The sequence below is a fragment of the Nocardia glycosmidis genome (assembly GCF_052545115.1).
Genome location: NZ_JBQWRH010000011.1, coordinates 1 through 55133, shown reverse-complemented (window position 1 = coordinate 55133; position 55133 = coordinate 1). Strand labels below are relative to the sequence as shown.

Annotated in this window: 55 protein-coding genes (1 of these 55 running past the window's edge); 17 read left to right on the top strand and 38 right to left on the bottom strand. The window is 68.0% G+C overall.

Going from position 1 to position 55133, the window contains the following annotated elements:
- Positions 1-759, bottom strand: the 5' portion of a protein-coding gene (locus ACT86A_RS15665; protein ID WP_445092859.1) for an acyl-CoA dehydrogenase family protein. The gene continues 402 nt to the left of window position 1, outside the view; 759 of the gene's 1161 nt are visible here — the first part of the coding sequence; the start codon lies at positions 757-759; its stop codon lies off the left edge, out of view.
- A 145-nt stretch (positions 760-904) separates the two neighbouring features.
- On the opposite strand from ACT86A_RS15665, the gene ACT86A_RS15660 reads away from it, so the two are divergent.
- Both ACT86A_RS15660 and ACT86A_RS15655 read left to right on the top strand, forming a co-directional pair.
- Entirely contained in the window at positions 905-1837 is a 933-nt protein-coding gene (locus tag ACT86A_RS15660; protein ID WP_445092858.1) for a PDR/VanB family oxidoreductase, read from the top strand.
- 84 nt (positions 1838-1921) lie between these two features.
- A complete protein-coding gene (locus tag ACT86A_RS15655; RefSeq protein WP_445090346.1) occupies positions 1922-2617 on the top strand; it encodes a DUF8020 domain-containing protein in 696 nt (231 codons plus the stop codon).
- A gap of 166 nt (positions 2618-2783) precedes the next feature.
- Here the strand turns inward: ACT86A_RS15655 and ACT86A_RS15650 are convergent, their stop codons facing one another.
- Positions 2784-4469 carry an Hsp70 family protein gene (locus tag ACT86A_RS15650; RefSeq protein ID WP_445092857.1) on the bottom strand — a complete coding sequence of 562 codons (1686 nt, stop codon included), beginning with the start codon at positions 4467-4469 and terminating at the stop codon, positions 2784-2786.
- Positions 4470-4762: 293 nt separating this feature from the next.
- Between ACT86A_RS15650 and ACT86A_RS15645 the strand changes: the two genes are divergently transcribed.
- Complete coding sequence (locus ACT86A_RS15645; RefSeq protein WP_445092856.1) at positions 4763-5455, top strand: hypothetical protein; 693 nt, start codon at positions 4763-4765, stop codon at positions 5453-5455.
- A gap of 258 nt (positions 5456-5713) precedes the next feature.
- Positions 5714-7270: a phytoene desaturase family protein gene (locus tag ACT86A_RS15640; RefSeq protein WP_445092855.1), complete on the top strand. Its 1557-nt coding sequence runs from the start codon at positions 5714-5716 to the stop codon at positions 7268-7270.
- A 7-nt stretch (positions 7271-7277) separates the two neighbouring features.
- On the opposite strand, the gene ACT86A_RS15635 is transcribed toward ACT86A_RS15640, so the two are convergent.
- The 8 genes from ACT86A_RS15635 to ACT86A_RS15600 all read right to left on the bottom strand — a co-directional run bounded on the left by ACT86A_RS15635 (position 7278) and on the right by ACT86A_RS15600 (position 14649).
- Positions 7278-8255 (bottom strand): zinc-binding dehydrogenase, encoded by a 978-nt coding sequence (locus tag ACT86A_RS15635; RefSeq protein WP_445092854.1) that lies wholly within the window; start codon positions 8253-8255, stop codon positions 7278-7280.
- A 16-nt stretch (positions 8256-8271) separates the two neighbouring features.
- Positions 8272-8694, bottom strand: coding sequence for an organic hydroperoxide resistance protein (locus ACT86A_RS15630; protein WP_445092853.1), 423 nt, complete (start codon positions 8692-8694; stop codon positions 8272-8274).
- A 17-nt stretch (positions 8695-8711) separates the two neighbouring features.
- Positions 8712-9143, bottom strand: a complete 432-nt coding sequence (locus ACT86A_RS15625) for a MarR family winged helix-turn-helix transcriptional regulator (RefSeq protein ID WP_445092852.1) — start codon at positions 9141-9143, stop codon at positions 8712-8714.
- 112 nt (positions 9144-9255) lie between these two features.
- The gene (locus ACT86A_RS15620; protein WP_445092851.1) at positions 9256-10176 is read right to left on the bottom strand and encodes a DUF5995 family protein; all 921 of its coding nucleotides are present in this window, start codon (positions 10174-10176) and stop codon (positions 9256-9258) included.
- A 134-nt stretch (positions 10177-10310) separates the two neighbouring features.
- The gene (locus ACT86A_RS15615; protein ID WP_445092850.1) at positions 10311-11120 is read right to left on the bottom strand and encodes a M50 family metallopeptidase; all 810 of its coding nucleotides are present in this window, start codon (positions 11118-11120) and stop codon (positions 10311-10313) included.
- A gap of 73 nt (positions 11121-11193) precedes the next feature.
- Positions 11194-12246: a Gfo/Idh/MocA family protein gene (locus ACT86A_RS15610; RefSeq protein WP_445092849.1), complete on the bottom strand. Its 1053-nt coding sequence runs from the start codon at positions 12244-12246 to the stop codon at positions 11194-11196.
- Between the two features lie 64 nt (positions 12247-12310).
- Positions 12311-12985, bottom strand: coding sequence for a response regulator (locus ACT86A_RS15605; protein ID WP_445092848.1), 675 nt, complete (start codon positions 12983-12985; stop codon positions 12311-12313).
- Positions 12967-14649, bottom strand: a complete 1683-nt coding sequence (locus ACT86A_RS15600) for an ATP-binding protein (protein ID WP_445092847.1) — start codon at positions 14647-14649, stop codon at positions 12967-12969. The genes ACT86A_RS15605 and ACT86A_RS15600 overlap by 19 nt, the downstream gene beginning before the upstream one ends.
- A gap of 148 nt (positions 14650-14797) precedes the next feature.
- On the opposite strand from ACT86A_RS15600, the gene ACT86A_RS15595 reads away from it, so the two are divergent.
- The 3 genes from ACT86A_RS15595 to ACT86A_RS15585 are packed head-to-tail and all read left to right on the top strand — an operon-like array spanning position 14798 to position 17536.
- Positions 14798-15604, top strand: a complete 807-nt coding sequence (locus ACT86A_RS15595; protein ID WP_445092846.1) for an ABC transporter ATP-binding protein — start codon at positions 14798-14800, stop codon at positions 15602-15604.
- On the top strand, positions 15594-16481 hold the full coding sequence (locus ACT86A_RS15590; protein ID WP_445092845.1) for an ABC transporter permease: 888 nt from the start codon (positions 15594-15596) through the stop codon (positions 16479-16481). The genes ACT86A_RS15595 and ACT86A_RS15590 overlap by 11 nt, the downstream gene beginning before the upstream one ends.
- A gap of 2 nt (positions 16482-16483) precedes the next feature.
- Positions 16484-17536 carry an ABC transporter substrate-binding protein gene (locus tag ACT86A_RS15585; protein WP_445092844.1) on the top strand — a complete coding sequence of 351 codons (1053 nt, stop codon included), beginning with the start codon at positions 16484-16486 and terminating at the stop codon, positions 17534-17536.
- A 103-nt stretch (positions 17537-17639) separates the two neighbouring features.
- Here ACT86A_RS15585 and ACT86A_RS15580 read toward each other — a convergent pair whose 3' ends face one another.
- The gene (locus ACT86A_RS15580; RefSeq protein ID WP_445092843.1) at positions 17640-18401 is read right to left on the bottom strand and encodes a siderophore-interacting protein; all 762 of its coding nucleotides are present in this window, start codon (positions 18399-18401) and stop codon (positions 17640-17642) included.
- Between the two features lie 112 nt (positions 18402-18513).
- On the opposite strand from ACT86A_RS15580, the gene ACT86A_RS15575 reads away from it, so the two are divergent.
- A complete protein-coding gene (locus tag ACT86A_RS15575; protein ID WP_445092842.1) occupies positions 18514-19341 on the top strand; it encodes an NADPH-dependent oxidoreductase in 828 nt (275 codons plus the stop codon).
- Between the two features lie 155 nt (positions 19342-19496).
- On the opposite strand, the gene ACT86A_RS15570 is transcribed toward ACT86A_RS15575, so the two are convergent.
- Genes ACT86A_RS15570 through ACT86A_RS15560 form a run of 3 tightly spaced genes read right to left on the bottom strand, consistent with a single transcriptional unit; the run spans position 19497 to position 21170 of the window.
- Complete coding sequence (locus ACT86A_RS15570) at positions 19497-20489, bottom strand: LLM class flavin-dependent oxidoreductase (protein WP_445092841.1); 993 nt, start codon at positions 20487-20489, stop codon at positions 19497-19499.
- Positions 20486-20737, bottom strand: a complete 252-nt coding sequence (locus ACT86A_RS15565) for a hypothetical protein (RefSeq protein WP_445092840.1) — start codon at positions 20735-20737, stop codon at positions 20486-20488. The genes ACT86A_RS15570 and ACT86A_RS15565 overlap by 4 nt, the downstream gene beginning before the upstream one ends.
- A 40-nt stretch (positions 20738-20777) precedes the next feature.
- Positions 20778-21170, bottom strand: a complete 393-nt coding sequence (locus tag ACT86A_RS15560) for a DUF4345 domain-containing protein (RefSeq protein WP_445092839.1) — start codon at positions 21168-21170, stop codon at positions 20778-20780.
- A gap of 160 nt (positions 21171-21330) precedes the next feature.
- Here ACT86A_RS15560 and ACT86A_RS15555 point away from each other — a divergent pair, with 160 nt between their 5' ends.
- Complete coding sequence (locus tag ACT86A_RS15555) at positions 21331-21843, top strand: mycothiol transferase (RefSeq protein WP_445092838.1); 513 nt, start codon at positions 21331-21333, stop codon at positions 21841-21843.
- A 53-nt stretch (positions 21844-21896) separates the two neighbouring features.
- Here ACT86A_RS15555 and ACT86A_RS15550 read toward each other — a convergent pair whose 3' ends face one another.
- The 4 genes from ACT86A_RS15550 to ACT86A_RS15535 form a co-directional block, all read right to left on the bottom strand.
- On the bottom strand, positions 21897-23384 hold the full coding sequence (locus tag ACT86A_RS15550) for an AIM24 family protein (RefSeq protein WP_445092837.1): 1488 nt from the start codon (positions 23382-23384) through the stop codon (positions 21897-21899).
- A 404-nt stretch (positions 23385-23788) separates the two neighbouring features.
- Positions 23789-24085 (bottom strand): hypothetical protein, encoded by a 297-nt coding sequence (locus ACT86A_RS15545; RefSeq protein WP_445092836.1) that lies wholly within the window; start codon positions 24083-24085, stop codon positions 23789-23791.
- Between the two features lie 757 nt (positions 24086-24842).
- Positions 24843-25547 carry a DUF6081 family protein gene (locus ACT86A_RS15540; protein ID WP_445092835.1) on the bottom strand — a complete coding sequence of 235 codons (705 nt, stop codon included), beginning with the start codon at positions 25545-25547 and terminating at the stop codon, positions 24843-24845.
- 7 nt (positions 25548-25554) lie between these two features.
- The gene (locus tag ACT86A_RS15535) at positions 25555-26487 is read right to left on the bottom strand and encodes an SAM-dependent methyltransferase (protein ID WP_445092834.1); all 933 of its coding nucleotides are present in this window, start codon (positions 26485-26487) and stop codon (positions 25555-25557) included.
- A gap of 562 nt (positions 26488-27049) precedes the next feature.
- Here ACT86A_RS15535 and ACT86A_RS15530 point away from each other — a divergent pair.
- Positions 27050-27952 carry a Sco1979 family transcriptional regulator gene (locus ACT86A_RS15530; protein ID WP_445092833.1) on the top strand — a complete coding sequence of 301 codons (903 nt, stop codon included), beginning with the start codon at positions 27050-27052 and terminating at the stop codon, positions 27950-27952.
- A gap of 271 nt (positions 27953-28223) precedes the next feature.
- On the opposite strand, the gene ACT86A_RS15525 is transcribed toward ACT86A_RS15530, so the two are convergent.
- Positions 28224-28973: an LGFP repeat-containing protein gene (locus ACT86A_RS15525; RefSeq protein ID WP_445092832.1), complete on the bottom strand. Its 750-nt coding sequence runs from the start codon at positions 28971-28973 to the stop codon at positions 28224-28226.
- A gap of 379 nt (positions 28974-29352) precedes the next feature.
- On the opposite strand from ACT86A_RS15525, the gene curA reads away from it, so the two are divergent.
- Positions 29353-30369: an NADPH-dependent curcumin/dihydrocurcumin reductase gene (gene curA, locus ACT86A_RS15520; protein WP_445092831.1), complete on the top strand. Its 1017-nt coding sequence runs from the start codon at positions 29353-29355 to the stop codon at positions 30367-30369.
- On the opposite strand, the gene ACT86A_RS15515 is transcribed toward curA, so the two are convergent.
- A complete protein-coding gene (locus tag ACT86A_RS15515) occupies positions 30370-30723 on the bottom strand; it encodes a hypothetical protein (RefSeq protein ID WP_445092830.1) in 354 nt (117 codons plus the stop codon). It lies immediately after the preceding gene.
- A 416-nt stretch (positions 30724-31139) separates the two neighbouring features.
- On the opposite strand from ACT86A_RS15515, the gene ACT86A_RS15510 reads away from it, so the two are divergent.
- Complete coding sequence (locus ACT86A_RS15510) at positions 31140-31418, top strand: hypothetical protein (RefSeq protein WP_445092991.1); 279 nt, start codon at positions 31140-31142, stop codon at positions 31416-31418.
- Positions 31419-31611: 193 nt separating this feature from the next.
- On the opposite strand, the gene ACT86A_RS15505 is transcribed toward ACT86A_RS15510, so the two are convergent.
- Both ACT86A_RS15505 and ACT86A_RS15500 read right to left on the bottom strand, forming a co-directional pair.
- The gene (locus tag ACT86A_RS15505; RefSeq protein ID WP_445092829.1) at positions 31612-32031 is read right to left on the bottom strand and encodes a hypothetical protein; all 420 of its coding nucleotides are present in this window, start codon (positions 32029-32031) and stop codon (positions 31612-31614) included.
- A gap of 735 nt (positions 32032-32766) precedes the next feature.
- Positions 32767-33330, bottom strand: a complete 564-nt coding sequence (locus ACT86A_RS15500; RefSeq protein WP_445092828.1) for a hemerythrin domain-containing protein — start codon at positions 33328-33330, stop codon at positions 32767-32769.
- A gap of 296 nt (positions 33331-33626) precedes the next feature.
- On the opposite strand from ACT86A_RS15500, the gene ACT86A_RS15495 reads away from it, so the two are divergent.
- From ACT86A_RS15495 to ACT86A_RS15485, 3 genes are all read left to right on the top strand, one after another.
- A complete protein-coding gene (locus ACT86A_RS15495) occupies positions 33627-33851 on the top strand; it encodes a hypothetical protein (protein ID WP_445092827.1) in 225 nt (74 codons plus the stop codon).
- 238 nt (positions 33852-34089) lie between these two features.
- The gene (locus ACT86A_RS15490; protein ID WP_445092826.1) at positions 34090-34845 is read left to right on the top strand and encodes a PP2C family protein-serine/threonine phosphatase; all 756 of its coding nucleotides are present in this window, start codon (positions 34090-34092) and stop codon (positions 34843-34845) included.
- A 184-nt stretch (positions 34846-35029) separates the two neighbouring features.
- A complete protein-coding gene (locus tag ACT86A_RS15485) occupies positions 35030-35866 on the top strand; it encodes a DUF6882 domain-containing protein (protein WP_445092825.1) in 837 nt (278 codons plus the stop codon).
- 243 nt (positions 35867-36109) lie between these two features.
- Here ACT86A_RS15485 and ACT86A_RS15480 read toward each other — a convergent pair whose 3' ends face one another.
- The 11 genes from ACT86A_RS15480 to ACT86A_RS15430 all read right to left on the bottom strand — a co-directional run bounded on the left by ACT86A_RS15480 (position 36110) and on the right by ACT86A_RS15430 (position 47194).
- On the bottom strand, positions 36110-38821 hold the full coding sequence (locus ACT86A_RS15480) for a fumarate reductase/succinate dehydrogenase flavoprotein subunit (protein ID WP_445092824.1): 2712 nt from the start codon (positions 38819-38821) through the stop codon (positions 36110-36112).
- Complete coding sequence (locus ACT86A_RS15475; protein ID WP_445092823.1) at positions 38818-39558, bottom strand: ABC transporter ATP-binding protein; 741 nt, start codon at positions 39556-39558, stop codon at positions 38818-38820. The genes ACT86A_RS15480 and ACT86A_RS15475 overlap by 4 nt, the downstream gene beginning before the upstream one ends.
- Positions 39555-40415: an ABC transporter permease gene (locus ACT86A_RS15470; protein WP_445092822.1), complete on the bottom strand. Its 861-nt coding sequence runs from the start codon at positions 40413-40415 to the stop codon at positions 39555-39557. The genes ACT86A_RS15475 and ACT86A_RS15470 overlap by 4 nt, the downstream gene beginning before the upstream one ends.
- Entirely contained in the window at positions 40412-41836 is a 1425-nt protein-coding gene (locus ACT86A_RS15465) for an ABC transporter substrate-binding protein (RefSeq protein WP_445092821.1), read from the bottom strand. Before ACT86A_RS15465 ends, ACT86A_RS15470 begins: the two co-directional genes overlap by 4 nt.
- A gap of 12 nt (positions 41837-41848) precedes the next feature.
- The gene (locus ACT86A_RS15460; protein WP_039797742.1) at positions 41849-42076 is read right to left on the bottom strand and encodes a 4Fe-4S dicluster domain-containing protein; all 228 of its coding nucleotides are present in this window, start codon (positions 42074-42076) and stop codon (positions 41849-41851) included.
- The gene (locus tag ACT86A_RS15455; RefSeq protein WP_445092820.1) at positions 42077-42862 is read right to left on the bottom strand and encodes a GntR family transcriptional regulator; all 786 of its coding nucleotides are present in this window, start codon (positions 42860-42862) and stop codon (positions 42077-42079) included.
- A 290-nt stretch (positions 42863-43152) separates the two neighbouring features.
- Entirely contained in the window at positions 43153-43764 is a 612-nt protein-coding gene (locus ACT86A_RS15450) for a QsdR family transcriptional regulator (RefSeq protein ID WP_445092819.1), read from the bottom strand.
- Between the two features lie 47 nt (positions 43765-43811).
- A complete protein-coding gene (locus ACT86A_RS15445; RefSeq protein WP_445092818.1) occupies positions 43812-45608 on the bottom strand; it encodes an acyl-CoA dehydrogenase in 1797 nt (598 codons plus the stop codon).
- A 110-nt stretch (positions 45609-45718) separates the two neighbouring features.
- Positions 45719-46135: a type II toxin-antitoxin system VapC family toxin gene (locus ACT86A_RS15440; protein ID WP_445092817.1), complete on the bottom strand. Its 417-nt coding sequence runs from the start codon at positions 46133-46135 to the stop codon at positions 45719-45721.
- Entirely contained in the window at positions 46135-46389 is a 255-nt protein-coding gene (locus tag ACT86A_RS15435) for a type II toxin-antitoxin system VapB family antitoxin (RefSeq protein WP_445092816.1), read from the bottom strand. The genes ACT86A_RS15440 and ACT86A_RS15435 overlap by 1 nt, the downstream gene beginning before the upstream one ends.
- A gap of 130 nt (positions 46390-46519) precedes the next feature.
- On the bottom strand, positions 46520-47194 hold the full coding sequence (locus tag ACT86A_RS15430; protein WP_445092815.1) for a PaaI family thioesterase: 675 nt from the start codon (positions 47192-47194) through the stop codon (positions 46520-46522).
- A gap of 462 nt (positions 47195-47656) precedes the next feature.
- Between ACT86A_RS15430 and ACT86A_RS15425 the strand changes: the two genes are divergently transcribed.
- Complete coding sequence (locus ACT86A_RS15425; RefSeq protein ID WP_445092814.1) at positions 47657-48037, top strand: antibiotic biosynthesis monooxygenase family protein; 381 nt, start codon at positions 47657-47659, stop codon at positions 48035-48037.
- Between the two features lie 239 nt (positions 48038-48276).
- On the opposite strand, the gene ACT86A_RS15420 is transcribed toward ACT86A_RS15425, so the two are convergent.
- Entirely contained in the window at positions 48277-49089 is an 813-nt protein-coding gene (locus ACT86A_RS15420; protein WP_445092813.1) for an ABC transporter ATP-binding protein, read from the bottom strand.
- Positions 49090-49517: 428 nt separating this feature from the next.
- A complete protein-coding gene (gene xylB / locus ACT86A_RS15415; protein ID WP_445092812.1) occupies positions 49518-50915 on the bottom strand; it encodes a xylulokinase in 1398 nt (465 codons plus the stop codon).
- 154 nt (positions 50916-51069) lie between these two features.
- Between xylB and ACT86A_RS15410 the strand changes: the two genes are divergently transcribed.
- Complete coding sequence (locus ACT86A_RS15410; protein WP_445092811.1) at positions 51070-51564, top strand: hypothetical protein; 495 nt, start codon at positions 51070-51072, stop codon at positions 51562-51564.
- A 210-nt stretch (positions 51565-51774) separates the two neighbouring features.
- Here the strand turns inward: ACT86A_RS15410 and ACT86A_RS15405 are convergent, their stop codons facing one another.
- The 3 genes from ACT86A_RS15405 to ACT86A_RS15395 are packed head-to-tail and all read right to left on the bottom strand — an operon-like array spanning position 51775 to position 54202.
- Complete coding sequence (locus ACT86A_RS15405) at positions 51775-52227, bottom strand: thioredoxin family protein (RefSeq protein ID WP_445092810.1); 453 nt, start codon at positions 52225-52227, stop codon at positions 51775-51777.
- Between the two features lie 56 nt (positions 52228-52283).
- Positions 52284-53771, bottom strand: coding sequence for an FGGY-family carbohydrate kinase (locus ACT86A_RS15400; protein ID WP_445092809.1), 1488 nt, complete (start codon positions 53769-53771; stop codon positions 52284-52286).
- Positions 53768-54202, bottom strand: coding sequence for a hypothetical protein (locus ACT86A_RS15395; RefSeq protein ID WP_445092808.1), 435 nt, complete (start codon positions 54200-54202; stop codon positions 53768-53770). The genes ACT86A_RS15400 and ACT86A_RS15395 overlap by 4 nt, the downstream gene beginning before the upstream one ends.
- Positions 54203-55133 lie beyond the last annotated feature (931 nt).

The following is a 55133-nucleotide window of genomic DNA, read 5'->3' as shown; positions in this document are numbered from 1 at the left end:
CAGTCCGAGCCAATTCATGCAGAACACCAGACGCGAGGGCGCGAGCCGGACCTGAGCGAGCGCCAAGCCCTGGCCGACCTCGCCCAGCACGGCGGAATCGGGCACCTCGCAGTCGGCGAAGGTCACCTCGCAATGGCCGCCCGGCGCGCTGGTGTGATCGAGTGTCGGCATCCGGCGCCCCACCCGCAGCCCAGGGTTGTCCTGGTCGACCAGGAACATCGTCGGCCCGTCCGCGGTGCGGGCCACACAGATGGTGAACGCCGCGCCCTGTGCGCCCGTGGTGAAATGCTTGGCGCCGTTGATGATCCAGCCGGAACCGGTCTCCTCGGCGACGGTTGTCAGCATGCCGGGGTCGGATCCGGCGCCGGGTGCCGGTTCGGTCATCGCGATCGCGGACCGGACCTCGCCCGAGGCCAGCGGCGCGAGGTAGCGCTGCTGCTGCTGCTCGTTCGCCACATGCGCCAGCAGGTGGATGTTGCCGTCGTCCGGCGCCCACGCGTTCAGCGCGATCGGTCCGAGCAGGCTGGCGCCCGCGGCCTCGAGTACCTGCGCCTGGGCGCGGGTGTCCAACCCGAGCCCGCCGTACCGCGGATCCGACAGCGGGCCGAAGACACCGGCCTGTTTCGCCTTCTTCTGCAGCTCGAGCCGCAGCGCGTCGTCCATCATCCGCCCGTCGACGACGACCTCGCGTTCGACCGGGACGACCTGGTCTCGGATGAACTGGGTGGTCTTGTCCACCAATTGCGCCACAGTGGTCATGGCGTCAGTCTCCGGTGGTCCGCGCGTGCGGGCGGGGGCGATAGTCAACGTCGATTGCGCGAATCGACTGCCTGTTCCTCCGCTGCGGGCCCGGCACATCTCGGCCACGGTGATCGCGGAGACATTGCCGGGCCGAGGGACGGAAATGACTGATATAGCGGTACGAGTCTGGCGTCGCCGCGACGAGGCCGTGGGCGTGTTCGCGCTCGATCTGCGGGCCGTCGACGGCGGCGAGCTGCCGTCGTGGACACCGGGTGCGCACGTCGACGTCGCGGTCGGCGCGGCAGGTGTACGGCAGTATTCGCTGTGCGGCGATCCCGCCGACCGGTCGTACTGGCGCATCGCGGTGCTGCACGAGCCCGACGGGCGCGGTGGTTCGGCCTACCTGCACCGGGCCGCGCAGCCCGGCTCGGTGCTGCGGGTCTCGCTGCCGCGCAACAACTTCGAGCTGGTGGCCTGCGCGAGTTATGTCTTCCTCGCCGGGGGGATCGGGATCACCCCGATCCTGCCCATGCTGGCCGCCGCGCAAGCGTCGGGAGCGCGCTGGTCGCTCTACTACGGCGGCCGCACCCGGCAGCACATGGCCTTCGCCGACGCGATCACCGAGCGCTATCCGCGAGCGCACCTGCTGCCGCAGGACGAGCATGGGCTGCTGCCGCTGGCGCGGATCCTCGACGAGGTCCGCGACACCGTCGTGTACTGCTGCGGCCCCGAGCCGCTGCTGGCTGCCGTCGAAGCCGAGGGAGCGCGACGCGGTGTGCCGGTGCATCTAGAGCGTTTCGTGCCGCGGCCGGTGCGGTTCGCCCCGAACGAGGCGTTCGAGGTGCGGTTGGCGGCCAGCGAACGGACGTTTCAGGTCGGCGCGAACCAGTCCATCGCCGACGTTCTGGAATCGGCCGGGATCGGCATCGTCACCTCATGCCGCGAAGGCACCTGCGGCAGTTGCGAAACCGCTGTTCTCACCGGCGATATCGAGCACCGGGACAGCGTGCTCACCGCGGCGGAGCAGGCGCGTGGCGACACGATGATGCTGTGCGTCTCGCGGGCGAAGTCCGGCCGGCTCGTGCTCGATCTCTGACCTGCCGGCCGTGATCCGCGGCTGGCGTGCGGCGCGTTCGACGTGGCCGCTTTCCCGAGAAAACCCGAGAGGAAACAAACCAGGATGAGGAAAATCGTCGCGGTGGCCGCAGGTCTGGTCGCCGCAGTCGGGATCGCGTCCGGCTCGGCCGGTGCGCAGCCCGACACGCAGGACGCGGTCGACTTCACCGCCTACGCCACCGACACCCAGTCCATCGTCACGACGGACGCCGGCTCGATGGTCGTCGAGGACGGCGTGTTCAAGATCAAGGCCGTCAATGGCACCGTGCTCGCCGGCATGCCGCTGAAGTTCCGGGTCGATGACTTCGAGTTCCCGATCGCGGCCGACATCGCCGACCACACCGCGACTCTGACCCCGCAGTTCGACATGACGCACGCGGCCTACAAGCCGGTCGCCCTGCCGTTCGAGGACAAGGCGCCCTGGAAGAACGAGTACGACCGGGAACAGGCCGCCTGGTCCCGGATGACCAGCACCATCACCATGGGCGCCACGCTCGGCACCCTGGTCGGCGGCATCGGCGGCGCCGCGGTCGGTTGCGTGCTCGGCGGAATCGCGGGCGCGACCGTCGCCTCCGCGGCGATCATCGGCCTGTTCGGCGCGTTCATCCCGGCCGCCGCGATCGGCTGCCTCGGCGGCATCGTCGCGATCGGCGCCCTCGGCACCATCGCGGGTCAGTTGCTGGTCACCGCCCCGGTCGCGATCGGTGCGGCCATCCAGTACTTCTCCACCATCAACCAGCCTCCTGTCCAGGCGAAGTAGGTAGTGGCGAAGAACCCGACGTCTCGTTCGTTGGGGGACACCCGACCCCGTTCGGCCACCGGGCCGGGCGGGGTCTTCGCCGTTCGGCGGCGGGGACCCGGTTGCCTGGGCCACCGCCGCGGGGAAGCGAAGTCGGTGTCGAGCCCTTCGATGGTCGCCGCGCTGGTCAAGCCCCAGCGCGGGACCCGGTCCTTGCGGCGGAGTCGCTGCCCGCGTTGGTGCCGGAGTCGCCGCCCGTCCTTCCGTCCCGCTGTCTCGACGTGTTCGCGCCGGAATGGGGTCCCGCGTCTGCATCCGATCGGCTCGATGCACTTGTGGTGGAGTCGTTTCCCGCGCCGCGCCCAGGCTGACTCGGCGCTCCGGTGTGGGGGTCGGTTCCGGCTTTGGTCGATCGGGTCGGTGTTCCTGCGGTGTCGCCTGCCGCACTTCCACCGGACGGGTGCGATGTGCTGGTGGCTGGGCCACTCGCTGCCCCGCCACTCGCAGCGTTCGGCGTACTCGCGGCTTCGCCCACCGGGGACACCCTCGACCGAGCGGACGCGTTCGCCGTGGAATCGATCGGTGTGGAATCGATCGGTGTGAGCGCGTCGCGCACCGTTGCGAGGTCGACCGCGGCCGGCACCTGCGGGGGCCGCGAACTCCCGACCGTCGGTATGGTGAGATCGGCGGGTATTTCGGCGCCTGCGCCGGTTCCCGGTCGCAATCCGCCGGTTCCCGAGGTGTCCGACCGGACCGGCGCCGGTGGTGTGTTGCCGGTGGATGATGCCACTATGGTTGTGTCCGGCTTCGGCGTGGAATGCGGCGCGTCCGGCCGTTCGGCAGCCAGAGCAGCTTCGGCTTGGAGTGTCGAATTGCGGTAGCCGACAAGATAATCGGTGCTTATGCGCACGGTATGCGGCTGGTCCGAGCCGGCGCGGACCGCATGCCCATCGCTCTGTCCCGGACGGTCCGGAACGTATGGAATGAGCGGAATGAGCGGGACAACCTCGCGCGCATCCAGCGCTTGTGCCGGCGGGCCGCTCGGTTCGGCAGGATTCGCGCCGTACAGCGCCACCACACCCGCCGTAGCAAGGACAGCAGCGGCACCGGCCAGCGCCGCGAGACCTTTCGCTGGATGACCGGTCCGTGACGGAACCAGGAGTTCGGCGCTGCCGAGTCCGCGTTCGGCCAGGACTGCGGCACCGGTCGCGATGCACTGCGCGGGATCGGACGCCGTGACCACCCGGCAGCCGAGTTCGTCCGCGAGCACCTGGGCTACCTCGACCGGCCGGGCCGCGCCGCCTACCAGCAGTATTCGGTCGACATCCGCGGGTGCCAGCCCGGCGACCCGGATGCACTCGTGCAGCAGCGGAACCGATGATCGGACGAATCCGGCGCGCAATCCGGCCACCTCCGCGTCCGGTAGCTCGCTGGGCAAACCGGGTGCGGTGGTGTCCGCAGTGCGATCGTGGGCGTAGTGGGCCAGCAGCGTGCTGAACGCCCGCCCACCGAGCGCCGACGAGCGCAGCGGGCGGCCGACGATCCGGGCGCCACCGCCGGGCTCGGTCCGCAGCAACGTGATGTCGAGACCGCTGCCACCCAGATCGTAGACCAGTATTGCTGCGGAATCTTCTGGCTCGCACTGCGTTTCGAGCCAAGCCGCAGCGGCGATCGGTTCCGGTGTCAACGCGATTCGCGCCAACCCGACGGCATCGAGCGCTTCCCGCAGCGCGGACAATTCCTCGACGGAATATATTGCCGGACAGGCCAATACCGCATCGGCGTTCGAATCAATCGCGTCGATCAAATAACTCGCCATCGCCGCGACGACTTCGGCATCGGACAGAATGGGGTCGTCGGCAACCGGTCTCACAGTGATTTCAGCAGCGGAATCCCGAATTTCGGTCAGGTACGGCACAGCGCCGTTGGCTCCTGGCCGCGCGGCCTGCGTGCGGCAAATTCGTATTCCTTTCTCGACTCCTCCGGATACGGCGGCCGCCACCGAGTTCACTGTGCCGACACTCAGACCAACGCCACACATAACCCATTCCCATCGTGTTCGGGTCGGTCGTGCCGTCCCTCATCCGGCACGACCTTTACCCGACCGAGAGGATAGTTTAGCCTGACCTAACTAATTTGCTCGCATCGTCTCGTTCGGAGGAATCCGTGACCGGCATCCCACTCGCCGACACTCCCGGCCCACTCGCCGTCGCACCCGTCATCGTGGTGCTGCCGGGCCCGCGTGCCGATACCGTGCGGTGGGGCGAGCGCCATACCGGCGCCCGACTGGCGGGCGGTAGTCGGCGGTGGCCGGTGGCGGAACCCGAGAAGCCGCTGAACCTGCACGATTCGTGGTGGACCCTGGCCGCCGCCGGGATGCTCGCGGCGGCGGCGTTGGCGGCGGCCGTCTGGGTCTCCGTCCATGTGGTCGTCCATCCGGTCCTGCACACCGCCGGGCTGTTCGTGCACCTGGCCGCCCTGGTCGTCGGCTTCGGCGGGGTGCTGATGGCGGACTACCTGGTTCTGCGCTGGCTGGTCGGGCGCAGTACCTTCGCGGCGGCGCTGCACGGCACCAGCCAAATGCATGCGCCGATCTGGGCCGGGTTGGTCGGTCTGATCGTCAGCGGCTGCGTCTTGGAGCCGAACATCGCCTCGGTGTTGACCCGGACCAAACTGGTCCTGATCCTCGTCCTCACACTCAACGGGCTCCAGGCGCTGATGCTCAGCAAGCACCTCGAGCGGCACCGTTGGGCCCAGCTGTCCCCGCGTGTGCTGGTCTGGGCGGCCGCTACCGGCGTGATTTCTCAGATTTGCTGGTGGGGGGCGGTTTTCATCGGCTTCTGGAACGCCGAGCACTGAGGGCGAGTCGATTTCTGCGGCACTCGCCGACCTCTCGGCGGGTGCCCCAGCCGACGACCGGCCCCATGCCGGCCACCTTGTGCTGTCCCGTGACCCGTCGTCGTGGCCGGCGATATGGTGAGCTCGTGCGGCTGCCGTCGCCACGTCCTCGGGCCCACCGCCCGATTCCGGTCCTGCCGGAGCCGGTCCGGCGACCGGCATCCGCTCGTGCCGGTCTGGACGCTGTCGTCGCAGGCCGATCCGTGCTATCGAAGACAGATGACGCCGACCCGCTCCTCCTATGATGTCGTGATCGTCGGCGGCGGCCACAACGGTCTGGTGGCGGCCGCGTACTCGGCGCGGGCCGGGCGGTCGGTGCTCCTACTGGAGCGGCAGCGGCACACGGGTGGCGCCGCGGTGTCGGAACGGGTGTTTCCGGGCGTCGACGCGCGGCTGTCGCGGTACTCGTACCTGGTGAGCCTGCTGCCACGGTCGATCGTGGACGAGCTGGGATTGCGGTTCGCGACGCGACGGCGACAGATCTCGTCATATACGCCGGTCGGCGACGGTGGCCTGCTGGTGTCCGCGCAGCAGGCGCGGACCGAGGCCGGTTTCGCGCGGCTCACCGGCTCGGATCGGGAATTCCGGGCCTGGCAGCGGTTCTACGGCGCCACCGGGCGGCTGGCGCAACGGGTGTTTCCGACGCTGACCCAACCGCTGCCCACCAAGGACGCGCTGCGCAACCTGGTGGACGACGCGGCGGTCTGGGAAGCGCTGTTCGAGCGCCCGTTGGGTGAGACCATCGAGTCGACTTTCGACAACGACACCGTGCGCGGTGTGGTACTCACCGACGCGCTGATCGGCACATTCACCCATGCACACGATCCGTCGCTGCGGCAGAACCGCTGCTTCCTCTACCACGTGATCGGCGGGGGCACCGGCGATTGGGATGTCCCGATCGGCGGCATGGGCGCGCTCACCGACGCGCTGGCCGAGGCCGCGCGTACGGCCGGCGTCGAGATCGTCACGGGCTGTGCGGCCACGAGCATCGAAACCGACGGCAGCACCGCCGAAGTCGGCTATTCAGACGGAAAGGTCGGTGCGCGCTACGTCCTGGTGAACGCCGCACCGTACACACTTGCCGAGTTGCTCGGCGAGCCGCTGCCGCCGAAACCCGAGGGCGCGCAGCTGAAGGTGAACATGCTGCTGCGGCGGTTACCGCGGCTGCGCGACACCAACGTAGAACCGCGTGAGGCCTTCGCCGGCACTTTCCACATCGGTGAGTCGTACGCCCAACTGGATCGAGCCTATGGCGAGGCGGCGATCGGACGGGTTCCGTCCGCTCCGCCGGCCGAAATCTACTGCCATACTTTGACCGACCCCACAATTTTGACGCGCGACCTCGCCGAGCAGGGCGTGCACACCCTTACGCTGTTCGGGCTGCACGCACGGGCGAAACTGTTCGCCGCCGATCCCGCGGGCACGAAGACGGAGATGGTGAAAGCGACGCTCGCGCAATTGGATTCGGTGCTGGCCGAGCCGATCGCGGACTGTCTGGCGACGGATGGGAACGGCGCGCCGTGCCTGGAGGCGATGACCCCACCCGAACTCGAGCGCGAGGTGGGCCTGCCCGGCGGCCATATCTTTCACCGAGATCTGGCCTTTCCGTATCTCCCGGAGGACGCCGACCCCGCCGACCCCGCCGCCCGGTGGGGCGTGTCGACCGGCCATCGCAACGTGTTCCTGTGCGGTGCGGGGGCGATCCGAGGTGGCGGGGTCAGCGGGATTCCCGGGCACAACGCCGCGATGGCCGTGCTCGCCGATACGGCACGCTGAGCTGGGACTAAGGCTTCACCGCGATCTTGGCGTTGCGACCTGGCGTCTGCGTGGCCGCCGCGGCGGCTACCGCGGCTTCCAGCGCATAGGCGGCTTCGATGTCCAGCCGGAGCACGCCGCGGGCCGCGAGGTCGACCAGCTCGGCGACGAGCCGTCCGTGCTGCTCGGCGCCGATCTCCTCGATCCGCTTGGCGGCCCAGAAGCCTTTGACGACGATCTGCTTGAACATGAGCCCGGCCGGATCGAGTTGCATCGGCTGCCCCGAGAGCAGGCCGAAGGCGATCAGCTGACCACCCGGCGCGAGCAATGCCAGTTCATCGGCTGCCGCGCGGCCGCCCACTTGATCGATCGCCCCGGCGATCGGGGTACCGGAGGTGACCGCGTCGACCCGCTCGCGCCAGCCCTCGCTCTCGGTGTCGAGCACCGGCTCGTAGCCGAGTTCACGCAGCGCGGTGACCGAGGCGGACCCGCGCACGAGATTGAGCACGTGCAGACCCCGTTGCCGGGCGAAGACGTTGACGAGCCTGCCGACAGCGCCGTTGGCGGCATTGATCGCCAGCCACTGGCCCGGTTGCAGATCCAGGTCTTCGATCACCAGCAGCGCACTCAACGGCATGGCCAGCAGCTGGGCGGCGGTCTCATCGGGGACCGTGTCGGGCAGCGCGATCACCTGCCGGGCCGAGGCCAGGAAATACTCGGCCCACACGTTCTGCGCGCCGAACACCGCCACCCGCCGGCCGACCGACAGGCCACTGACGCCGGGACCCACCGCGTCCACCCGCGCGACCGCCTCGCTGCCGGGGATGGCGGGCAGCTCCGGCCGATTGCGGTACGTACCGCGCACGGTGGCCAGGTCGTGATTGTGGATCGGCGACAGGATCAGCGCGAGCCGCACCTCGCCCGGACCGGGTTCCGGTACCGGGCGTTCCGCGGTGGTGAGCACGTCCTCCGGTTCGCCGAATGCTTCGATGACTACCGCACGCATATCCGCTCCTTCGCGATCAGTCTTCGGCGAGCAGGACGTCGACGTCGATGTTGCCGCGAGTCGCGTTGGAGTACGGGCACACCTGGTGTGCTTTGTCGGCGAGCGCCTGCGCGTCCGCCCGGGACAGATGGGGCAGCGAGACCTCCAGAGTCACCGCCAGGCCGAAGCCGCCCGCGTCGTTCGGGCCGATGCCGACCTTCGCGCCGACCGCGGAATCGTCGGTGTTCGCGCCGGCCTGCTTGCCGACCAGGCGCAGCGCCGAGTGGAAGCACGCCGCGTAGCCCGCCGCGAACAGTTGCTCGGGGTTGGTGCCCTCGCCGTCGCCGCCGAATTCCTTTGGAGTGGACAGATCCAGGTCGAGCTTGCCGTCGGTGGTGCGGGCGTGGCCGTTGCGCCCGTCGCCGGTGGCCAGGGCTTCGGCGGTGTACAAGATCGGCATGTGGTGTTCTCCTTCGTTCAGTGCGACATCAGGGAGTTCGTCAGTCGCCGCAAGGTTTCGCGCAGCGCGAGGACTTCCGCTGCGGACAGGCCGCAGGACTCGGCCATCTCGGCCGGGATCCCGCACGCTCCGGCGCGCAGCGCGCGGCCACGCTCGGTGAGCTGGATCTCGACACGACGTTCGTCGGCCACCGAGCGCCGCCGCTCGATCAGGCCCGCTGCCTCCAGCCGCTTGAGCAGCGGGGACAGCGTGCCGGAATCCAGGGCGAGCGCATGGCAGATATCGCCGACACTGCGTCCGTCGCGTTCCCACAGTGCCAGCATCACCAGGTACTGCGGGTAGGTGAGCCCGAGTCGTTCCAGCTTCGGGCGGTAGGCCGCCGTCATCGCCCGGGACGCCGCGTAGAGCGGGAAGCACAGTTGCTCGTCGAGGGTGAGGCTATCGGCCATGAGCAGTAATGTAGTGCACAACTATATTGTGCACAATAGATAAGGCAGTCGCCCTCGTCACACCGGTTCTTCGGCGAGACCCTGAGCCCGAAGGCAGCCGGGATGCGAGTCGCTAGAGACCGCCGAGGCGCGTCAGCGCATCGAAAGCGAGGTCGAGGCCGCGCCACAGGGCGTCGATCCCGGCGATCGTCGCCGGTACCAGGGCCGGGTCTCGCAGGGCAAGACCGTTGGCGAAGATGACGACATTCGCGCCCGCGTCGGCGAAGCGGAGCAGCGGACCGGTCGCGACGCCTTCGCCCAGCAGTTGGTCCATGCCGTCGCCCAGGAAATAGAGCCGCCACAGTGGTCCGAGGTCGGCGCCGTAGACCGCGTTCGTCGAGCTGACGATCAGTGCGCCCTGCTGGGCGATCGCGTCGACGATGCGGAAATAATCGGGTGCGTTGGCCGGTGTGCCGCCGACCGCCGCGACGGAGTAGGACAGGTCGACGGTCAGGTGGGCGTTGTAGCCGGCCATCGCGATGCGGGCGGGGGACAGTTCGCATCGGCGGGCCAGGTCGAAGTAGTACGCCCAGTGGGGTTCGGCCGGCGCGCCGGTGAATTCGGCATGCACAGCGCGCAGGAAGCGCGACAGCAGTTCGAGACTGATCCGGTGTGCCCACTCCGGGTCGGCGAATGACGCCGGGTCGCGTTGCAACGGCAGCACCGCGGCGTGTTCGACCTCATCGAGCCCGAGCGCGAACAGGCCGCGCCGGTCACGATGGCGGACCAGGATTTCGGTGATCCGCCGATGATGGTCGATCGCCTGTTCCAGTTGCTGCAGCGACGAACCGGTCAGCGTCGTGGTGTCGGAAAGCGTAGCGACGACCGCTGTTTCGGTGGGTGCCAACGGCGTGCCGCAAGCTGCCTCGATCGACGCGGCGGAGGCGGTGGCGCCACCTGGAAACCCTGGCACCAGAACACCGGCGACCAGCACGATTGTCGAGAAAAACTGGCGCAGAGATGTATTCGACGCGGCTACGCGGCTGTTCGGCATCATCGCTCCGGAGGTGGTGAATCGAGAAAAGCGCCCGAAGCGACTCTGCTCGGTGCGGTGTCGTCCGCGAAACAGTAGTGGCGCAGGGCGGGTCTCGACCCTAACCGAGCTGGGCGTCCGGCGCCGCGCGGCGGTCAGCGCTGCGCGGAACAAAACCCCGCGGACCCGGTAGGCGAGCAGAACTCGGCGATGTCGGAGCTCAGCGATCCCGCGATCAGCAGTCCCGCGCCGAGCAGCAGCGCACCGACCGCGATCGCGCCGAACACGAATACCCAGAGCAGGCCGGGTAGCCGGGTCAGCCGCGCGAGTTGGTCGGCGTCGGAGTCGACCTCGTGATGGCGAGAGCGTCGCTGCCGGGAGCGGCTACGCTGCAGTTCGGCTACCGGACGTGCCCCCGCGAGCAGCAGAAACCACGCGCCGAGGTAGGCGAAACCCGCCTGCAGCGTGTCGGTTCCGAACCAGGACACCACGAAGACCGCGCCGCCCAGACCCAGCACGGTGATGCCGCCGTACACATTCCTGATCTTGATCAGCAGCGCCGCCAGCAGCGCGATGGCGGTCCAGAGCATCAGCGTGATCCGGCTCGCCCCGAGCAGGGCGGCGAACCCGAGACCGAGCAGCGGCGGCGCCGGATAGCCCGCCATCGTGGTGAGGATCATCCCGAGGCCGTAGGGCTTTCCGCTCGACACCGTCAGGCCCGACGTGTCCGAATGCAAGCGGATGCTGTTGAGCTTGCGGCCGGTCAGCAGCGCGACTACGGCGTGCCCGCCTTCATGCGCGATCGTGACGACGTTGCGGGTCAACCGCCAGATCGGGGTGTAACCCACCAGCACGAGCGCCGCCACCGCAGCCGCGACCACCAGCCACCACGGCGGTTGCGCCTGCGTCGTCGTCAGACGGTCGACGATGGAGACGCCGCGCTCGACAAATTCCGCTCTATCCACCGCCGCACCTTAACCGCCCGCCTACGCCCGCGCTCGGGGCCAGGTTTTCCGGTCACGGCAACGGCCGTGACGGTCAGGCGGTGAGCGTCAGACCGGCGGCAGCCGACTCCCGTGCCTTCGCCAGCAGGTGGACGGTGGTGACCGCGTCGCGTGGATCGACCGGAACCGGTGCGCCGTCGAGTACGGCGGCGGCCATCGCGGAGTAGAACGCGGGGTAGTCGCCCGGCGCTGTCGGTAGCGGCGCGAAGTCGGGTTCGGCGCCCAGGACGCCCCAGCGCTCGGGTCCGACTGCGCCCCATGGCATTCCGTCGTCGGGGCGGCGACCGGACCGCAGTGCATCCTCCTGCGGGTCGAGCGCATACGTGAGATAACCGGCTTCGGAGCCGAGTACTCGAAAGCGCGGGCCGAGTTGGGCGGCGACAGCGTTCATCCAGAGCTGGGACCGGACGCCATTGCTGTGCGTGAGCGCGACGAACGCGTCGTCGTCGGTGGTGATCCCCGCGCGGCGCCGGTCGAGTTCGCAGTACACCGAGCGCACCGGGCCGAACAGCGTCACAGCCTGATCCACCAGGTGGCTGCCCAGGTCGAGCAGAATGCCGGCGCCCTCTTGGTGGGAGCCGATCTCCCGCCAGCTGCCCTTCGGTGCCGGACGCCAGCGCTCGAACCGCGACTCGAAACGATGCACTCGGCCCAGCTTTCCGGTCGCCACGAGTTCGCACAGCGTCCGGAAGTCACCATCCCAGCGCCGGTTCTGGAAGACCGACAGCGGCAGCCCGGACCGCCGCGCTCGCGCGAGGAGATCTTCGGCGTCGGCCACCGTGACGGTGAACGGTTTGTCCACCACCACCGGGAACCCGGCGTCGAGTGCCCGCCGGGCCAGTGGCGCGTGCGTGCGGTTGGGTGTCGCGATCACCACCAGACCGATCCTGCCCGGCGCGGTGAACAACTCATCCGGGTGCCGGACCACGCGTACCCCCGGGTGCTCCCGGCGTGCCTGCTCGGCGCGTTCCACCGACGACGTGACCACCACCGATACCCGCATCCGAGGATCGGCGGCGATGAGCGGAGCGTGGAACACCGACCCCGCCAAGCCGTACCCGACCACAGCGACTTCGAGGATGCTCATGGTGCGACGCTACCGCTGCTGGTTGGCTCGGCTCCGCGCCCGACGCCGCGAGTTTCCGGTCTGTTCAGCGCGACGGCGCCGCCGAGTACTCCTGCTCAGGCCGTCCGGTGCTGCCATAGCGCAGGCGCATGCGAACGGTACCGCTCGAGACGAGGGCGGCGAGATAGCGTTGCGCGGTCGCGCGGGAGACGCCGATGGCGGTGGCCACCTCACCGGCGGACAGCGGCGCGCCTGCCTCGCGAATGGATTGCAGAACAAGGTCTTTCGTTGGCGAGGACACCGCCGCGGTCGGCGGGGTCGCGGTAGTCGCCGGGCGCAACGCCTGCAGCGCGGCGGAAACCCGGGTGTTGTCGATCTGCGCAGTGGCGAGGATACGCCGGTACCGAGCGTACGCGGCCAGCCGCGCGGCCAGTTCGGACTGCGGAAACGGCTTGACCAGATAGGCCAGGGCGCCCGCGGAGATCGCCGCTCGCACCGCGTCGCTCTCCGTGGCCGCGGTGAGAATCATGGCGTCACAACGGATCTCGCGAACGAAATCGATGCCGGAGCCATCCGGAAGGTAGACGTCCACCAGTGCGAGATCGATCGACTCCGCCGCCACCAATGCCCGCGCGGCGGCGAGGGTGTTGGCGGTGCCCGCCACGGCGAATCCCGGAATGGACTCGACGATTCCGGCGTGCAGGTTGGCGACCCGGAAATCGTCGTCGACGACCACGACGGTCAGAGCTGTTGCGGCCACGGCACCTCGCTGTCGACCAGCACTCCGGGGATGCGGGCGATGAATTCGGCGCCCGTGAGCGGCGGCCGGCCGCCACCCGGACTGGACAGCCGCACATCGCCGCCATGGGCGCGCGCGATCTGTCGGATCAGGGCGAGTCCGACCCCGCGACCACCCGGGACGGTGGGGTCCTCGTGGGTCGAGGTGCCCTCCGTGAACAGCGCATCGACCAGCGCCGGCGCCACTCCGTCACCGCTGTCGGCGACAATGATGTGCAATGTCGAATCCTCCTGCACCAGTTCGACTTCCACCTGTCGCACCGGGCGGTGGCGGACGGCCTCCATCGCGTTGTCCAGCAGATTGCCGAGCACCGTCGTCACGTCCACCGGATCGGCGAGGCTGCCCTCGACCCAGGTGTTCGGTCCGAGTACGAGATCCACGCCGTTCTCCCTGGCATGCGCGGCCTTGGCGGCCAGGAACGCCTGCAGGTACGCATCGTGGATGGCATCGATGCCCGGTGTCGCCGGGCCGAGCGGGCCCGCGCCGATCAGCTCGTCGATCGACCGGGACGCCTCCTCGACGCGCTCACTGTGCAGCAGGCCGCTGATCAGGTGCATCTTGTTGGAGAATTCGTGCCGCTGGGCGCGCAGCACCGTGCTCATCGACTGCACCGCGTCCAGCTGTCTGGTCAGCGATTCCACGTCGGTGCGGTCGCGCACGGTGAGCACGGCGCCGAGATCGCGTCCATCGCGGCTGACCCGCCGCGCCGAGACGATGACGATGTGTGAACCTACCGTCGCCGGAGCGGGTTGTTCGTCCAGGCTCCGGAATGCCGCCAGCACGCGAAGGGGCAGCCCGATCTCGTCCACCGGTCGACCGATGTCGGCGGCGATGCCGAGCAGCCGGCGGGCCTCGTCGTTGACGAACGTGGTGCGCCACGACGCGTCTACCGCGAGCACACCGGCGCCGATGCCGTGCAGCACCGCGGCCTGGCCACGGACCAGTTCGGCGAGCTCGTCCGGCTCCAGCCCGAGCGTCAGCCCGCGCCACCACCGGGCGAGCAGGATCGAGCCGACGATGCCGACCAGCAGCGCCGCGCCGACCAGCGCGCCCGCGGTGCGCAGATCGTCCAGGAGTTGGTCGTGCACCGCGTCGGTGGATATGCCGACGCTCACCGCGCCGACGACGCGGTCGGAATCCGAGGTGAGCACCGGCACTTTCGCGCGGACCGAGTCGCCGAGGGTGCCGCGTTCCTCGGTGATCGACTCGCGGCCCGCGAGGGCTTCGGACGGGTCGGTGCTGACGTGTTCGGCGAGTCGGTCGGGGTCGGGATGCGCGAGCCGAATGCCCGCGTCGTCGGTGATCACCACGAACAGCGCCCGGTTGCGCCGGGTCGCCTCCACCGCCAGCCGCTGCAGCGGACCCGAGGCGAGTTCCTGACGCACTACGGCGTCGTCGGCAACCGCGCCGGGCGCGTACCGGGCTACCTCCGCGCGCACCACCGGGTCGGCGGCGACAGTGCGCGCGACGGCCAGGGCGCGCTGCCCGTAGGTGTCGCGCAGCCGCTGATCGCTGAGGTAGCCGAACACCGCGAACGCGACACCGAGCGTCAACGTGACGACCACGATCTGCGACAGCAATACCTGGGTCCGCAACCGCACGGCCCGCGCGCCTTCAGTGGCCATAGGCGCAGCCTAGACCACTCCGGGGGCCGTGAGCAGAATGCGCAAAACCGGCGAATCCCGCGTTTGTGCCGGTTGTGCGCACAAGCTCGGCGGTGTGACGGGTGACACGTACGGTCGCTCTGTCCCGATCTCGCAGGAGTAGGAAGCAATGACGCAATCACTCATCGAGCTGCGGAGCGCGACCAAGCGCTTCCCCGGCACCGGCGGTGGCATTCACACTGCCGTGCGGAACTTGAACCTCGCGGTGCGACCCGGCGAATTCGTCGCCGTCGTCGGTCCGACCGGATGTGGCAAGTCCACCACGCTGTCGCTGGTGTCCGGGCTGGAACCGGCCTCGGCCGGCCGCACATTGGTGCGCGGCAAGGATGTCCACGGCATCCCGGACGGCATCGGCTACATGTTCCAGCAAGACGCGGTGCTGCCGTGGAAGAGCGTGCTGGACAATGTTGCGCTCGGTCCGCGCCTGCGCGGCGCGTCGAAAGCCGACGCGCGCGCGAAGGCATCGGCGTGGGTGCGCACGGTGGGCCTGGCCGGTTTCGAGCGGTACTACCCGCACCAGCTGTCGGGCGGTATGCGCAAACGCGTCGCGCTGGCCCAGACGCTGGTCAACGAGCCGGAGATCCTGCTGATGGACGAGCCGTTCAGCGCGCTGGACGTGCAGACCCGCCAGCTCATGCAGGACGAGTTGCTGCGGGTCTGGGCGGGGACCAACGCGGCGGTCATCTTCGTCACCCATGATCTGGAGGAGGCGATCGTGCTCGCCGATCGGGTGGTCGTCATGACCGCGAGCCCGGCCACCGTCTGCGGCGACTTCCCGGTCGGGCTCGCGCGGCCGCGCAGCGTCGAGGATGTGCGACTGACCACCGAGTTCCGCGACATTTACCAGGAAATCTGGGAAACGCTGCGCGATCAGGTCGAGGCGGCGCGAGCGAAGGGAGCCTCCCGTGTCGCATGACGTGCTGGTCGCGGGCACCGCTGCGGAGCCAGTGGTGGAGAACGAGACCGAAGAGCAGATTCTGGCCAGGGTGCGAACCAATGCGCGCCGCGCCCGCGTTCGCACCTGGGGTCTGCGCGCCGCGCTCGTGGCGCTGTGGCTCGGCGCGTGGGAGCTCACCGCGACCGTCTGGATCGACCCGTTCTTCTACTCCAAGCCGTCGCTGATCTGGGCGCGGCTGGTCGAGTGGTTCACCGAGGGCACCCAGTTCGGCTCGATCTGGCTGCAGATCTACACCACGGTGCAGGAGGCCGTGCTCGGCTTCGCGATCGGAACGGTGGCCGGTGTGGTACTCGGCGTGCTGCTCGGCCGCAGCCGGTACTGGGCCGAGGTGCTCGCGCCGTTCATCAAGGCGCTCAACGCGGTTCCGCGTATCGTGCTCGCCTCGCTGTTCATCATCTGGTTCGGCCTCGGACTGAGTTCGAAGGTGGCGACGGTCGTGGTGCTGGTGTTCTTCGCGGTGTTCTTCAACGCGTTTACCGGTGCGCGCGAAGTGGACGGCAATGTCATCAACAACGCCCGCATCCTCGGCGCGAGTCGCAGGCAGGTGCTGGTGTCGATCGTGCTGCCGAGCGCGACCACCTGGATTCTGTCCAGCCTGCACACCGCCTTCGGTTTCGCCCTGATCGGTGCGGTGGTCGGCGAATACGCGGGCGCGAGCAAGGGTTTGGGCCTGTTGATCAGCAATGCGCAGGGCACCTTCGACTCGGCCGGCATCTACGCGGGCATGATCATCATCACCGTGATCGCGCTGATCGCGGAATGGGGGATCGGCATGGCGGAGAACCGGTTGCTGAAATGGCGCCCGTCGCAGGCGACGTCGAACCACGGGATCTGATCATGACTCTTCGCAGACATTGGGCGCTTGCCGTCCTCGCGGTCGCGGCGCTGCTGCTGACCACCGGATGCCGGGATTCGCGCACCATTCCGATGACCGATGGCCGGCCGCAGATCACGATCATGGTCGGCGGGCTGGAGAAGGTGATCTACCTGCCCGCCATGCTCACCCAGCAACTCGGCTTCTTCAAGAGCAACGACATCGACGTGCGGCTGCTCGGCGAGCAGTCCGGTGCCAACGCGGAAACCGCGCTGCTCAGCGGCGACGTGCAAGGCGTGGTCGGGTTCTACGACCACACCATCGACTTGCAGGCCAAAGACCAGTGCATCCGCTCGGTGGTGCAGATGTCGGACGTTCCGGGCGAGGTGGAGCTGGTCTCGACCTCCGACGCGGCCACCATCACCTCGGTTGCGGGCCTGCGCGGCAAGAACCTGGGCGTCACCTCGCTCGGTTCCTCGACCGACTTCCTCACCCAGGCGCTCACCGGCAAGGAGGGGATGACCACCGCCGACTACACCCGGGTGAAAGTCGGTGCGGGACAAACGTTCATCGCGGGCATGAACCACAACGGCATCGACGCGGGCATGACCACCGACCCGACTGTGGCGCAGATGGTGAACTCCGGCGACGCGCGGATCCTGGTCGACATGCGCACCGAGGCGGGTACCAGGGCCGCACTCGGCGGCTTGTATCCCGCGACGTCGCTGTACATGAGCTGCGCGACCATCGATGCCCACCCGGATATCGTGCGCAAGCTCGCCGCCGCGTTCGTGCAGACGCTGCAATGGATCAAGACGCACACCCCGCAGGAGATCGCGGAGAAGATGCCGCCACAGTACGCGAGCGCGGGCAAGGACCTCTACGTCCAGTCGATCCGCGACTCGATCGGCATGTTCAACGGCGACGGGCTGATGAAAGCCGAAGGCGCGCAGAACGTGCTGGAGATCCTGGGTAAGTATTCGAAGAACGTTCGACCCGTGCGTGATCGCATCAACCTGTCCGAGACCTACACCACGCAGTTCGTGGAGGAAGCCTTGCGCGCGCCGCGACAGTAGCGCGTCGCCGGTGCGAGTTCGCGAGCCGCCCGAAGGCCCAGTAGTCTTCGGGCGGCCTGGCCTTCGGGCGGCCTGGCTTTTGCCTGGCGAGCCCGGTGACGGTTCAGCCGTTGACCGGTGCCGCCTCGGCCGCGGTGAGTTCGGCCTTCCACGCCCGGAAGCCTTCCTCGGTGCGCCCGCGGCGCCAGTAGCCGGAGATCGATGACGCCCACTCGGCCGGCACGCCGCGCTCCTTGCGTACGTAGCGGCGCAGGTCGTGCATCACCGCCTTGGCCTCGCCATGGATGAACACCTGGACTTGTCCCGGCGCCCACGGGGCTCGGCGAACGGTCTCGGCGAGCAGTTCGCCCGGTGGTCGCACACCACGGTGCAGCCAGGTCAGCTCGACGCCGTCCGGTTTCTGCAGCGGGAGTTCGTCGTCCGGACCGGCGACTTCCAGAAACGCGAGCCCCGTCGCGTCCGCCGTCATCGCCTCGAGCGCGGTGGCGATCGCGGGCAGCGCTGCCTCGTCACCGGCGAGCAGGTGCCAGTCGGCATCCGGGCGGGGCGAATAGGCGCCGCCGGGCCCGTACAGGTCGATGGTTTCGCCCGGTGCCACTGCGGCGGCCCACGGTCCGGCGATTCCCTCCATGCCGTGGAAGACGAAATCCGCGGCGATTTCCCCGGCGACCGAGTCGACCGCACGGACGGTGTAGGTGCGCAACACCTCGATCCCGTCGCGCGGGAAGATGAACTTCACGTACGAGTCGGTGTACGCGCTGGGCGCGAAAGCGGCGAAGCCGGGGCCACCGAGATGGACCCGGATCAGATGCGGCGTCAGCCACTCGGTGCGTTGCACGGTGAGGGTGGTGCGAGGACGAGCCAAGAGAACCTCCGATAAGCGCATAATTAGGGTTGCCTTATTAAGTTACCTGGTGTTGGGCTCAGGCTGCGGACAACCGCTGACAGCGCGTCGTGCGGGGACAACAATGACGACCATGACGCAGTTCGTGCCCACACCGACCCATGCCGTGCAGCAGCGCTATCGCGATTCCGAGCCGGTCGAGCCCCCGCAGTGGAACCAGGTCTTGCAGGTTCTGCACGAGCATCGTTCGGTGCGCCGCTACCTGCCCGATCCGGTGCCCGACGCCACACTGCGCCTGCTGATCTCGGCCGCGCAGTCCGCGCCGACCTCGTCGAACTTGCAGGTGTGGAGCGTCATCGCGGTCCGGGACCCGCAGCGCAAGGCGCGCCTGGCCGCACTCGCGGGCGACCAGGCCCACATCGTGCAGGCGCCGGTATTGCTGGTGTGGACTGCCGATTTCGCGCGACTGCGCCAGCTCGCCGACGACCGCGGCGTGCCGCTGGAGGGCGCGGACTACCTCGAGTCGAGCTATGTCGGATTCGTCGATGCCGCACTCGCGGCGCAGAACGCGGTTGTCGCCGCCGAATCGCTCGGGCTCGGCACGGTCTACATCGGCGCGCTGCGCAACAAGCCGGAAGAGGTCGCGGCCGAGCTGGCCCTGCCGCCGCAGGTGTTCGCCGTCTTCGGCTTGGTGGTCGGTCACCCGGACCCCGCCGAAGACGCCCGGGTGAAGCCCCGCTTGCCGCAGGCGGCCGTCCTGCACCAGGAGACCTACGATCTGCAAGCCCAGCGCGCCCATGTGGCCGAGTATGAGGGCCGGATCGCGGAATTCTATGCCGAGCAGCAACTCTCGCATTCCTGGACCGAGCGTGTGCTGGGCCGGCTCGCCTCGGCGGCCAGCCTCAACGGCAGGCACCGGCTGCGCGAATCGTTGACCAACCACGGCTTCCGGCTGCACTGATCTGCGGCCGCGGTGGGTCATCCGCTCAGGCCGGTGGCCCACTGACAGCCTCCGCCGTGACCACGATCCGGCGGTGTGGTCCCGCGACCCGGCTGCTCCAGCTCACCACGAAGCGGTCGGGCTGTTCGGGTCGCCGCATCGCCCGCAGCGCTCGGCTACGCGGCGACCTTCTCCTTGATCAACTCGAACGAACGGACACGGTCGTCGATGTCGTAGACCAGCGTGTTGATCATCAGCTCGTCGGCCTCGGTACGGCGCAGCAGGTCGGTGAGCTGAGCGCGCACCGTCTCCGGCGACCCGAGTAGCTGCCCGGCCCGGCGCTGCCGGATGAACGCCCGTTCCTGCTCCGACGGCTGGAACGCGGCGGCCTCCTCCGGCGTCGCCATCGCCCGCGGCGTCCCGCGGATGAGATTCAGGAAAGCCAGGTCGCGCGGTACGGCGAGGGTTTCGGCGCGCTCGTCGGTATCCGCGCAGATAGCGGCGAGCGCCAGCATGGCGTGTGGGCGCGGCAAACGTTCCGAGGCCCGGAAATGCTCGCGATACAGCGCCAGCGCGGGCTCGGTGTTATCCGGGGCGATGTGGTGGGCGAAGGCGAACGGCAGACCCAGCACCGCGGCGACCTGCGCGCTGTAGCCGCTGGAGCCGAGCAGCCAGACCTCCGGCTCCTCGCCGCGGCCGGGTGTCGCGGCGATGCCACCGGGATCAGCCCCGCGGAAGTAGCCGAGCAACGCCGCCAACTCCTGTGGGAACGACTCCGCCGACAGCCCGTTCTCGGTCCGTCGCAGCGCCCGCGCGGTCGCCTGGTCGGTCCCCGGGGCACGTCCGATGCCCAGGTCGACGCGCCCCGGATGCAGCGCGTGCAGGGTGCCGAATTGCTCGGCGACCACCAGCGGCGCGTGGTTGGGCAGCATCACGCCGCCGGAGCCGACCCGGATGGTCGAGGTGGCGGCCGCCAGGTGGGCGAGCAGCACGCTGGGCGCCGAGCTGGCGATGCCGGGCATGTTGTGGTGTTCGGCGACCCAGATCCGGCGATACCCCAAAGCCTCGGTGCGTCGGGCCAATTCGGTGGTCGCGTCGAGCCCCTCGCCGGCGGTGCGGCCGGACTGCACCGGCGCGAGATCCAGTACGGACAACGGGACGTCGATCATGGGTCTCCTTCAGAGTGCTGACCCCCAATGCCAACGCCCCGAGCGCCCGGAGTATTTCGCGGCTGTGTCACCCCGGTGGTGGCGCGGAACACCCCGACGGTCTCCTGCTCGTCCTGCTCGATCCCGTATTCGCTGAGCGTGACGACGACCGTGCCGCTGGGTGGATCGACGTAGCCGTACCGGCCGTGCAGCCGGCCGACCTCGGCGAAATCGTGGATCTTGGCGTTGCGGCTCGGCAGCTGCGACATGACAACCCGATCGGCGGTGCGCCAGATCCCGCCGATCCCGCTACGCCGCCACAAAAAGCGCGGTGGCGCCGATCGCCTCCACCACGCAGTAGAACCAATTGGGGTAGAAAGCCGTTCGTTCGTCGAGCGCCGCGGATATCACCCGTCCGAGCGCCATGCCAGCAAGGGCGGCGCCGACCGCGACCATGATTCCCGAGCGCAGTGATCCGATGTCCAGTGCGGCGACGGCGAGCACGGCCGCCATCGCCACGCCGAAGCCGCCGTACACGGCGCGCACTTCATAGCGTGCCGACGGCTCGGTGAGCTGGATGCCGAACGGCTGGATCAGTGCGGCGGGGGCACCCAGCGCGTAACCGCCCATCCCAAGAAAGAACACCCCGATGATCGCGCATACGGCCAGCGCCACTGCTTCCTCCGCGTCTGTTTCGGTCATACGTTCCGTAAGCTTCGAAGCGTATCGGGACGGCCTTCGAAGACCGGCGCTCTTCGCGCCTCGAGCGCCAACGTATTCGAAATTCGCCGCGCACCAATGCTCGTGCAGCGAGGCCGCGCTGGGTAGCGTCGGGTGCAGGACATCGAGGGAGGAGACGACGATGGCGACGACTGCCGATGTGCTCACCGACGGGTTCGAGCGGATCAAAGAGACGGTGCACGAAGCGGTGGACGGGTTGACGCAGGACGCACTGGTCTACCGGGTCGAACCGGGCGCCAACTCGATTGCCTGGCTGGTGTGGCATCTGACCCGGGTGCAGGACGACCACATCGCCGATGTGGCAGGCACCGAGCAGGTGTGGACGGGGCAGGGCTGGCGCGACCGGTTCGGTCTGCCCGTCAACGAGACCGCGACCGGATACGGCGACCGGGCGCCCGACGTGGCCGTCATCCGCGCCCCGGCCGCGCTGCTCACGGGCTACTACGACGCGGTGCACGAGCAGACGCTGCGTTTCGTCCGCGAACTCGGCGACGGCGACCTGGACCGCGTCGTCGACGTCCGATGGGACCCGCCGGTGACGCTGGGTGTGCGGCTGGTCAGCGTGATCGCCGAGGACTTACAGCACGCGGGTCAAGCCGCGTTCGTGCGAGGTGTGGTCGAGCGGACGAGATGACCGGCAGCGGGAACCCGGCACGGCGCGTTCGGTCGATGCCGCGATCGCACGCGCTACCCGAACAGGCCGCCCAGCACGCCGCCGCTTTGACCGGCCTCCTGGCCGCCACCGGTGCCGCCCAGGAAGCCGCCGGGCGGAAGTTCGGAGGGTTGCACGATGACGAAACCGCGGCCGGAAAACGACAGTGTCATCCCCTCGCCGGTGCTGCGGCCGATCAGCCTGCCGAGGCCGAACGAGTCATTGCGCTTGATTCCGGTCTGCAGGCTCGACGACCAGGCGACCGCCGCTTGCGGATCGGCGTAGGTCGGCTGATCGACGTTGAGCACCACCGGCGTGCCGTGCGTGGTGATGGCGATGCGGCCGCGGCCGGTGAAGACACAGTTGAACAATCCGGCGTTGCTGGCGAATCCGGCGGCGCCCTGCACCATTCGGATGTCGTAGCGCAGGGTGGAATCGAAGGCGAGCACATTGGCGCCGTTGATGGTGAGGCCGTCGGTCCCGTCCAGATCGATGGTGTGCACGTCGGCGGCGCCGTTGGCGACGAACAGGTCGCCGCGCCCGGAGACCTTCATCAGCGGAACGCCTTCGCCGGTCAGCCGCTGCTGGATCGCCCGCCCGATGCCGCCGGCGCCGAGCGCCTGGAAGTGCAGGTCGCCCTGGTAGGCGACCATCGATCCGGCGCGCGCCAGCACCTCGCCGTCGACCGCGACCTTGATCATCTTGCCGCCCTGTTTCTGGATGCCCGCACCGGTCACTTCGGCGTGGCTGGGGGCGAACAGTTCGCTCTGCATCGGCAGTGCTCCTTGCTGGGGTGAAGGCAGCTGGGGTGAAGGCATCGGTGGTCGCGGCACCGCGGCGGGGGCGGAGTAGGCCGGTTGCGCGGGATCGGCCGGAGGCGGTGGATACGCCGGAGGCTGTGGATACGCCGCAGGCGGGGGATAGGCGGACTGCGGCGGGGGTTGATGTGACGGAGGCGCCGAACCCGCCGCTCGAGGTACGGGCGGGGGAGCGGGAGCAAAAGCAGGTGGCGGGTTCGATGCGGTCTCGTCGTCGATGTGCACCCCGAATGCCGTCGCGATACCGGCCAAGCCGTTGTCGTAACCCTGGCCGACCGCGCGCACCTTCCATCCGCCGCTGCGCCGGTAGATCTCCACACACACCACGGCGGTCTCGGTGCTGAGGCCGGACATCGGGAAGGCCACCGTGCCCGAGGCGGCCGCGATGGTCGCGCGGAGCGAGCCGACGGCCGCGAAGGTGCGCGGCCCGCTGCCGTCCAGGCTGGCGGTGACGACGACCCGGTCGACGTCGCCGGGTAGCGCGGTGGTCTGGATGTCCACCACGTCACCGGCGCCCTGGCCGTGCCGGTAGGTGACGCCGGGCGCGACGGGTTGGTTGAAGAACACGAAGTCGGCGTCGGAGCGAACTGTTCCCGCGGCGTTCAGCAGCAGCGCGGAAACGTCGACGGGTGCCGAGCAGGTCACGGTGACCGTCAGCCGATCGCCGGGCGCGGGGCGGTTCTCACCGCGGGCGAGGTCGGTCACGGCAGGCCGTCCAGTGCGCACACGAGCAGTCGGATTGACATGCGATTCACGGCCTCCAGTGTGTCGCGCGCCCGGAACATGCGCCAGAGGTGCGGTTCACGCGTTCGCCCACCAGCACTTTCGTCCACCGGAGAGCCGCGTGGCGATCCGACCGGGTGCCGCGCGATACCGAAAGGGCACGATTGCCGAGTCACCGGCAAGGTGGGAGCGGGCGCGACGCCGAGCGGATGGCGTGCACCGGCCGGTGATTCGCGGACGTCGCCAGGACTGCCACGAGTATTCGCGTCGGCGTCGGCCATTCGGTGCTGAAGTGCCGGATCTGCGGGCTGCGACGGTATGCCCAGGGCAGATCGGACGCGGCGGGATTCGAACCGATCGGTCTCTCGCCGCAACTTTCGTGCTGTTCAGAGGAGTTCGGCGTACATGATGCCGTCGAGGATGCCGAATTCGACCTGCCCGGGAAACAGGGGTGGTGTGCCGGCGGCATGCGTGGCGTGGTCGAGCGCGATGGTTTCGGTCGCCCACCGGTACAACGGCTCCGGTAGCCGAAGGACTCGCCGGTCGGTGCATCGAATATACGGGTAGGTGGCCTCGTCGGGCCGGGCCAGGGGGTTGTGGATGCGGAGAGCGGCGATGTCCAGGACCAGTCCGGTGTGCTTGGCGGAGGCGACGGTCGGTGGCCGCAATTCGATGTCGTCCATGACCGAAGACGGTAGCTATAAGGATGCCAGAATCGGGCTATTCCGTGTGAATGTCCGGGGGATTAGGGGGAAGTGGGGGGACGGCGAGGTTCATCGATTCAGGTGAACCCCACCGCTACCACCAGCAATCGCGGCCGGATTGGGCATACCGGTTCCGCGTAGGATGTCCCGGAGCCACCGGAACAGCGCTGAGCCTAGGCGACGCTGAACATTCGCGGTGGAGTTTCCGCGGAATCGTTGCGCACCGGGTACCGGCCGGACCGAGCGCGGTGCAGGGTAGCTGACCGGACCTGAGGATGCTGCACGGGCCCACTCGGATTATGATTTCGGCAACATGAAAAGAGCTGTGCGCGTTCGGCATCCGGCACGGCCACGTCGGCGATTCCGTTTGCCCAGGAGGGTGTGAGAACGTGTTGTATGGAGTCATAGCGGCCATAGTCATGACGTTGTTGGGGGTGGCGGCTGTGGCGATGGTGTGGGATCCGCGCCGCCACGAGATCCACGAGCATGACGTCGATGTGGACGATAGGAGCTCTGTGCCAGAGCAGTACGCGGGGCAGGGTAGTGCCGAATGGCCGCGAAAGGAGATGTCGCAACGGTGGTAGCGCTGGGAATAGCGGCGGCGGGGCACGACTGCGCGACCTGACCGGATGACGCCGGTCGATCGGCGAGCAGGGTGGCGGTGCAGCCCTGGGGGCGTTCGCGATCTACCGATTCGATCAGGGGAGACGCCGTCCGCGCCCCGATCGTGGGGGCGTCAGTCCACGGTGAAGTTGCGCCAGGACCCGTGCAAGCCCTGCCCGCGCAGCGAAGTGCTGTGCCCGTCCTCGATCGGATGCAGCGTGATGATGCCGAATCCGATCTGCGCCGTTACCGGCAATCGCGCAGCCCGAGTGGTGTACACGGGCGAGTCGTCGACGTACCAGCCGACGGTGCCCGCGGACCGGTCGATGGTCACCGCGTACCGGTGGAACTCGCCGGGCTTGATGTCGACGCCCGCCAGCGGCGCGTGCACCACGTGGGTGAAAGCCTGTTCTGTCGGAACTACGCCGGGCACGAGCAGCCGTTCATGGATCGCGTAGGCGCTCCTGCTGGTCGCGATCAGGTCGAACACCTGGGCGCTGCCCATGTCGAGGACGTTGAACGCGGCGAATCCGTCCCGGTAGTCCTCGCCGGTGGCGCCGATGTTCGCGGCGGCCATCTCCACGGCGAACGTGCGTGATCCGGTTGTCAGGTCGAACGCCTCGGTCGACACCAGCAGGTGCTTCGGGTTGTCGAGAATCTGGACCTCGGCATGGGACCGGGTGAAGGCGTTGATGCGGACCGTCACGGTGCCGTCTTCGATCTCGGTCTCGGCGGCGGGGTCGGCGTAGCGCCAGGTTCGGTCCGCTCCGAGCGGGACCTCCAGAAACCGCCACCGGTCTGCGCGCAGATCCGGTCCGTTCAGGTCGTCGTATGTCATTGCGGCATTACCTCTCTGCCAGGTCGTCATCCGTGGAATCGGACTGGTTGTTCGAGCTCGCCGATCGGCGGCGCAACGGTGTGACGACGCCGTTGGTGGAGCCCGCCTTGAACCCGACGCCGCCCAGCAGGAGCCTTTCCTCGGTGAGCCGCGGGCGCAGCGCGGGACCCATCGGCCACCAGTCGTCGAGTTCGACGACGCCCGGTTCGAGCAGCTCCAGATCGCCGAAGTAGGAGGTGATCTGCTCGCGCGTGCGGTACCAGCCGGAGCCCAAACCCATTTCGGTGAAACGTCGTTGCAGCTCGATGGCCATATTGTGCGCATCGGACCCGTCGGCCGGGTCCCAGAAGTGGGTGATCGCGACGTACGAACCCGCGGGGAGCACGTCGATGTACTGACGCATGATCCCGGCGGGATCGAGCGCGTCATCGACGTGATGCAGGATGCCGCACAGGATCAGCGCCAAGGGGCGGGTGAGGTCGAGATGCGGCGTGACCTCCGAGTGCGCGAGCAAGGTCTGCGGCTCGGTCAGATCGGCAGGCACGAAATGGGTGTACTCGTTGCGTTCCAGCAACACTCGGCCGTGGATATTGCACACCGGGTCGTTATCGACGTACACCACGCGCGCCTGCGGATTCTGTTGCTGCGCGATCTCATGGGTGTTGCCGACGGTCGGTAGCCCGGCACCGACGTCGAGGAACTGTTCGACGCCGGCGGTACCGGCGAGATATCGCACTACGCGGTGCAGCCAGCGGCGGTTCATCCAGGCGACATCGCTCTGCCGCGGCGCGACCTCGGCGACCTTGTCGCGGACGAAGCGGTCGACCTCGTAATTGTCCTTTCCGCCAAGGGTTGCGTCGTAGACGCGTGCGATACTCGCGCGGGTGGTGTCCACGCCGACCGGAATCCTGACGCCGGTCTGGGGAGCACTATCGGCCATGGCGACCTCTCTTTGCGTGTCCGCGGCCTGGCTGACCGGCCCGGGGTCCGCTGATTTTCCGGGTAATCGGTGCGGATGCGTTCGGCCGGAGCCGGGTTCGGCTACTTTGCGGCTCGTGCGCCGGGACGGTGCGGCACGCATTCCGGCAACAATCCGCGCTGCGCATGGGTGACACGCCACCAGTCGACCCCCGATCGACGTCGAACCGGTCCGACCCGCCGAGGGCGCAGTCGTACGCGCGTGCGACGCTCGGGATACTCGGGTCGAATCCCGCCGGCCGGATCGCCCGTTCCGCTGACGCCATGGCTCTCCTTCTCCGCGCGGCCACCGTCGGGGGCGACTCTACGCACACCGGTTCCGGCTCGCCTGGCATTGACGGCAAAACTTATTGCGTTGCCCCTCATGCGAATACATGCACATGCACCGAAATTCGCGGTTCCCGCTCGCGTCATGATCCGGCTTCGGACTACGGCCGAGTAGGATCAACAGCCGACATCAAGTGAGCTGTGATGGTGGAGGCACTATGCCCCGCGGTCTAGTATCCGATCGACCGGAGGCACGCATGATCGACGATGAGGTCGGCGACAACGCGGAATTCCCTGCGGCAGAACGCGGTCCGACTGTACTGCGGATCGCGCTGGGTAGCCGATTGCGTCAGCTCCGCGAGGGCTGTCGGATCACCAGGGAGGCCGCGGGCGACGCCATCCGCGGTTCGCACGCCAAGATCAGTCGCCTGGAGCTGGGCCGCACCGGGTTCAAGGAACGGGATCTGCGCGATCTGTTGACCCTCTACGGCATTGTCGATGCCACTGAACGCGAAACGTACTTCGAGCTGGCTCGCCGTGCCAACGACCCCGGATGGTGGCAGCGTTACAGTGATCTGCTCCCGCCCTGGTTCGAGACCTATATCGGCCTGGAACAGGCCGCCACCACGATCCGCACCTACGAGGCGCAATTCGTGCCGGGTCTGCTGCAGACCGCCGACTATGCGCGCGCGGTCATCCAACTCGGCAACAAGGACGAGACCGCGCGCCGGGTCGCCATCCGCATGCGCCGCCAGCAGATCCTCGACCGGGTAGCCGCCCCGACGCTCTGGGCGGTTATCGACGAGAACGCGCTGCGTCGGCCGGTCGGTGGGACGCAGGTCCTGCACGAGCAGGTCGAGCACCTGGCCGAGATGGCGGGACGTCCCAATGTCAGGCTTCAGGTGCTGACGTATGCGGCCGGAGGGCACTCCGCCGCGGGCGGGCCGTTCAGCATTCTCCGGTTCCCGGAGCCCGAATTGGCCGACATCGTTTACACCGAGCAACTCACCAGCTCGCTCTACTTCGAGAAACAGCGCGACGTCGAGCTGTATATGTCGGTCATGAACCGGCTCAGTGTGGAAGCGCTGTCGCCCGCAGACAGCCTGCGTTTCCTCCGCGCGTTACTGTCCGAGTCTCGGCCTGGTGAGCGAAACGCCTGATTCACGCGCGGGTGCGTGTACCGAAGGATGATCATCCCGCGACGCGGCGGCAACAATTTTCGCCGCGACGCGGCGGGGGGCGATGTGGCAGTATGCCTGTCGAGGTCGGGGTCTGAGAATCGACTCGGGCACTGGCTGGTTCGGCCGCGGCGGCCCCAGCACTGGTTGGGGTCGCCGGCGCAGCCGACGCGACCATACGAGATCTCTGCTTCGCCCGAGCGTTACGGCGTCGGGGCAATGCTACGGTCGCGAGCCCGGACGCGGGCGAAAATCAAGGTGTCCAGGTGATCCGGCCGCCTTGGAAGTCTTGGGCTTTACCATTCTGGAAGTCGTATTCGTCGCTGGTGGGGTAGCCGTAGCGGCCCGCTTCGCCCCCCGCGGCTTCCCAGGACTCACGGATTGCTCCCCAGGTGACGTGTGTGCCGGTAACGGGAGACCAGTAGATGGCGCCGCCGCCGAAGAGGTTGTAGCGGCCTGAGCCGCCGCGCGCCGGTGATTCGTCGGTGATGGGAAAGCCCAGTGGGCTGTTCTCCCATCCAAAGGATCCCCACTTGTCCCGGATCGTGCCACCGACCTGGTGAGCGGCAGTCCCGATGGACCAGTAGATAGAGCCGTTCTGGAAAACGTTGTACCGGCCGGGTTTGGACGGCGTCCCCGCTTCGCGCGTGACGGGATAGCCGAGCAGGCCGCCCTCGAACCCGAGGTCGCCCCATTTGTCCCGGATGGCGCCGCCGACTTGCTGGGCTCCGGTGTCAGGGTGCCAGTAGATGGAGGAGCCGCGCTCGAAAGCTTGGTAGCGGCCGCCGCGGGCGGCGGGGGATTCGGGGGAGACGGGGTCGCCGAAGAACGCGGGTCCACCGGCCTGGTCGTATTCGACCTCGATCGCGCCACCCACGTCGAAGGGACCGATCGGGCGGGCCGCCGCGTCGGTTCCGGTGCAGGTCAGCAGGACGCCGATCACGGCGGCCGCGGCAGGTACGCCGTGCGTGCGTGATCGGTGCGAACGACGGTGCCGTGCCAAGTGAACTCCTCGAGCATCTGGTGTCGGGTGCGAGGTGGAGCTGAACCTATGGTCGCCGTGCCGCATCAAACTACCTCTCGACAACCCGGCTCGACCGGATCGGACGTGCATGAAACGCTGTGTGTCGCGGAGGGTGTCGCTCGTGGCCGCACAGTCCGCCATCGAAGCCCAGCCCCTGTCTTTCGAGTCCTGAACATCTTGCGGTGCTGCCCGCTTACGGTCGCACCTTTTCGGATACGGGCGTCGCGTGCTGGTCACCGGCCGGACGCCGGAGGTGAACGACGGCGTGTCCCTCGGGTCGAGAACGCCGTCCTGGTGATCCGCCGGACGCGCGGGCGCGGATGCTCGATGCCCGCGCCGCACCGTTAGGGTGAGCCGTATGGTCGAGTCGACACGAATCGTGCTTGCTTCCCGGCCGGCGGGTGCGCCCACGCCGGAGAATTTCCGGATCGAGACCGCGGAAATCCCCGCTCCCGCCGAGGGGGAAGTGCTGCTGCGTACGTTGTACCTGTCGCTGGATCCGTACATGCGCGGCCGGATGAGTTCGGCCAAGTCCTACGCCGAGCCGGTCGAGGTCGGTGCGGTGATGGTCGGCGCGACGGTGGCCGAAGTCCTCGAATCCCGTGCGCCATCGGTATCGAAAGGCGATGTGGTGCTGGCCTATTCGGGCTGGCAGACGCACGACGTCGCACCTGCACACGGCCTGCGCGTACTCGATCCGGCGAAGGCTCCGGTCTCGACCGCGCTGGGTGTGCTCGGCATGCCGGGATTCACCGCGTACGCCGGACTGAGCAGGATCGGCAAGCCTCAGCCCGGTGAGACGCTCGTGGTTGCCGCCGCCACCGGGGCGGTGGGATCAACCGTCGGCCAGATCGCCAAGATCAAGGGCGCGCGCACTGTCGGCATCGCAGGGGGGCCGCGCAAGGTCGCATATCTGAACGAGATCGGTTTCGATGTCGCTATCGACCATCGCGCCCCCGATTTCGCCGAGCAGTTGGCTGCGGCGGTCCCCGACGGGATCGACATCTACTTCGAAAACGTCGGCGGTTCGGTGGCGGAGGCGGTCTATCCGCTGCTGAACAACTATGCGCGCGTGCCGGTTTGCGGCCTGATCGCCAATTACAATGCGACCGGTGTCCCGGCGGGTCCGGACCGGTTGCCCGCGTTCTACGGCCGTATCCTGACCAAGAGCCTCACCGTGCGTGGATTCATCCAATCCGAATTCGTTCGCGAGCTGTACCCGGACTTCCTGCGCGAGATGGGGGAATGGGTTGCCGGGGGGCGCGTTCACTATCTCGAGGACGTCGTGCACGGTTTGGCCGCCGCCCCGGAAGCCTTCATCGGCATGCTCGAGGGCCGGAATTTCGGCAAGCTCGTCGTGCGGGTCGCCGACTGATCAGCGCCCGAGCGAGCCGCCGCCGATGCCGAGGTAGACCACCATCAGGACGAACAGGAACCAGCCCGCGCCCTGCCAGATCGGCCAAGCGCGGCCGCGGCGCCACTGGATGTAGGTTTCGACGAAAGCGCCGATCCCGCCGAACAGCAGGATCGCCGACGGTGCGATCACTACGGCGGCCTGCGCGGTGGCGTCGCACAGCAGCGTGTCCGCGTTCGTGCACTCGCGCCGCGCGGCCCACCACAGGATCAGCAGGAAAACCAAGGTCGCCGTGGCCAGGACCGCGACGACGTAGGTCGCGGCGTGGCGGAACATCCGCGGATCGCGCCAGCGCTTCTCGACGTCATCGACCATATTCACCTCGCCGCACCGCGCCGTCGGTCTCTGGTCGGGATTGCCGAACGGCGACGGTTCAAACGTAAGCCTGGGCGTGGCGGCATCGTCCGGTCGCCGTGCGTGAGCAATCGTGCTATGACGGCTCTGAGCATTGTGAGACCTGAAGGTCACAGCTTGGGTGCAGTGACGCTATGCGTCGCCCCAGGCGCGCTACGGTGTGTCGCTGGGAGTGCACCATAGCGATACGCTCTAATCTTTGTCACGAGTTTGCCGGGCAACCGCCTGGAATCAGGACACGGCCATGACACCGGACCGCCGGATCGGCGGTTGTAGGCCTCGCAGTACCCGTGGCGCACCGAACTCTCGGTAGCGCAGCTCTTCGAATCTGTCTCCGGCATCACCTTCGGCATGCGAAAAGGAGCACGAACGTGAGCATGATTCTCGCCGCGCTGCACGATACCGTGATGGCGCAGTTCGACAATCCGACTCCGGAAGAGCCGCCGTTGGCGGACAAGCTGATGCAGATGGGCCGCTACTTCACCTGGTTGGTGCAGCTTTCCGGCATTACGGCGATCACCTACGGCGGTGGCAGGTTCGCGTGGGAGAAATGGAACGGGGGTACCCTCCAGTCGCCCAAGATGGTCGCCAGCGCGATGGCGGGCGGTGCGGTGGCGACCAGCGCGGGTACGATCATGAACTCCATTATCGGCTGACGCCCGCTTTGCGGACTCGTGACCACCGGCTCGACGGAGTTTCCCGTCGGGCCGGTTCTTTCGTGGTGTAGACCGATCGGTGGGCGGCACGCAGCGTCGTTCTCCCCGGCGCGGCAGCCGCTGATCCCGCAGAAAAGGTAGTCACTACACGCGGCTGGGCAGTTCCCCTGGAGCAGCAGCCCTCGCGCTTCGGTCAGCCGGGCGGGCCGGGACGGCGGATCTCGTCCGCGACCGAGCCGCCGGCGACGTCGGCCGCGACACCGAGCTCCTCCTCGTAGCTGTGGTCGAGACGAACCTCTTCGCTGTCGCACGAGATGTCCATGAGCTTGTCGGTCTGCTCGGTTCCCGGCTCTCGGTCGGGGTCGATGTCGGGCTCCTCTTCGGTCAGCCGGTCTCCGATCGGTCGAGGGTGGGCTTCCTCCCAGTGCGTCATGCCGTACCGGGTGGCTCCCGACCAGTGCTCCGGCGGGTCCATACCGGCCTCGAGCGGATCGGAATGCAGCCGGTCCTCGTCCAGATCCTCGGCGCTGCTGAGGGCAGCCGGATCGGATTCGGCCGAGTCGGGCGCGCCGGTGTTCTGCGGCGGGTCGTAGGTGTCTTTCGGTTCGGTCATAGCCGACTCCTCTCCTGCATGGAGCGACTTCCCGCCTCCGCCTCGACCAAACCCTGCTGGTGAGTGGCCGGATCGTGCCTGCGTTCGCCCGGTCGGTGGGATTCGTTACGTGGGAATCGCTACGCGGGAATTACTACAGCCGGATCGTGACGATCGGTGCCGAAAGCGGGTATGCGACTGCCCGATGCACGCCGACCGAAGGAGGATGTCGTGTCCGTTTCGGCCCGCCCGCAACATCGCGCCTGTCGATGCCGCCACCGCGGCGACGACCCCGATCCAGAGGGTTCTATCCGTGTGACCGTCGCGGCATGGGTACTGATGCTGTGCGTACTGAGTGTCGCTCTTGTTCTGCTGTGAGACCCGACCTGCCGCGAGACCCGACCTGCCGCGAGACCCGACCTGCCGCGAGACCCGACCTGCCGCGAGACCCGACCTGCCATGAGACCGGATCTGCCGTCAGAACGCAACAACGCCCGGATTTCGCCGGGTATGCCGGGGTCCGGACCACTGGCGTTCCGTGCCGCGGCGACTGCCAGGGCACGGAACAGCGGGCCCATCTGTGGCGGCGGGCCCGATCCAGCCGCGCCGCGCGGGACGCGATCCGGGTGGTCGGGCGGGGCAGGAAAGTCCGCGCGAAGGGCGCGACCTGCGTACCGGCTGCCCGTGCACGCGAGCGACGCCGGGCTCGCCCTGATCGGGCGGGCCCGGCGCCGAGGTGTCGGACGGCGAATCTGTTCAGCGTGGCTTGGTGATCATGTCCTTGGCGCGATCCATCATGGCGGCGAACGGACCGACCAGAGCATTGGCCATCGCCGACTCGACGCCGGGATGGGGGCGCGTCGGCGCCATGGCTTCGGCGAGTTCGACCGTGCTGCGCATCCGCCGCAAGGAATCGGGGTCCATTTCCTGGCGTAGCCGGTTGAACTCCTCGTTCTCCTCGTGTTCGGCGTGCGCCAGCACCGCGCGGCGCAATCCGTCCAGCTTCACCTCGAACTCGACCGAGCCGATGTCGAGATCTTCGAGATCCGACAGCTGCTTCTTCGCCTTGTTCTCCTCCTCCAGCCGCGCCTCGACGATGCCGGCGCCGTTACCGATCTCCCGGCGGGCGCGCGGGTGGATGATCTCCTCCTCGGCGGTCTCGTGCACGGCCAGCAGCCGTCGCAGTTCGACGAACTTCTTCTCGCGCTCCTTGACATCGGCTGCCTGGGCGGTTTCGAGGAACAGTTGCCGAATCCGTCCGTGTTGCTCGATCAGGAAGTCCACCGCGTCCGATGTCGAATTGATGGTTGCAGGTGACATGCTTTTTTCTCCTTCCGGGATGGCGCTCCATCTCGCCGTGACCAGGCGTGACCAACGGCGACCGGTGCGATACAGGCGCCTTCGCACAGCGCATTCCCGCGCCGCGGCCGCCGAAACCGACGGCTCGGCCGTTTGTCTCGGGCCGGTTGCCCGCGGGTCTGTCCGGACCCGCGGGCAACGGCTCGATGCAGTCGTGACCTGCGCGGTGAGGACACGCCGTCGAGCCCGCATCGGCTTTCTCGGGTCGACTTTTCTCGGGTCAACTCCGCCTGTGCATGCGACATCCAATGGTGGGTATGCGCGGCAATGACAGTGTTGCGCCGTGGCGCACCGGCGCGAAATATCCGATCGCGTGGTCGGGAGGGCTTGTGTCTTCGTTCATTTCGTTTCTCACCCTCATGCTGATCCTGCCGGGGCTGGCGACCGTGGCGGCGTATGCCACGGTCGGGGTGAGCGTGTGGCGCGAAGGGCGCCGCACGCGCGGTGACTCGGCTGCACGCCCGGAGATGCGCAGTCCATAGCGGCGATTCTCGGCTATGGTTGCGGCAGCCGAACAAATCGACGCACCAATCAATTGGGCGGGTGACCAATCGTCGGCGACCGCCGATTTGTTCGCGGGCCGTGACACGATTGATGACTGATTCTCAGCAGTTACACGGGGGCCTCTGGCGAAGCACACGGATTGGGCCGGTGTGCTGAAGGGGTGCGCCGATCGGCAGCACCATTCACAGCCCACCGTCCACAGCCCGAGGAGAGGCCATGCATTCCGCCCCCACCCCGAGGATGCCGCGGATACAGACGCCCGGGCTCGACCGTGCGCGCTGGAGTTCAGCGAGTCGGCGCGGGCCGCGGTCGATCAACGCCGACGCGGTGGCCATCGAGACCGACGCGGTGACCGGGACGACGGCATATGTGGTCGCCGACGGTGTCGGGGATCATCTCCTGGCCGCGCGGGCCGCACGCACGGCGGCCTCCGTCGCGGCGCGGGCGGCCGTGCGGCACGGTGCGCGGGCGGGAATCCTGGCGTCGCAGCGGGAATTGCGGCAGACGGTGCCGGAGCCTTCGGCCGACAGCGTGCTGGTCGTCGCGGTGCTGGCCACCGCCGGCGGAGCGGATGGGCCGTGTGAGGTGGCGTGGGTCGGCGACTGTCGCGCGTACCGGTGGAACGGGCGGGTACTGCACCAGATCACGACCGACCACACCGTCGCGGAATTGTGCCGTGCCCGCGGGCTCGTTTCTTCGCCACGGGAGAGTCATCTCGTCACTACGTCGGCGCGCACCGTGCGACCGGTCGAGATCGGCTACGCCGCAACTGGATCGAGCACAGGCAGGCTGTTGCTGAGCACCGACGGAGTGCACAAACCGCTCGGGATCGCCACGATCAAAGCACTACTCGCGGACGGGGACACGGTCGAAACCATGGCGAACACGCTGGTGGACGATGCGCTTTGCGCCGGTGGAACCGACAACGCCACCGCACTTGTCGTGGATGTGCTGGGCGGCGGGGGCGAGTAGACCGGCGTCGCGGCCACGGACAGCTGAGATCCCCGCCGTCCGTGCGAAGTTCACCCGCTCTGGGTTCGTTGCCGCCGACCAGGAGGTCGGCACAGTTGATCCCGCCTACCCGGTGACCTGATCCGGCTTCGGCTGGGTGATCCGATCAACAGCGCGGAGATCGCGTTTCAGTACGCTGACGAAGGTGTCCGAACCTGTGCCACTGACGAGACTCCTCGATGACGCGGGATTGCTGTCGCTCGAGCATCGCCTCCACCTCGAAGAATTACTGGGCGAACACGTGTGGCACGTGGATCTGGAGGGGCGGCACATCGAATTCGCCGGCGAACAGCGGTCGTTCGTGTGCACCAAGGTCCACCTGATCGGGACGGCCGACGCCGAATCATGGTTGTGGGGATGGGCCAATCCGTGGGGATATCCGCCCTCGTTGATCAAGGCGGCGGAGACGGTGCGCCGGTTCGGCTTTCGGTATCGTGTCGCCGAATTGTGCGCCGCGGAACTGCCTGTCGCCTTCCCAGGCGCGTCCCCGCAGCCGCACCAGATCGCCGGGTTGCTGGCGGACGCCGCGAAGATCGTCTGTGGGCGATGGAGTTCCTACTGCGGTGTCATCGACGGGACGTGCGTGGCGTTCCTCGTCGAACATCCCGCGTTCCTGCTGCCACCGCCCACCGCATCCAGCCTCGCTCGGGTGTTGGCCTTCGGCGTCGGTGCGCTGCCACTGGTCGATTACCGGCGTGCCGCGCACAGCTACCTGACCCGGCGGGGTCTGCGCACCGAATTTCTCGACGATTTCCGGTGGCTCGAATTCCGTGGCCACGGCGTCGCGGGCGACATCGAATTCGACGACCGCGGACAGCTCGCGAGTCTCGACGTTCGGGTGGACCTGGATCGGACGGAGCCGAAACCACCGTCGGCGCAATCATGCCGAGCATCGGTGTCCCGCGGCCGCCGGCACACGACAGGTCATCCCGGCCTCACGCCGGGATCGCGGGCCACCGACCTCGGTCTCGACCCGCGCTGATCGGCCGAGGTGCTGAGCCCGATTCGGCAGCGTCGCACCGCGGACGCGCCGGCACGCGGCTGACAACAGGATGGCGCGGTATCGTCGACGCTCCGCTCAGTGGTCGAATCCCGCGCCGGGACCGCCGATTGCAGCGGCGCGGCGAACAACGACACGGCCAGCGCATGGAACGACACAGCCGCAGACGCGTGCGCGCGCCGGGTGTCGAGATAGCTGTGTGCGCGGTCCGACCGGCCCGGTGCCCTAGGCGGTGGGCTGGGCAGCCAGGGCCCGCCGGGCATACGCGCGGACGTCGGCGTCGGTGTCACCGATCGCGCCACGTAGCGCGTCGTGCGCGGGCGGAAGGTCCGGCCATCCTGCCAAAGACAGTACCGCCGCCTTGCGCACGTCCAGGTGGGGATCGTTCAGTGCCGCGGCCAGGATCGGCACTGCCAGTTCCGGGTCGGCGCCGGCGAGTCCGCGCACCGCACCCACCCGGATCTGCCAGGCCGAGTGGCGCAGCGCCATCGCCAGCGCGGTGACGTCCTGGGGCTCGGCGCCGAGTTGCCCGAACGCGGCGAGCGCGGCGGCGCGGACCAGCGGGTCCTGGTCGTCCGCGAGGCGGCGAATCACCTCGGCGCCGCCGGCACCGATCGCGGCAAGTCCGTGGGCTACCGCGATGCGCACCTCGCGATTGTCGTCGTCGTGGGCAGTGGCGACGCCGTCGCGATCGTCCAGCGAGACCAGGGCGCGGACCGCCTCGATGCGCGCCCGATGATCCACGTCGGTGAGCGCCGCGCGGTAGTGCGCGGCGGTCCCGGCCCGCAGGGCGCGCAGCAGATCGATCACGGTGGCGCGCACTACCGGATCGGGCGAGCCGAGCCGGTCGGAAAGCCCCGCCGCCGCGGGCAACACCTCCACCAGTTCGCGCAGGCTCGCCGCGGCCGCGCGCCGGACCGAGGTCGCCTCGTCGTCGAGCGCGTCGATCAGGACGGTGGTGAAGCCCTCCGGTGTGTGCTCGGTCAGCACCCCGATCGCCGTGGCCCGCACGCCCGCGTCCGGGTCTGTCAGATAGGCCGACAGCTGTGAAACGGTGGGCTCGTCGAGCGCGAGCAGCGCGACGATGCGCGGCGACGGGACAGTCGCGGGTTGCTTCCCGGTGTCGGAGCCGACCCGGTGGTGCTCAGCGGCGAGGCCGGTGTGCGGCGCACGGCCTGCGGCCGGATGCGGCTGGTGCACCGGCACCGCCGCGGCATCGGCCGAGGGCAGATCGTCGAGTCCGGGGACCGGAACCAGGTAAGGCGCGACCGGCCGCTTCAGGAACGCCATGGTTCCGTCCGGGTTCTTGCGGAGATTGAGGTGGTATCGCCATCCGAAATCGTCACGTTCGGGCAGGTCGGCGCGCTCGTGGTAGAGGCCCCAGCGGGATTCGGTCCTGGTCAGGGAACTGCGGGTGGCCATTTCGGCGCAGTCTCGGATGAACGACACTTCAACCGCCCGCATCAACTCGTGTGGTGTGCGGGCACCGATGCCCTCGATCTCGGCGCGCATCCGCTCGAAGGTCTCCACCGCGATCCCCAGTTTGCTGGCCGTCTTGGGCGGCGCCACATAGTCGTTCACGAACCGGCGCAGCTTGTATTCGACCTGCGGCTGCGGCGGACCGTCCGGATGACGCAGCGGTCGGTAGATCAGCTCGTGTGCCGCGGCCAGTTGGTCTTCGGGCAACTCACGCGGGGCCGCGACCGCCTCGAGTGTCGACGCGGCGTGCGCGCCCGCGAGATCACCGAAGACGAACGCGCCGATCATGTAGTTGTGCGGCACGCACGCCAGATCACCCGCCGCGTACAGGCCGGGCACCGTGGTGCGCGCATGCTCGTCGACCCATACACCCGAGGCGGAATGCCCACTGCACAAACCGATTTCGGAAATGTGCATCTCGATGTCGTGGGTCCGGTAGTCGTGGCCGCGGTTGCCGTGGAAGGTACCGCGGGTCGGGCGTTCGGTGGTGTGCAGGATGCCTTCGAGCGTGCTCAGCGTCTCGTCGGGCAGGTGCGACACCTTGAGATAGATGGGTCCGCGCGCGGATTCGATCTCGCGCTTGACCTCGGCCATCATCTGACCGGACCAGTAGTCGGAGTCGACGAAGCGTTCGCCCTGGGCATTGACCTGGTAGCCGCCGAACGGATTCGCCACGTACGCGCAGGCGGGGCCGTTGTAATCCTTGATCAGCGGGTTGATCTGGAAGCATTCGATGCCGCTGAGTTCGGCGCCCGCGTGGTAGGCCATCGAGTAGCCGTCACCCGCGTTCGTCGGGTTCTCGTAGGTCCCGTACAGATATCCGCTGGCCGGCAGCCCGAGCCGGCCGCAGGGGCCGGTGGCCAGGATCACCGCCTTCGCGCCGACGGCCACGAACTCGCCGGTGCGCGTATGCAGTGCGGCGGCGCCGACGGCGCGTCCGTTGTCGGTGAGCACCCGCACGGGCATGAGCCGGTTCTCGATGCGAATCCGTTCGCGCATCTTGCGTTGCCGCAGGACGCGATACAACGCTTTCTTCACGTCCTTACCTTCGGGCATCGGCAGGACGTACGAGCCGGATCGGTGCACTCGGCGCACCGCGTACTCGCCGTACTCGTCCTTCTCGAATTTCACGCCGTAGCGTTCCAGCCGCTGCACCATCGCGAAGCCGCGCGTCGCGGTCTGGTACACGGTGCGCTGGTTGACGATCCCGTCGTTGGCCCTGGTGATCTCGGCGACGTAGTCCTCCGGTTCGGCCTTGCCGGGGATGACCGCGTTGTTCACGCCATCCATGCCCATAGCCAGCGCACCGGAGTGGCGCACATGTGCTTTCTCCAGCAGCAGCACGTTCGCGCCCTGCTCGGCGGCGGTGAGCGCGGCCATGGTGCCCGCGGTGCCACCGCCGATGACGAGCACGTCGCAGTCCAGCCGAATCCGCTCCGACAGCGGCGGAATGTTCACAATTTCTCCAAGATCTCGGCCTTCGTAGCGGACCGGTCGATCGCCTCGCGCGGGCTGGGCACCGGCACCAGGGCGCGCAGTGTGCCGCCGCCGAGCACGGCGATGCGGTCGCCGAGCAGCAGGGCCTCATCGAGGTCGTGGGTGACGAAGACGACAGTGGTGGGATGGGCGCGCCAGGTGTCGATCAGCAGCCGCTGCATGGTCTCTCGGGTCTGGGTGTCCAGTGCGCCGAACGGCTCGTCCATCAGCACCGCGCGCGGCGCGGCGGCCAGGCTGCGCGCGAGCTGGACGCGCTGACGCATGCCGCCGGACAGGTCGCGCGGCAGGTAGTCGGCGTACCCGGTGAGCCCGACCTCGGCTATCCAGCGCAATGCCGTGGTCCGGCGTTCGGTGCGGCGCGTGCCGCACAGGCGCAGGGCGAGTTCGATGTTCTGTCGCGCGGTGCGCCAGGGCAAGAGCGCGTCGTCCTGGAACACCAGGGCGCGATCGGCGGCGGGCCCGGTGACGGCGGCGCCATCGGCGAGGATCACGCCGCCCTCCGGCGCGCGCAATCCGGCGAGGGCGCGCAGTAGTGTCGATTTGCCGCAGCCGGATCTGCCGACCACGACGAGGATTTCCCCCGGCGCGATGGTCAAGTCGAGCCCGTCGAGCACGGGTTCGCCGCTGTAGGCGATCGCGACGCCGTCGAGGCTCAAACGCATCCCGGTCGACGCCGGTGCTTCGATCACCGTGGTCATGCCTCGACCTCTCTGGGCAGCCAGCGGGTGATGCGGCGGCCGGCCACCTCGACCAGCGCTGATGTCGCGAAACCGAGGACGCCGATGGTGATCATGCCGACGAACACCGCCGGATAGTCCACGATGGTGTAGGCCTGCCAGGTGCGGTAGCCGACGCCGAGACGCCCGGAGATCATCTCCGCCGAGATCAGGCAGATCCACGCCACGCCGACGCCGACCGAAAGACCGCTGAAGACCCCGGGCAGGATGCCGGGGAACACGACGCGCGTCAACACGTCCAGCCGGGACGCGCCGAGCGTGCGCAGGGCGTCTTCCCAGATCGTCGGCAACGCGCGCACCGCGTGCCGGGTGCTGACCAGCACCGGGAACAATGACGCGGTGAAGGTGATGAACACGATGCCGGATTCGTCGCTGGGGAAAAGCAGGATCGCGACCGGGACCAGTGCGATCGCCGGAATCGGCCGGACCAGTTCGGCGAGCGGGCCGAAGATGTCGGCGAGCAGCCGGGATTGGCCGAGGCCGATGCCCGCGATCACGCCGACCACCGCGGCTAGCCCGAAGCCGGTGCCGATCCGCAGCAGCGATTGGGCGATATCCAGGTAGTACCGCTCGGCGCGCAGCTGTGTGCCGAATTCGGCGACGACCTCCGTGACCGTGGGCAGCGTGTCGAAACGCAGGCCTGCCCGCACGTTGTTGATCGTGAGCAGTTGCCACACTCCGACCGCGACCGCGACCGACGCGACCCGCAGCAGGCGGGAACGCCATACCGATGGCGGGGTCGGGACGGTGGCCGACCGGGGCGCGGTGGGCTCCGCGGCGTCGACGTGTGCCGACGGGGCAGCGAGTTCGCTTGTCATCCACGTACTTCCGTGACGGCCTGGTCGTAGCCGACCGGCGTGGCCGACGGATGCGACTGCCGGTAGCGCTGGGCGGCGGCGGCCGTGGTGAAGGGCAGGTAAGTGGCGCCCTCGCGCAGCCACACCGACTTGTCGGCGAACCAGCGCGTGCCGAGTTCGGCGTCCGGGACATACGCGGCACGGACCGTTTTGCCCTGCGCCTTCGCGACCTGGATCGCGCGCAGCAGGCAGGTCGGGTCGGCGGCCGGTTGCGGCTTGTCTGTGCCGCCGAGCCACAGTTCGCCGGCCAGCGCGGGATTCTGTGCCGCGGCGCCGCAGACGGGATCGGTGCCGCTGATCGGTGTGGGGTTGGCTTTGTCGGCCAGTTCGCGGTCGTAGTCGCGGCCGGTCTCGGCGAACGCTTGGCGCAGCGGGGCGTTCTCGACGAACCGATCGATATCGAGATCGGCGAAGTCACCGATCGACTTCAGGTACGCCACATCACCTTTCAGCGCCGCGATCAGGCTCGGCTCGAGCGTGGTGTCGAAACTGGTTCCGCCGGGCCCGTTGTAGAGGTACACCACCTCCTGCGGCAGGCCGGAGCCGTCGGCAACGATCTTGGCAGCGTCGAACGGCCGCTCGCGCAGGAACTGGGTGGCGTCGAGCTGGGCGGCGAGGAACGCCTGGAGCACCTCGGGGTGCTCGGCGGCGTACGCGCGCCGGGCGACCACGCCGTGGAAGGTCGGCACGCCGAGTTCGGCGCCGTCGTAGAGCAGCTTGGCCTTGTTCTGGAAGACGAGCAGACCGGGCCACGCGACGAACTGCGACAGCGCGCTCACCTGATGCGATTCCAGCGCGGTCGCGCCGACCTGCGGCTGCTGGTTGAGTACCTCCACACCCTTGGCCGGATCGATCCCGGCCCGGGACAGGGCCTGTACCAGGGTGCCGTGCCCCGCCGAACCCACGCTGGCGGAGATCTTCTGCCCGCTCAGCTCGGCGATACTGGTCGCCGCCGAATCATTCGGCACGACAACCATGTTCAGCGCGCCCCTCGGGTTGTACCCGGTGACCGAGACGAGTTCGGTCTTCGCGCGTTCGTTGGCCTGGGTGCGGGACCCGTTGATCAGCAGGGGGTAGTCGCCCATCGAGCCGATGTCGATCTTCTCGGCCACCATTTGCGCGGTGATCGGCGCGCCCGTGTCGTAGTCCTGCCACTCGACCTGGTACTTCGCGCCACCGTTGTCGGTGATCTGCTGCAGCCGCTGTTCCAGGTAACCCTGCGCGCGCAGCAGGGTACCCGCGGTGACGGTGTTGATCGTCTTGGACTGATAGCCGATGACCACCTTGACGGTGCCCGCCGGGGCGGGGTCGGTCTTCTCCAGGGAGCAGCCGGTCAGCGTGAGCGCGGCGGCGAGCAGGACGGGAACGAATTTTACTTTCATCGGTCTTCCAGATCAGCGGAGCAGGTAGGGCATGTTGACGGTGACGGCGCCGGTCGGGCAGCGGGCCGCGCAGGGGCCGCAGTACCAGCATTCGTCGACGTGCATGAAGGCCTTGCCGTTCTCGGGGTTGATGGCCAGCGAGTCGAGCGGGCAGATCTCCACGCACAGCGTGCATCCCTGGATACAGAGCGACTCGTCGATGGTGACGGGGATGTCGGCGCGCTGGTTGACGAGTGCCATCTAGAGGACCTTCCATTCGGGGGCGCTGCGGGTCAGGCTGCCGCGCATGGTGATTCGGTCGCCGCGCATGCGGATGTACTCGAGATCGACCGGGCGGCCGTCGTCGAGCCGGGTCAGCCGTTCCAGCATCAGCAGGGGCGCGCCGGCGGGGATGTCGAGGGTCGAAGCGGTGTGCGGGTCGGCGGGCACGGCCTCCAAGGCCAGATCGGCCGAGCCCAGCGACTGGCCGCTGATGCGTTCCAGCAGCACGAAGACGTCGGTGTGCTCCAGATCGTGGCCGAGTACCTCAGTGCCGATATCGGGCACGAGATAGGTGAGATCGAGGCTCAGCGGCAGGTCCGCGAGGTAGCGCAGCCGTTCCAGATAGATGACGCGCTCGCCCGGTGCGAGTCCGAGGCGGCGCGCGACGGCGGGCGGCGCGGTGACCTGCATCGCGGCGCGGACCTCGTTGCGCACCGTGCCGTGGCCTTTGAAGGTTTCCTGCAAACCGAGCAGCGCGTCGAGCCCGTGGTCGTATTTCCGGGCGGCCACCCGCGTGCCCACCTTGGGCGCGCGGTCGATCAAACCTTCGTCCTTCAACAGCGTCAACGCTTCGCGGACGGTGTTGCGCGACGCCGCGTACTCGGCGGCGAGTTCCTGTTCGCTCGGCAGCGTGCTGTCGAACGTCCCCGCGTGCAGTTGGTGACGCAAAATGTCGGCCACCCGCCGCGCCTGATCGGCGCGCAGCCGCCGCACCGGAGTGGGTTCCGCCGCCACCGCTTCCACCTTTCTATCGCTGACCTGCACGAATAGCGACGATAGTGCGGCGGCGGCCACCATTGAGCGGCGGCGAACCCCCGGGAAATCAGGGGATGTTTTTGCGCCGGGTAACCCCCGCCCCGACCTGGCACGATGCGCGGCGGCAGGGGTAATCCGCCACCTCCGCGACGGTCGGCGGATTTCGATCACGCCGAGTCGAATTCCGCGTGGTGCCGGGAATCAGGGGCAGATCTACGGAGACGGATCGTAGGTTTTCGCACCCGTGTCGACCTGTTCGAGGTCGAGATCCGGCGACGGCAGGTGCGGCAAAGCTCCCGCTACGACTCGATTGCCTCGGGGATGCCCAGCAGCGCGGCCTGCACCTCGTGCAGGCGATCGACGTCGCCGCGGATGCCCGCGACGTTGTCGTTGTAGAGGAACGCCTCGCCGAGGCGGACCAGCGCGTAGGCCAGTAGTGCGGGTTCGAGCGGTGGGCGGTACCCGTCCTCCTCGGCGGCGCGGTTGATCAGATCCTGGACCGCGCCGACGACCAGCGGCTGCACCGGACCGTCGCCCGCGGTGAGGATGCGCAGCCCGGACAGCGGCTCGTTCTCGAAGTAGTGGCGGAATGGTTCGTTGTCGGTCATCCAGCGGTTGACCCGGTAGAGCACGTCGAGGATGCGCCGGGCGCCCGTGGAGCGGCGGCGCGCGTCCGCGCGGCGCAGCAACGCTTCGAATTCCCCGGCCAGGACTGCGCCCAGCACGCCTTCGCGGGAGCCGAACCAGCGGTAGATCGAGGCGCGGCTGAGCCCGAGTTGCCCGGCGATCGACTGGATGTCCACTCGCTCGCCGGCCAGGAACGCCTTGCGAGCGTGTTCGATGACCTGTTCCCTGGTCGCGGAGGCCGGTCGGCCGGGCGGGCGGGTGGTCCGCTGGCTGGAATCGATCACCGAGGAATGATACATCCTTGTGAACATGTATCGAAGCTGGTTCGTTCTCAGAACCAGGCGTCGCGCATGTGCAGCGTAGTCCGGTCCAGGCGGGCGAGTAGATCCAGTGCCGGTGCCGTCTTGGGCAATTCGAAGCGATAGAAGAACCGCGCCGCGTGCCGCTTGCCATTGTAGAAGTCGCCGGAACGGTCCCCGGTGGCCAGGAACTGCTCGAGCCAGATCCACGCAAGCACGATGTGCCCGAACGTCTCCAGGTACACCGAACTGTTCGCCAGCGCAGCTTCGACGTCGCCGGAGGCGAACAGTCCCGCGGTCACGTCCACCAGCCGACGCCACGCCGAATCCAGCTGGTCGGCAAGCTCGGCTGCCTCGTCACCCGCCGACGCGGCGGCGCCGATGGTCGCCTCGACCCGCTGGCCGAGCGCGAGCAGGCCGGCGCCGCCCTGCTGGGTTACCTTGCGCCCCAGCAGGTCCAGGCCCTGGATGCCGTGCGTGCCCTCATGGATCGGGTTGAGCCGGTTGTCGCGGTAGTGCTGCTCGACGTTGTATTCGCGGGTGTAGCCGTAGCCGCCGAGCACTTGGATGGCGAGGCTGTTGGCCTCCAGGCACCACTGGGAGGGCCAGCTCTTGGCGATCGGCGTCAGGATGTCCAGCAGCAGGGTGGCCGCGCGGCGATCCGCTTCGGACTCCGCGGTCCGCTGGTCGTCCACCAGCCGGGCGCAGTACAGCACCAACGCCAGCCCGCCCTCGGCATAAGCTTTCTGCGCCAGCAGCATTCGCTTCACATCCGCATGCTCGATGATCGGTCGCTGCGGTGCGGCTGGGTCGGCTGGTAGTTTGGCCCGGCCCTGGGTGCGGGTGCGGGCGTAGTCGAGTGACTCCAGGTATCCGGTGTAACCGAGCGCGGTGGCGATCAGGCCGACGCCGATCCTGGCCTCGTTCATCATGTGGAACATGCAGGTCAGCCCACGATGTGGTGCGCCGACCAGGTAGCCGACGGCGCCGGGCGCGCCGCCGGGCCTGCAGCGGCCCTCGCCGAAGTTCAGCACCGTGTTGACCGTGCCGCGGAAACCCATTTTGTGGTTGAGCCCGGCCAGCGCGACATCGTTGCGTTCGCCGATCGCGCCGTCGTCGCAGACCAGGAAGCGCGGCACCAGAAACAGCGAGATCCCTTTGGTGCCCGCCGCTGCGCCGGGGATCTTCGCCAGCACTAGGTGCACGATGTTCTCGCCGAGTTCGTGATCGCCGCCGGAGATCCACATCTTGGTGCCGAACAGCCGGTATGTGCCGTCGTCCTGCGGCTCGGCGCGGGTGACGATATCGGCCAGGGACGAACCGGCTTGCGGCTCCGACAGACACATGGTGCCGAAGAACCGGCCCGTGAGCATCGGCGGAACGAACTTCTCGATCAGATGCGCAGCGGCATGGGCGACAAGCAGATTCGCATTCGCAACGGTGAGGAACGGATAGGCCGCTGTCCCCGGGTTGGCCGCGTGGAACCACGCGTAGCTCGCCTGCGTGACGGCGGCGGGCAGTTGCGCGCCGCCCAGTTCGTAATCCATTGCCGCGGAGAGCAGCCCGGCCTTGGCGAAGGCTTCCAGCGCGTGGCCGACCTCCGGGATCAGGGTGACGCGTTCGCCGTCGAAGGTCGGCTCGTTGGCGTCGCCACGCTTGTTGTGCGGCGCGAAGTACTTGGTGGCCAGTTGCTCGCTGAGCTCGAGCACGGCGTCGAAGGTCTCCCGCGAGTGCTCGGCGTACCGCTCGCGTTCGGTCAGCCTTTCCGCGTCGAGCCACTCGTACAGCAGGAAATCGAGATCGCGCCGGGACAGCAAGGTCGACCGCATCGCCATCCTTTCGATACATGTTCGAGTCAGTGTATCTTGCGGGTCGATGTGGCGACCACGGACGTTCGCCGTCGAGGGCGTCTATGCCTGGTCGTCAGGGCGGGCGTGGCCTACTCGTCTGCTGCGCCGATTTCGGGGAGCGCTACGGCTGCGATGTCGGTTCGTGGGAAATCATCGCCCTTGAACAAGAGCGGTTCGGCGCTGGCTTTGGACAAGGCATAGGAGAAGCAGTCTCCGTAGTTCAATCCCGCTGGGTGGCGGCCTTTGCCGTAGGTGCGGTACGCGAGTCGTGCCGCGTGCGCATGCTCGGGATGTACGGCGATGAGCTCGACAGCGGCATGATGCAACCACAGATCGAGCTCTCGCCCACCGGCGTCGCCGTAGCGGCTTTCGATGACGATCGAGGTCTCTAGGTAGGTGGCGGTGGACATGTATCGCACAGGGTCCGCCTCGATCGCGGCCTCGAAGCGAGGGGCGTCCGATTCGTCCGTGAGCATGGCGACGATAGCTGATGTGTCGATCACCATCAGGACGGCAGACCGCGGTGGTCGTAGCCGAGGATCTCCTCGGCGCTGCGGTCGTCGAGGACTGGAAGTGCGGCGCATCTGTGCCGGATCGCAGTCAGCTCGGCGCGAAGCGGTACCGGACGTGCTCGCCCGGTTTCCCGTGCGAGTCGCTCACGCAGGGCGATCACAACCGCTTCGGTCATCGTTTCTCCGGTTCTGGCCGCGAGTTCACGCGCCAGCCGATCTGCTTCTGGATGCTTGATGCTCAACGCCATGTCTAGATTCTATACGAATAGGATGAATCTATAAACAGTCCGGTTACTGATCAGGCCCCGAGCGGGCCGCGGGCAGGCGCCGAGTTGAGGCGCGCGAGCGCCGGATCTTGCTGGAAGCCGACGCGGCTGGTCAGGGCTGACCGGGTTTGAGCACGATGAACAATCCGTTCGCCTCTGCGCACAGCCGCTCGCCGTCGTGCAGGGTGGCGCGGACATAGATCTTGCGCCCCTCCTGCCGTTCAGCCCAGGCGTGGACCCTGAGCTCGGTGTTCAGCGGGGTGATGGAGCGGTAGTCCACGGTGAGCGAGGCGGTTCTGGTCACCGCGCCGGACTGCACGGCGGCGGCCATGCCGAGCAGATCGTCGAAAGCGACGGCGACTTGACCGCCGTGCGCGGCGTCGTTGCCGCCGAGGTGGTAGGTGCGGAAGGTGACGTCCGCGTGGATGCCTTGCTCATCGACGTGGTCGATCACGAACGGCGGCAGTGTGATGTTGCCGCGGGCGGGCAGGTCGAGGCGGGTCCAGGCGGGTGCCGACCATTCGTCGACGAGCGCGTCATCGAGTTTGTCGTTCAGCTGCTTGAGCAGGCCGATCACCTCCACCGTCAGGTCGTCGGAAGGGCAGGCCAGGCGGGTGCGGTCCATCAGGCCGCGCACCTGTTCGATGAACTGGCCGTAGTGCGGTCCGCCGCGGGAGATGTCGTCCTTGGCCGCCTCATGGGCGGCGATGAGATCGCTCAGCGGCCGGAACCCGCCCTCGTGATGCTCCTTGCTCGGCAGCGTGTCGTCGGCCCGCGGTTCGTTCATGAGAACACGTTATCGGTTGCTTGGTGCGTGTTCGCTGGGCGGGTGCCAGGGCCCCTGCGGCGCACGGACACACCGCGGCGAATGTCGACCGCCGGCCGCGACGTTCCTGCGTCAGCGACCCACGGACTGTGTCGCCGTGGCGGATTCGAGCAATGGCTGCGCTCGGCACCCGCAGCGGCTGGACGAGAAGGGTCCGAGTCGGGCCCCTTCCGTGCGCCGGCTTTTGCCGGAGTCCCCTCGAAAACTACAGTGTGGCATCTGATTTCGAGTCCGGAATCCGCAATACACCCCGCCCGCCGCGTTCGCTCACCAGACAGTTTCGGATTCGCCATTCATAGCTGATGCAACTTTGTCTAGCTTTCTTGTGACGAGCGACACGGTCGCTATATGCTGCTCGGGCCTCGCTTCAGCGCGAAGTGAAATATCCGCACCGGTCATCGCGGATGCACGCAGGAGGAACCCATGTACGTCGCACTTTTCTGGGGCAAGGTCCGCCCGGAGTGGCAGAACGCCGAATATGCCGCGATCGGGGCTCGAATGTTCGAGCGAGCATCGTCGATGCCCGGCTTCGTCGCCCTGCACAAATTCGATGTGCCCGATGGGCGTGAGCTCGCGATCGCCTATTTCGAGACCGAGGAACACATGGCGGCCTGGTACAACGACCCCGAACATCGGGCCGTCGAGACGTTGGGGCGCAGCGAGATACTGGAGGACTACACCATCGAAATCCTCGAGATGACGCGGTCCTATACGAAGAAATCGTCGACCTTCGCCGCAACGCCGGAGGACGAGGCGGCCGCGGACGCACTGGTGGCCAACTTCTCCAGGTCCGGCGGGTCGTAGCCGGCGAGTCGGCTGATCATCCGGCGCCGCCTGGGTGGGCCGACCGCCCAGGTGGCGTCTACGTCCTGCGGATCGCAGGGCGAAGCCGCAGCGGGCATGCCTTCGGCCGGCAATAGTGGTGGATCTCCGGGGCTAGGGCACTCCCGGTTCAGCGTGCCGGTCGACCAGGGCGGGAGCGATCGCCCACGGTGCGGGTTCCGCGGTGAGCGCAGCAGTGGACGGATGCGATGCCACTGCGTTCATGACGCCGGCCACGCGGTCGGCTTGCGTGCCGCGCGAGCGGTCCAGCGCCCGTCGTCGTAGCGGACCTCGACCGGGTGGGCGAAGGCGGTAGTGACGTTATCGGTGGTGATCGTCTCCGGTGCCGGTCCTGCCGCGACGACCTGGCCGTCGGCGATGAGCATGGCGTGGGTGGTGGTGCTGGGTAGTTCCTCCAAGTGGTGGGTGACCAGGATCGAGGCGACCGCGGGATGGGTCCGGTCGAGGGTGTCGATGGTGTCCAGCAGTTGTTCCCGGGCGGCGACATCCAAACCGGTGGACGGCTCGTCGAACAGCAGCAGCTGCGGCTGCGCGATCAGGGCCCGCGCGATCAGCGTGCGCCCGCGCTCCCCCTGCGACAAGGTGGGCCAGATCTCGTCCGCCTTGCCGGTCAGGCCGACGGTGTCGATCATCGCCTCGGCGCGGCCGAGCTCGTCCGGACTGGGTGTCCAGCGCATCGGCGTATCGATCGTCGCGGTCAGACCGGTCAGCACGACGTCGCGGATCGTGAGCGGCGAGCCCAGCGCGTGGCGCGGATTCACCTGGCCGATGTGCCGGCGCAGCGGCGCCAGTTCGACGCGGCCGAGTTCCGCCCCGAGCACGCGCACGGAGCCCGAGGTGGGGAAGGTGACCGCGCCGCAGAAGCCGAGCAGGGTGCTCTTGCCCGACCCGTTGGGGCCGAGCAACGCCCAGCGCTCACCCGCGCGCACGGTGAGCGAGATCCCATCGATGATCTTCTTGCCCGCGCGGCGGAACGTCACATCGGTCAGTTCGAGCACCGGAGTGTCGGTCATGTGCATGCCTCTTTCCCTGCGGTCAGGTGGGTGCGGCTGTATTCCGCCGCAGCGGCTGGGGTTTCGAGCGGCGACCGCGTCGGCCGGCCGCTCACGGGCGGCGTAATCCGCGGACTCGGGGACATTGTGCTACGCCGCCCCCAGCGGCCACTCGCCCGCTCGGACGCGCGCCGACAGCAACCCCGCTGTCTGCGCGGCCAGCGGATGGCGCCGTACCTGCGAGATCATGCAAACCTAGCTACTTGTCCGAGGAGTTTCGGTCGCAGTCTAGCCACCAGTTTCTGCTCAGCTGCCGCGGCGGCCCGGAAGGACCTGCCTCCCGCCTTGGGGCTGTATCGCCGCCGCTCACCTTTGTCGTGACGGCCAGGAATACAGAATCATGGCTTCCGGCGGTTCGGTTGCTCGGCGGTCGCGGTGAAACGCCGCGGTCAGCCGTGGATCTCTTGACGTATGCGCCGGTACCGGGTCCGGATCCGCCGTCCGAGTGTGTCGTCGGGTGGAGCGGGAATCTCCGTGACCGTGCGCGTCTGCCATACGGGCGGCCGGGGCGCACCACTGAGCGCCCACGCCGCCTGCCGGGCGGCGCCGAGCGCAACGTACTCCGCGGGCTCCGGCACCGTCACTGTGACGCCGAAAACCTGAGCGGCGATCGTCGCGACCAGAGGCGAGCGCGCGGCGCCGCCGACGAGCAACACGCGTTTCGGTGCTACGCCGATGCCGGTGAGATGGTCGAGCGCGTCGGCGAGGTGGCACAGCATGCCCTCGAATGCGGCGCGGGCAACAATGGCGGGACGCATCGATTCCGGGCGCAACCCGTGCAGACTGCCCGTGGCGTGCGGCAGGTTGGGCGTGCGCTCACCCGCCAGATATGGCAGCAAGACCACACCGTTCGCTCCCGGCGAAGCTCGTGCCGCCAGTGATTCGAGAGTGCGAAAGTCCACACCGAGCAAATCGGCGGTCGAGGTCAGGACGCGGGCGGCGTTGAGCGTACAGACCAGCGGAAGAAATGCGCCGGTGGCGTCCGCGAATCCCGAGACCGCGCGACTCGGGTCCGCGCAGGCGCGGCTGGATCGCGCGAACGCTGTCCCACTGGTGCCGAGGGACACCACCACATCGTCTTCGGCGATGTCCAGCCCCAGGGCGGCACCGGCATTGTCTCCGGTTCCCGCGGCGATCAGTGCGCCCGACGGCGTCCGCCCGGCCGATTCGGCGGGATCGAGCACTCGGGGAAGAGCGGGTGTGCGTCCGTGAAAGGCCAGGGCGAGCAAGTCTTCCCGGTATTCGCCGTTGCTGGGCGACCAATACCCGGTGCCGGAAGCGTCGCCGCGATCGGTAGTCGGTTCTCGGCCCACCTCGCCGCGCAGCCGCCAGGTCAGATAGTCGTGCGGCAGCAAAACCTGTGCGGTGCGGTCGGCGAGTTCCGGCTCGTGATCGGCCATCCAGCGCAGTTTGGCGACGGTCAATGCCGCCACCGGTACGCTTCCGACCGCGTTTGCCCATGCGTGCGGCCCGCCCAGCTCAGCGATCAGTTCCTCGGCCGCTTCGGCGGAGCGAACATCGTTCCACAGCAACGCGTCCCGCACCGGAGTCCCCGCTGCGTCCAGGGCGACCAGACCGTGCTGCTGCGCCGCGACGGCGATCGCGTCGACGCTGTCGAGCAAGCCGGCCCCCGCGGTGCGCAACGCGTCCCACCACGCGGTGGGGTCGACCTCGGTCCCGGCAGGGTGCGGCGCCTGCGCTTGCCGCAGGATCGCGCCCGTGCCGGCGTCGCATACGACCACTTTGCACGATTGGGTTGAGCTGTCCACTCCTGCGACCGTCGTCATCCGTTCAGCCCCGATCCGATCCAGCGCGTGCCGCCGATCCCGATCGGCAGCCTTCCGACTGTTTCCAGCACAGGCATATCCACAGCTTGCACCCGAACCGCCCAGCCACGCCGCATTTCGGGTAAACGGCCGCCCCATCGGGCAGACTGACGCGATGAGCATTGTCGACCCCATTGACGTGCGCATCCGTGTGGGAGACGGGACGCCGCTGAAGGAACTCACCGAGGCCTCCCTCGGCGACCTGCTCGATGAACCGCCCGGCTCGGACCGCACTGTGCTCGAGCTCAGCCGAGGCGAGCTGCACGACATCCGGGCCAGGTACCTGGCCGACGGTGTCTACGAACTGGAACATCGGGCCGGGGTGGCGACCGAGTCCTTCCAGTTGTACACCTCCGACCCCGTGCTGGTCCGGGACGTACTGTGGGCCTGGCTGTCCGGCGATCCGTGGTGGCACGAATCGGTCGCCTGGTTCCCGGTCGATCCGGCGATTGCGGAGTTGCGTGCCCTGCGGGACGAACTCACCGGACTGCTGGACGGCCTGACCATGATGGACGATCTGACCGCGGGCATGGACGCGGCGCTGGCACGCGCCGACGAGCTGCTGGCGCTGGACTTCGCGGAACCGGATACGCCGCAGGATCAGGACTGATACCACCACGCGGTGGTCGCGATCTCGGCGTCTTCCAGTGCAAGGTAGGTTTCGGCGTCTCGCCAGCCGAGCGCCTGTAGGTCGCTTGGTAGTAGACCGGAACTTCACGACCGCAGCGATTTTCGAGCGTAATCCGTGCCCGGTGTCGAAACGGCGTCGGCTAGTAGCTGTTCAGGCTGCCCGCGGGGGCGACCACCACAGCCGAGGTGGTCACAGGCCGGGCCAGCCGTATTGGGGCGAGACGGGCGCGAGTCCGGCCCGGCGCGCGCTGCCGGGGGCGCTCGTGGTGGCGAGCTGTTGCGCGTCGGTCCGCTCGGCGACTTCCCGGCGAACCCGGTCCATGTCGAGCCAGCGAATCTGCTGTACCAGGTCATCCAGCGCGTCCGATGCCAACGCGCCCGCCTCGCAGTACACCAGCAAACCCTCCCGGAACGCCATCAGCGTCGGATACTGGGTAACCTGCGCGGTGCTGCTCAACGCGACTTCGGCTTCGGTGTCGACCTTGCCGTGCACGATCTCCGGGTACCGGTCCGACGAGGCCTCGTAGACGGGCGCGAAACGCTGACACGGCCCACACCAACCCGCCCACCAATCCACCAGCACGATCGGGTTGGCAGCGACGACGGAATCGAAATTGTGCTGGGTCAAGGTGATTGTCGGCATGGAATCCTCGTGTGGGTCTGCGCGGTGACCCTGCATCGTCGCATGGCGAACCGCGATCAGGGAGCCGTACCGGCCCGACGGTGCTCGGCCGCGAGGAAATGCGCGATACTTGTCGTGCGTTCGTACAGGTCGCGGTAGTGCCGGTAGTACTGCTCGTATTTCGTTGTGCGTTCAGGATAGGGCCGCACGGTGCCGACGATGGGATTCCACCCGGAGGTGTCGACACCGGCGGCTTCGGCCGCGAGGACCGCATCGCCGAGACAGGCACCGACGGTGTCGGCGGGCAATTGCTGTTCCAGTCCGGTGACATCGGAGACGATCTGCGTCCACAATCCACCTTTGGTGCCGCCACCCACCGCGACCAGACGCGCCGCCTGTCCGCCTGCCTCGGTCATGGCGGCCAGATTGTGCCGCACTCCGTAAGCGGTACCTTCGAGCACGGCCCGATAGAGTTCGGCACGCCCGTGCGCCAGGGTCAATCCCGCGATGACGCCCCGGGCGTCGGGGTCGAACAGGGGAGTTCGCTCACCGGCGAAGTACGGCAAGGCGAGCAACCCTCTGCTGCCGACCGGCACGTCTGCGGCGGCGACGACCAGGTCGGTGAACTCACCGCCGACGAGCCTGCGCAGCCAGTCGGTGACCGCGCCGGAGGTGGCCATGCCCGCAGCGAGCGTGTATGTGTCCGGCCAGGCGCCGCAGGTGCCCCACAAGCCGGGATGCGGGCGTGGATCGCTGAGCACTTGCACTATGAACAGGGTGGTGCCGTACATGATCATCGCCTCGCCGGGAGCGCGAACGCCCACACTGGCGGCCTCCGCCCAGGCGTCGATCGTGCCCGTGGTGACCGGCAGTCCCACCGGTAGTCCCGTGCCGGACGCCGCCTCGGCGCTCACCCGGCCCACGACCTCGGTCGGCCAAGCCAGTTCTGGCAGTGACCATCCCGGCACGATCTGATCAGCCCAGTCGGTCGCCCACGCACGCGCACGCAGGTCGTACAGCGGCACGCATTGACTCGCCGACTGGTGGTCGAGAACATACCGGCCGGTCAGCCGGTGCACCAGAAAGGAACTCGCCATCAGCAGCATCGCGGTGCGCGCGGCGACTTCCGGTTCGTGCCGGGCCAGCCACCGGGCCTTCGGGCCGACGGCCTGGCTGGTCAGCGGCGACCCCGCACGCTCGAGCACGGCCTGCGCACCGAATTCGGCGCTGAGTTCCGCGATTTCGGCACCCGCCCTGGTGTCGACGCCATAGAGCATGGCTGGTCGCAGCGGCCTGCCCGCCGCGTCGGCGGGCAGTAGACACGGGCCGATCCCGGACACCGCGAGTCCGCCGAGCGAAGCGCCGTCGGCAGCACCTGCCAAGTCGCGTGCGAGCGTGACGAAGTCGGCCCACCACACCGTCTCGGCGTCGTGCTCCACCCATCCGGGATATGGCATGGAGATTTCGTGCGCTCGTTCGGCTCTGGCGACAATCGTGCCGTCGGCGTCGGCGAGCACACCCTTGGAACTCGAGGTTCCGATGTCGATGCCGAGAAACAGCGTCATCGGGTGGACTCGTCCAGCGTGACGTCGACCAGCTCGCACACGGCACGTACCGCGGCCCGGCGGTCGCCGGGCATAGCGTGGATGTGGTTGGCGCCGAAACGGCTCGAGAAGTCTGCGGCGCGTGTGTCCAGCCGGGCGAAGGCGTGCGGCCGCCGCGTGGACTGCTTCATCAGCGCTGCGTTCGTCTCCTGGTCGTACTCTTCGAAGTTCCCGAGCATCAGCTGCATGCGGTAAGTACCGTCGAGTCGAGTGCGCCGTGCCGAAGTCATCCGGCCCGGCGCGGCCAGATGGTGTACCGATGGGCCGCCGGCGGGAAAGAAGGACACCTCCGGATACAGGTGCACCTTCGCCAGGTTCTCCGCTGGATCGCCGATGCCCGCATGCACGTAGTCGCGGTCACCAGAAATACTGATCACGCCGATACGGGCCATGCCGGTCCCTCCCGGAGGGGATGGTCGGAGAGTTCGACTCGATCAACAGATACCAGCCACGGCCGAGCTCATCGGCGCGTTTGCGGAAATCGAGCCCTGGCCGGTGCAGGCGACAACATGATGCCCACCGGTGGCGCCACTTCACAGCTGGGTCTCGCCATAGTCCCGATCAACACGCAAAGCGCACGCGTGCTCGGTCCACCGACCACACAGCCGGTCGGAAACCGCATGTGCGAATTCGATTTCGTCGAGCGGGTCCGCCGGCTCCCGATGGGTGATGCCAACCAGATGCCATCGTCCGGCCTGGTCGCGAATCAGCGTGTGATCGTTGAGTATCACGCATCCCGCTCGCTGACGCTGGGGTCGTAGATCCGTGTGAATGCCCCAGCCCACACCACCTCGCGCGCCGCCATCCATTCATGATGCCGCCGCAGCCGTCGAGATTCCGCTGTCCTGTATCGCGACCGCAGCAGAACGATCTTGTGGTGGCTTGAATCACATTTGTGTCATTCGGCCGTAGATCCCGCCGATAGGCCGTCCCTGACCTGCGAAAAGATGCGCTGCGCAGGCGATTTGACGAAGTGAAATCCGGCGCGTAACTTATTCCAAGTCAGAGCGACACGGACACCGACCCGGAGCCGAGAAGCGAGGCGAAAGCCAAGCGGAGGGACCGGGAAACGAGGTAGGACGAGGAGCGCCTGGCGATCACACTAGCTTGATCGCGAGCCTGATTTTGATCAGGTGGGCGAGATGAGCTAAGCTGGATAAGTTGCCTCACTGAAGGTCCAGTTTAATGCTGGATTGAATGTGTGTGCGTGTGTTCTTTGAGAACTCAATAGTGTGTCGATGAATGTCAGTGCCAAATTTTTTTTGGTTCCGGCCCTTTCATACCCCCGTGTGGGGGGTCGGATTTTTTTTGTCAGCTTTGTGC

What these genes read in the sequence shown, in the direction of transcription:
- ACT86A_RS15660 (WP_445092858.1), top strand. Translation starts at nt 905, where the DNA reads ATGACTGATATAGCGGTACGAGTCTGGCGTCGCCGCGACGAGGCCGTG.
- ACT86A_RS15655 (WP_445090346.1), top strand. Translation starts at nt 1,922, where the DNA reads ATGAGGAAAATCGTCGCGGTGGCCGCAGGTCTGGTCGCCGCAGTCGGG.
- ACT86A_RS15640 (WP_445092855.1), top strand. Translation starts at nt 5,714, where the DNA reads ATGACGCCGACCCGCTCCTCCTATGATGTCGTGATCGTCGGCGGCGGC.
- ACT86A_RS15635 (WP_445092854.1), bottom strand. Translation starts at nt 8,255, where the DNA reads ATGCGTGCGGTAGTCATCGAAGCATTCGGCGAACCGGAGGACGTGCTC.
- ACT86A_RS15630 (WP_445092853.1), bottom strand. Translation starts at nt 8,694, where the DNA reads ATGCCGATCTTGTACACCGCCGAAGCCCTGGCCACCGGCGACGGGCGC.
- ACT86A_RS15625 (WP_445092852.1), bottom strand. Translation starts at nt 9,143, where the DNA reads ATGGCCGATAGCCTCACCCTCGACGAGCAACTGTGCTTCCCGCTCTAC.
- ACT86A_RS15620 (WP_445092851.1), bottom strand. Translation starts at nt 10,176, where the DNA reads ATGCCGAACAGCCGCGTAGCCGCGTCGAATACATCTCTGCGCCAGTTT.
- ACT86A_RS15610 (WP_445092849.1), bottom strand. Translation starts at nt 12,246, where the DNA reads ATGAGCATCCTCGAAGTCGCTGTGGTCGGGTACGGCTTGGCGGGGTCG.
- ACT86A_RS15600 (WP_445092847.1), bottom strand. Translation starts at nt 14,649, where the DNA reads ATGGCCACTGAAGGCGCGCGGGCCGTGCGGTTGCGGACCCAGGTATTG.
- ACT86A_RS15595 (WP_445092846.1), top strand. Translation starts at nt 14,798, where the DNA reads ATGACGCAATCACTCATCGAGCTGCGGAGCGCGACCAAGCGCTTCCCC.
- ACT86A_RS15585 (WP_445092844.1), top strand. Translation starts at nt 16,484, where the DNA reads ATGACTCTTCGCAGACATTGGGCGCTTGCCGTCCTCGCGGTCGCGGCG.
- ACT86A_RS15575 (WP_445092842.1), top strand. Translation starts at nt 18,514, where the DNA reads ATGACGCAGTTCGTGCCCACACCGACCCATGCCGTGCAGCAGCGCTAT.
- ACT86A_RS15570 (WP_445092841.1), bottom strand. Translation starts at nt 20,489, where the DNA reads ATGATCGACGTCCCGTTGTCCGTACTGGATCTCGCGCCGGTGCAGTCC.
- ACT86A_RS15565 (WP_445092840.1), bottom strand. Translation starts at nt 20,737, where the DNA reads ATGTCGCAGCTGCCGAGCCGCAACGCCAAGATCCACGATTTCGCCGAG.
- ACT86A_RS15560 (WP_445092839.1), bottom strand. Translation starts at nt 21,170, where the DNA reads ATGACCGAAACAGACGCGGAGGAAGCAGTGGCGCTGGCCGTATGCGCG.
- ACT86A_RS15555 (WP_445092838.1), top strand. Translation starts at nt 21,331, where the DNA reads ATGGCGACGACTGCCGATGTGCTCACCGACGGGTTCGAGCGGATCAAA.
- ACT86A_RS15545 (WP_445092836.1), bottom strand. Translation starts at nt 24,085, where the DNA reads ATGGACGACATCGAATTGCGGCCACCGACCGTCGCCTCCGCCAAGCAC.
- ACT86A_RS15540 (WP_445092835.1), bottom strand. Translation starts at nt 25,547, where the DNA reads ATGACATACGACGACCTGAACGGACCGGATCTGCGCGCAGACCGGTGG.
- ACT86A_RS15535 (WP_445092834.1), bottom strand. Translation starts at nt 26,487, where the DNA reads ATGGCCGATAGTGCTCCCCAGACCGGCGTCAGGATTCCGGTCGGCGTG.
- ACT86A_RS15530 (WP_445092833.1), top strand. Translation starts at nt 27,050, where the DNA reads ATGATCGACGATGAGGTCGGCGACAACGCGGAATTCCCTGCGGCAGAA.
- curA (WP_445092831.1), top strand. Translation starts at nt 29,353, where the DNA reads ATGGTCGAGTCGACACGAATCGTGCTTGCTTCCCGGCCGGCGGGTGCG.
- ACT86A_RS15515 (WP_445092830.1), bottom strand. Translation starts at nt 30,723, where the DNA reads ATGGTCGATGACGTCGAGAAGCGCTGGCGCGATCCGCGGATGTTCCGC.
- ACT86A_RS15510 (WP_445092991.1), top strand. Translation starts at nt 31,140, where the DNA reads ATGATTCTCGCCGCGCTGCACGATACCGTGATGGCGCAGTTCGACAAT.
- ACT86A_RS15505 (WP_445092829.1), bottom strand. Translation starts at nt 32,031, where the DNA reads ATGACCGAACCGAAAGACACCTACGACCCGCCGCAGAACACCGGCGCG.
- ACT86A_RS15500 (WP_445092828.1), bottom strand. Translation starts at nt 33,330, where the DNA reads ATGTCACCTGCAACCATCAATTCGACATCGGACGCGGTGGACTTCCTG.
- ACT86A_RS15495 (WP_445092827.1), top strand. Translation starts at nt 33,627, where the DNA reads ATGCGCGGCAATGACAGTGTTGCGCCGTGGCGCACCGGCGCGAAATAT.
- ACT86A_RS15490 (WP_445092826.1), top strand. Translation starts at nt 34,090, where the DNA reads ATGCATTCCGCCCCCACCCCGAGGATGCCGCGGATACAGACGCCCGGG.
- ACT86A_RS15475 (WP_445092823.1), bottom strand. Translation starts at nt 39,558, where the DNA reads ATGACCACGGTGATCGAAGCACCGGCGTCGACCGGGATGCGTTTGAGC.
- ACT86A_RS15470 (WP_445092822.1), bottom strand. Translation starts at nt 40,415, where the DNA reads ATGACAAGCGAACTCGCTGCCCCGTCGGCACACGTCGACGCCGCGGAG.
- ACT86A_RS15465 (WP_445092821.1), bottom strand. Translation starts at nt 41,836, where the DNA reads ATGAAAGTAAAATTCGTTCCCGTCCTGCTCGCCGCCGCGCTCACGCTG.
- ACT86A_RS15460 (WP_039797742.1), bottom strand. Translation starts at nt 42,076, where the DNA reads ATGGCACTCGTCAACCAGCGCGCCGACATCCCCGTCACCATCGACGAG.
- ACT86A_RS15445 (WP_445092818.1), bottom strand. Translation starts at nt 45,608, where the DNA reads ATGCGGTCGACCTTGCTGTCCCGGCGCGATCTCGATTTCCTGCTGTAC.
- ACT86A_RS15440 (WP_445092817.1), bottom strand. Translation starts at nt 46,135, where the DNA reads ATGGTGATCGACACATCAGCTATCGTCGCCATGCTCACGGACGAATCG.
- ACT86A_RS15435 (WP_445092816.1), bottom strand. Translation starts at nt 46,389, where the DNA reads ATGGCGTTGAGCATCAAGCATCCAGAAGCAGATCGGCTGGCGCGTGAA.
- ACT86A_RS15430 (WP_445092815.1), bottom strand. Translation starts at nt 47,194, where the DNA reads ATGAACGAACCGCGGGCCGACGACACGCTGCCGAGCAAGGAGCATCAC.
- ACT86A_RS15425 (WP_445092814.1), top strand. Translation starts at nt 47,657, where the DNA reads ATGTACGTCGCACTTTTCTGGGGCAAGGTCCGCCCGGAGTGGCAGAAC.
- ACT86A_RS15420 (WP_445092813.1), bottom strand. Translation starts at nt 49,089, where the DNA reads ATGACCGACACTCCGGTGCTCGAACTGACCGATGTGACGTTCCGCCGC.
- xylB (WP_445092812.1), bottom strand. Translation starts at nt 50,915, where the DNA reads ATGACGACGGTCGCAGGAGTGGACAGCTCAACCCAATCGTGCAAAGTG.
- ACT86A_RS15410 (WP_445092811.1), top strand. Translation starts at nt 51,070, where the DNA reads ATGAGCATTGTCGACCCCATTGACGTGCGCATCCGTGTGGGAGACGGG.
- ACT86A_RS15405 (WP_445092810.1), bottom strand. Translation starts at nt 52,227, where the DNA reads ATGCCGACAATCACCTTGACCCAGCACAATTTCGATTCCGTCGTCGCT.
- ACT86A_RS15400 (WP_445092809.1), bottom strand. Translation starts at nt 53,771, where the DNA reads ATGACGCTGTTTCTCGGCATCGACATCGGAACCTCGAGTTCCAAGGGT.
- ACT86A_RS15395 (WP_445092808.1), bottom strand. Translation starts at nt 54,202, where the DNA reads ATGGCCCGTATCGGCGTGATCAGTATTTCTGGTGACCGCGACTACGTG.